Origin of the sequence: Psychrosphaera sp. 1_MG-2023, from assembly GCF_030548245.1 — a bacterium.
Lineage (GTDB): Bacteria > Pseudomonadota > Gammaproteobacteria > Enterobacterales > Alteromonadaceae > Psychrosphaera > Psychrosphaera algicola.
On sequence record NZ_JAUORW010000015.1, the window covers coordinates 57,672 to 115,342 of the forward strand.

General features: G+C 40.2%; 54 protein-coding genes (2 of these 54 cut by a window edge). 29 read left to right on the forward strand and 25 right to left on the reverse strand.

From position 1 onward, the window contains the following. On the forward strand, positions 1-556 hold the end of the coding sequence (gene accC, locus Q4575_RS14680) for an acetyl-CoA carboxylase biotin carboxylase subunit (RefSeq protein WP_215961805.1). It extends 785 nt beyond the left edge of the window; the window shows 556 of its 1,341 coding nt (coding positions 786-1,341); its start codon lies beyond the left edge, outside the window; it ends in the stop codon at positions 554-556. A gap of 155 nt (positions 557-711) precedes the next feature. On the opposite strand, the gene Q4575_RS14685 is transcribed toward accC, so the two are convergent. The 7 genes from Q4575_RS14685 to Q4575_RS14715 form a co-directional block, all read right to left on the reverse strand. After that, the gene (locus Q4575_RS14685) at positions 712-1,374 is read right to left on the reverse strand and encodes a dienelactone hydrolase family protein (RefSeq protein WP_303523334.1); all 663 of its coding nucleotides are present in this window, start codon (positions 1,372-1,374) and stop codon (positions 712-714) included. A gap of 115 nt (positions 1,375-1,489) precedes the next feature. Next, entirely contained in the window at positions 1,490-1,672 is a 183-nt protein-coding gene (locus Q4575_RS14690; RefSeq protein WP_303523335.1) for a hypothetical protein, read from the reverse strand. Between the two features lie 400 nt (positions 1,673-2,072). Beyond that, positions 2,073-2,312 (reverse strand): helix-turn-helix transcriptional regulator, encoded by a 240-nt coding sequence (locus Q4575_RS14695; RefSeq protein WP_215961803.1) that lies wholly within the window; start codon positions 2,310-2,312, stop codon positions 2,073-2,075. 27 nt (positions 2,313-2,339) lie between these two features. Continuing rightward, on the reverse strand, positions 2,340-4,454 hold the full coding sequence (locus tag Q4575_RS14700) for a peptidase domain-containing ABC transporter (RefSeq protein WP_303523336.1): 2,115 nt from the start codon (positions 4,452-4,454) through the stop codon (positions 2,340-2,342). A 2-nt stretch (positions 4,455-4,456) separates the two neighbouring features. Next, complete coding sequence (locus Q4575_RS14705) at positions 4,457-5,695, reverse strand: HlyD family secretion protein (protein ID WP_215961801.1); 1,239 nt, start codon at positions 5,693-5,695, stop codon at positions 4,457-4,459. A 279-nt stretch (positions 5,696-5,974) separates the two neighbouring features. Then, positions 5,975-7,261, reverse strand: a complete 1,287-nt coding sequence (locus Q4575_RS14710) for an amidohydrolase family protein (RefSeq protein ID WP_303523337.1) — start codon at positions 7,259-7,261, stop codon at positions 5,975-5,977. Between the two features lie 16 nt (positions 7,262-7,277). Beyond that, entirely contained in the window at positions 7,278-7,820 is a 543-nt protein-coding gene (locus Q4575_RS14715; RefSeq protein WP_303523338.1) for a DUF1285 domain-containing protein, read from the reverse strand. Positions 7,821-7,876: 56 nt separating this feature from the next. On the opposite strand from Q4575_RS14715, the gene Q4575_RS14720 reads away from it, so the two are divergent. Continuing rightward, positions 7,877-8,248, forward strand: a complete 372-nt coding sequence (locus Q4575_RS14720) for a YbaN family protein (RefSeq protein WP_303523339.1) — start codon at positions 7,877-7,879, stop codon at positions 8,246-8,248. A gap of 163 nt (positions 8,249-8,411) precedes the next feature. After that, positions 8,412-8,495, forward strand: coding sequence for a hypothetical protein (locus Q4575_RS19830; protein WP_368393330.1), 84 nt, complete (start codon positions 8,412-8,414; stop codon positions 8,493-8,495). A 70-nt stretch (positions 8,496-8,565) separates the two neighbouring features. Here Q4575_RS19830 and speE read toward each other — a convergent pair whose 3' ends face one another. Further along, positions 8,566-9,447, reverse strand: coding sequence for a polyamine aminopropyltransferase (gene speE / locus Q4575_RS14725; protein WP_215961796.1), 882 nt, complete (start codon positions 9,445-9,447; stop codon positions 8,566-8,568). Between the two features lie 186 nt (positions 9,448-9,633). On the opposite strand from speE, the gene speA reads away from it, so the two are divergent. The 8 genes from speA (at position 9,634) to Q4575_RS14765 (ending at position 16,900) form a co-directional block, all read left to right on the forward strand. Then, the gene (speA, locus tag Q4575_RS14730) at positions 9,634-11,526 is read left to right on the forward strand and encodes a biosynthetic arginine decarboxylase (RefSeq protein WP_272180675.1); all 1,893 of its coding nucleotides are present in this window, start codon (positions 9,634-9,636) and stop codon (positions 11,524-11,526) included. A 16-nt stretch (positions 11,527-11,542) separates the two neighbouring features. Beyond that, the gene (locus Q4575_RS14735; RefSeq protein ID WP_215961795.1) at positions 11,543-12,454 is read left to right on the forward strand and encodes an acyltransferase; all 912 of its coding nucleotides are present in this window, start codon (positions 11,543-11,545) and stop codon (positions 12,452-12,454) included. Positions 12,455-12,462: 8 nt separating this feature from the next. Further along, positions 12,463-13,353, forward strand: coding sequence for an acyltransferase (locus tag Q4575_RS14740; RefSeq protein WP_215961794.1), 891 nt, complete (start codon positions 12,463-12,465; stop codon positions 13,351-13,353). A 142-nt stretch (positions 13,354-13,495) separates the two neighbouring features. Continuing rightward, positions 13,496-14,461: a M28 family peptidase gene (locus tag Q4575_RS14745; protein WP_303523341.1), complete on the forward strand. Its 966-nt coding sequence runs from the start codon at positions 13,496-13,498 to the stop codon at positions 14,459-14,461. Between the two features lie 127 nt (positions 14,462-14,588). Then, positions 14,589-15,563: a prolyl aminopeptidase gene (gene pip, locus Q4575_RS14750; protein ID WP_303523342.1), complete on the forward strand. Its 975-nt coding sequence runs from the start codon at positions 14,589-14,591 to the stop codon at positions 15,561-15,563. Continuing rightward, complete coding sequence (dtd, locus tag Q4575_RS14755; protein ID WP_303523343.1) at positions 15,560-15,997, forward strand: D-aminoacyl-tRNA deacylase; 438 nt, start codon at positions 15,560-15,562, stop codon at positions 15,995-15,997. The genes pip and dtd overlap by 4 nt, the downstream gene beginning before the upstream one ends. A 104-nt stretch (positions 15,998-16,101) precedes the next feature. Then, on the forward strand, positions 16,102-16,479 hold the full coding sequence (locus Q4575_RS14760) for a hypothetical protein (protein ID WP_215961790.1): 378 nt from the start codon (positions 16,102-16,104) through the stop codon (positions 16,477-16,479). 58 nt (positions 16,480-16,537) lie between these two features. Continuing rightward, positions 16,538-16,900, forward strand: a complete 363-nt coding sequence (locus Q4575_RS14765; protein ID WP_303523344.1) for a hypothetical protein — start codon at positions 16,538-16,540, stop codon at positions 16,898-16,900. A 67-nt stretch (positions 16,901-16,967) separates the two neighbouring features. Here Q4575_RS14765 and yghU read toward each other — a convergent pair whose 3' ends face one another. Further along, positions 16,968-17,843 carry a glutathione-dependent disulfide-bond oxidoreductase gene (yghU, locus tag Q4575_RS14770; protein ID WP_303523345.1) on the reverse strand — a complete coding sequence of 292 codons (876 nt, stop codon included), beginning with the start codon at positions 17,841-17,843 and terminating at the stop codon, positions 16,968-16,970. A gap of 388 nt (positions 17,844-18,231) precedes the next feature. Continuing rightward, positions 18,232-18,711, reverse strand: coding sequence for a DUF6653 family protein (locus Q4575_RS14775; protein ID WP_303523346.1), 480 nt, complete (start codon positions 18,709-18,711; stop codon positions 18,232-18,234). A gap of 519 nt (positions 18,712-19,230) precedes the next feature. Between Q4575_RS14775 and Q4575_RS14780 the strand changes: the two genes are divergently transcribed. Continuing rightward, positions 19,231-19,941: a PEP-CTERM sorting domain-containing protein gene (locus tag Q4575_RS14780; protein WP_303523347.1), complete on the forward strand. Its 711-nt coding sequence runs from the start codon at positions 19,231-19,233 to the stop codon at positions 19,939-19,941. A 400-nt stretch (positions 19,942-20,341) separates the two neighbouring features. Then, positions 20,342-21,520 carry an acyltransferase gene (locus Q4575_RS14785; RefSeq protein WP_303523348.1) on the forward strand — a complete coding sequence of 393 codons (1,179 nt, stop codon included), beginning with the start codon at positions 20,342-20,344 and terminating at the stop codon, positions 21,518-21,520. A 177-nt stretch (positions 21,521-21,697) separates the two neighbouring features. On the opposite strand, the gene Q4575_RS14790 is transcribed toward Q4575_RS14785, so the two are convergent. Both Q4575_RS14790 and Q4575_RS14795 read right to left on the reverse strand, forming a co-directional pair. Then, positions 21,698-22,513: a class III extradiol ring-cleavage dioxygenase gene (locus Q4575_RS14790; protein WP_303523349.1), complete on the reverse strand. Its 816-nt coding sequence runs from the start codon at positions 22,511-22,513 to the stop codon at positions 21,698-21,700. A gap of 147 nt (positions 22,514-22,660) precedes the next feature. Beyond that, positions 22,661-23,119 (reverse strand): DoxX family protein, encoded by a 459-nt coding sequence (locus Q4575_RS14795; RefSeq protein ID WP_303523350.1) that lies wholly within the window; start codon positions 23,117-23,119, stop codon positions 22,661-22,663. A 164-nt stretch (positions 23,120-23,283) separates the two neighbouring features. Here Q4575_RS14795 and Q4575_RS14800 point away from each other — a divergent pair, with 164 nt between their 5' ends. Continuing rightward, positions 23,284-24,198, forward strand: coding sequence for a LysR family transcriptional regulator (locus Q4575_RS14800; protein ID WP_215961782.1), 915 nt, complete (start codon positions 23,284-23,286; stop codon positions 24,196-24,198). Here Q4575_RS14800 and Q4575_RS14805 read toward each other — a convergent pair. Beyond that, entirely contained in the window at positions 24,195-24,938 is a 744-nt protein-coding gene (locus Q4575_RS14805) for a spermidine synthase (RefSeq protein WP_303523351.1), read from the reverse strand. The two genes, Q4575_RS14800 and Q4575_RS14805, sit on opposite strands and share 4 nt — an antisense overlap. A gap of 84 nt (positions 24,939-25,022) precedes the next feature. Between Q4575_RS14805 and Q4575_RS14810 the strand changes: the two genes are divergently transcribed. Beyond that, the gene (locus Q4575_RS14810; protein WP_215961780.1) at positions 25,023-25,964 is read left to right on the forward strand and encodes a bifunctional GNAT family N-acetyltransferase/hotdog fold thioesterase; all 942 of its coding nucleotides are present in this window, start codon (positions 25,023-25,025) and stop codon (positions 25,962-25,964) included. Next, entirely contained in the window at positions 25,954-26,781 is an 828-nt protein-coding gene (locus tag Q4575_RS14815) for an NAD(P)H-binding protein (protein ID WP_215961779.1), read from the forward strand. The genes Q4575_RS14810 and Q4575_RS14815 overlap by 11 nt, the downstream gene beginning before the upstream one ends. A 13-nt stretch (positions 26,782-26,794) precedes the next feature. Here the strand turns inward: Q4575_RS14815 and Q4575_RS14820 are convergent, their stop codons facing one another. Then, on the reverse strand, positions 26,795-27,244 hold the full coding sequence (locus Q4575_RS14820) for a YaiI/YqxD family protein (protein WP_215961778.1): 450 nt from the start codon (positions 27,242-27,244) through the stop codon (positions 26,795-26,797). A gap of 189 nt (positions 27,245-27,433) precedes the next feature. On the opposite strand from Q4575_RS14820, the gene Q4575_RS14825 reads away from it, so the two are divergent. After that, the gene (locus tag Q4575_RS14825; protein WP_303523353.1) at positions 27,434-28,435 is read left to right on the forward strand and encodes an alpha/beta fold hydrolase; all 1,002 of its coding nucleotides are present in this window, start codon (positions 27,434-27,436) and stop codon (positions 28,433-28,435) included. Between the two features lie 64 nt (positions 28,436-28,499). On the opposite strand, the gene Q4575_RS14830 is transcribed toward Q4575_RS14825, so the two are convergent. The 3 genes from Q4575_RS14830 to Q4575_RS14840 form a co-directional block, all read right to left on the reverse strand. Beyond that, positions 28,500-30,326 carry a M1 family metallopeptidase gene (locus tag Q4575_RS14830; protein WP_303523354.1) on the reverse strand — a complete coding sequence of 609 codons (1,827 nt, stop codon included), beginning with the start codon at positions 30,324-30,326 and terminating at the stop codon, positions 28,500-28,502. A 252-nt stretch (positions 30,327-30,578) separates the two neighbouring features. Next, entirely contained in the window at positions 30,579-32,060 is a 1,482-nt protein-coding gene (locus Q4575_RS14835; protein WP_215961775.1) for a methyl-accepting chemotaxis protein, read from the reverse strand. A gap of 5 nt (positions 32,061-32,065) precedes the next feature. Then, the gene (locus Q4575_RS14840) at positions 32,066-32,929 is read right to left on the reverse strand and encodes a hypothetical protein (RefSeq protein WP_303523355.1); all 864 of its coding nucleotides are present in this window, start codon (positions 32,927-32,929) and stop codon (positions 32,066-32,068) included. 190 nt (positions 32,930-33,119) lie between these two features. On the opposite strand from Q4575_RS14840, the gene trmL reads away from it, so the two are divergent. From trmL to Q4575_RS14860, 4 genes are all read left to right on the forward strand, one after another. After that, a complete protein-coding gene (trmL, locus tag Q4575_RS14845; RefSeq protein WP_215961774.1) occupies positions 33,120-33,584 on the forward strand; it encodes a tRNA (uridine(34)/cytosine(34)/5-carboxymethylaminomethyluridine(34)-2'-O)-methyltransferase TrmL in 465 nt (154 codons plus the stop codon). Positions 33,585-33,762: 178 nt separating this feature from the next. Next, positions 33,763-37,590, forward strand: a complete 3,828-nt coding sequence (locus Q4575_RS14850; protein ID WP_303523356.1) for a bifunctional diguanylate cyclase/phosphodiesterase — start codon at positions 33,763-33,765, stop codon at positions 37,588-37,590. 95 nt (positions 37,591-37,685) lie between these two features. Continuing rightward, on the forward strand, positions 37,686-39,470 hold the full coding sequence (locus Q4575_RS14855; protein WP_303523357.1) for a GGDEF domain-containing phosphodiesterase: 1,785 nt from the start codon (positions 37,686-37,688) through the stop codon (positions 39,468-39,470). 164 nt (positions 39,471-39,634) lie between these two features. Then, complete coding sequence (locus Q4575_RS14860) at positions 39,635-40,102, forward strand: helix-turn-helix domain-containing protein (protein ID WP_303523358.1); 468 nt, start codon at positions 39,635-39,637, stop codon at positions 40,100-40,102. 15 nt (positions 40,103-40,117) lie between these two features. On the opposite strand, the gene Q4575_RS14865 is transcribed toward Q4575_RS14860, so the two are convergent. Together Q4575_RS14865 and rraA are read right to left on the reverse strand one after the other, a co-directional pair. Further along, complete coding sequence (locus Q4575_RS14865; protein WP_303523359.1) at positions 40,118-41,137, reverse strand: formimidoylglutamase; 1,020 nt, start codon at positions 41,135-41,137, stop codon at positions 40,118-40,120. Positions 41,138-41,139: 2 nt separating this feature from the next. Continuing rightward, positions 41,140-41,625 (reverse strand): ribonuclease E activity regulator RraA, encoded by a 486-nt coding sequence (gene rraA, locus Q4575_RS14870; RefSeq protein WP_215961770.1) that lies wholly within the window; start codon positions 41,623-41,625, stop codon positions 41,140-41,142. 220 nt (positions 41,626-41,845) lie between these two features. Here rraA and Q4575_RS14875 point away from each other — a divergent pair, with 220 nt between their 5' ends. Beyond that, positions 41,846-43,450 (forward strand): GNAT family N-acetyltransferase, encoded by a 1,605-nt coding sequence (locus Q4575_RS14875; protein ID WP_303523360.1) that lies wholly within the window; start codon positions 41,846-41,848, stop codon positions 43,448-43,450. A gap of 118 nt (positions 43,451-43,568) precedes the next feature. On the opposite strand, the gene purH is transcribed toward Q4575_RS14875, so the two are convergent. The 4 genes from purH to prmA form a co-directional block, all read right to left on the reverse strand. Further along, positions 43,569-45,161, reverse strand: a complete 1,593-nt coding sequence (gene purH, locus Q4575_RS14880) for a bifunctional phosphoribosylaminoimidazolecarboxamide formyltransferase/IMP cyclohydrolase (protein WP_215961768.1) — start codon at positions 45,159-45,161, stop codon at positions 43,569-43,571. Positions 45,162-45,634: 473 nt separating this feature from the next. Continuing rightward, positions 45,635-45,925: a DNA-binding transcriptional regulator Fis gene (gene fis, locus Q4575_RS14885; protein ID WP_215961767.1), complete on the reverse strand. Its 291-nt coding sequence runs from the start codon at positions 45,923-45,925 to the stop codon at positions 45,635-45,637. 69 nt (positions 45,926-45,994) lie between these two features. Next, positions 45,995-46,957 (reverse strand): tRNA dihydrouridine synthase DusB, encoded by a 963-nt coding sequence (gene dusB, locus Q4575_RS14890; protein WP_215961766.1) that lies wholly within the window; start codon positions 46,955-46,957, stop codon positions 45,995-45,997. Between the two features lie 360 nt (positions 46,958-47,317). Next, positions 47,318-48,196: a 50S ribosomal protein L11 methyltransferase gene (prmA, locus tag Q4575_RS14895; RefSeq protein WP_303523362.1), complete on the reverse strand. Its 879-nt coding sequence runs from the start codon at positions 48,194-48,196 to the stop codon at positions 47,318-47,320. 132 nt (positions 48,197-48,328) lie between these two features. Here prmA and Q4575_RS14900 point away from each other — a divergent pair, with 132 nt between their 5' ends. From Q4575_RS14900 to purD, 3 genes are all read left to right on the forward strand, one after another. Beyond that, positions 48,329-49,183, forward strand: coding sequence for a 23S rRNA (adenine(2030)-N(6))-methyltransferase RlmJ (locus Q4575_RS14900; RefSeq protein ID WP_303523363.1), 855 nt, complete (start codon positions 48,329-48,331; stop codon positions 49,181-49,183). 278 nt (positions 49,184-49,461) lie between these two features. Next, on the forward strand, positions 49,462-50,313 hold the full coding sequence (locus tag Q4575_RS14905) for a class I SAM-dependent methyltransferase (protein ID WP_215961763.1): 852 nt from the start codon (positions 49,462-49,464) through the stop codon (positions 50,311-50,313). A gap of 289 nt (positions 50,314-50,602) precedes the next feature. After that, positions 50,603-51,883, forward strand: coding sequence for a phosphoribosylamine--glycine ligase (gene purD, locus Q4575_RS14910; RefSeq protein ID WP_303523364.1), 1,281 nt, complete (start codon positions 50,603-50,605; stop codon positions 51,881-51,883). Between the two features lie 111 nt (positions 51,884-51,994). Here purD and Q4575_RS14915 read toward each other — a convergent pair whose 3' ends face one another. Then, on the reverse strand, positions 51,995-52,402 hold the full coding sequence (locus Q4575_RS14915; protein WP_215961761.1) for an MAPEG family protein: 408 nt from the start codon (positions 52,400-52,402) through the stop codon (positions 51,995-51,997). Beyond that, positions 52,402-53,280 carry a hypothetical protein gene (locus tag Q4575_RS14920; RefSeq protein ID WP_303523365.1) on the reverse strand — a complete coding sequence of 293 codons (879 nt, stop codon included), beginning with the start codon at positions 53,278-53,280 and terminating at the stop codon, positions 52,402-52,404. Before Q4575_RS14920 ends, Q4575_RS14915 begins: the two co-directional genes overlap by 1 nt. Before the next feature lie 110 nt (positions 53,281-53,390). On the opposite strand from Q4575_RS14920, the gene Q4575_RS14925 reads away from it, so the two are divergent. From Q4575_RS14925 to glnL, 4 genes are all read left to right on the forward strand, one after another. Further along, entirely contained in the window at positions 53,391-54,293 is a 903-nt protein-coding gene (locus Q4575_RS14925; protein WP_215961759.1) for a phosphoribulokinase, read from the forward strand. 496 nt (positions 54,294-54,789) lie between these two features. Beyond that, complete coding sequence (glnA, locus tag Q4575_RS14930; RefSeq protein WP_215961758.1) at positions 54,790-56,196, forward strand: glutamate--ammonia ligase; 1,407 nt, start codon at positions 54,790-54,792, stop codon at positions 56,194-56,196. A gap of 130 nt (positions 56,197-56,326) precedes the next feature. Continuing rightward, positions 56,327-56,851, forward strand: coding sequence for a DUF4124 domain-containing protein (locus Q4575_RS14935; RefSeq protein ID WP_215961757.1), 525 nt, complete (start codon positions 56,327-56,329; stop codon positions 56,849-56,851). 86 nt (positions 56,852-56,937) lie between these two features. Next, positions 56,938-57,671 carry the 5' portion of a nitrogen regulation protein NR(II) gene (gene glnL / locus Q4575_RS14940; protein WP_303523366.1) on the forward strand. The gene runs 379 nt beyond the window's last position, so only the first 734 of its 1,113 coding nucleotides appear in the window; the start codon lies at positions 56,938-56,940; its stop codon lies beyond the right edge, outside the window.

The window sequence follows — 57,671 nt, forward strand, 5'->3', positions numbered from 1 at the left end:
TGCCTGTGTTGAAATTGGTTACCGCGGTGCAGGTACATTTGAATTTTTGTATGAAAATGGCGAGTTCTATTTCATCGAAATGAATACCCGTATCCAAGTTGAACATCCTGTTACTGAGATGGTCACTGGTGTTGATTTGATTAAAGAGCAATTGCGCGTAGCTGCTGGTCAGCCTTTATCAATTACACAAGACGATATTCAAATTCGTGGCCATGCTATCGAATGTCGAATTAACGCTGAAGATCCAGTTACATTTATTCCATGTGCCGGTGAAATCAAACGTTTCCATTCTCCTGGTGGTTTAGGGGTTCGTTGGGATTCGCACATTTATACAAATTATAAAGTGCCGCCAAACTATGACTCTATGATTGGTAAACTGATCACTTACGGTGAAAACCGTGGTATCGCTATCAAGCGTATGCAACATGCATTAAACGAGTTGTTAGTTGAAGGAATTAAAACAAACGTTCCTTTACAGAAAGAAATTATGGCAGACGAACATTTCCAAAATGGTGGAACAAACATCCATTATCTTGAAAAGAAACTCGGATTGTAATGTCCCTTTAGGGCCTTGCTTTTGTCAAAAAACCGCGAATTGTTAATTCAATTCGCGGTTTTTTATTTTGTGCTTAAACAATGTTTAGCTTTGTGAGAAATAATGTTTAGTCTTCGCGAGAAATGGGTAAAGTGACAAATCCCTTTTATTAAAGACTAATAAATGTTGATTTCGCGAGTTGAAATTTGATGCCTTATTTTATTAACCTGCTCAAGGTAACCCGCCTTATCATAATTGTCTGAGAGTTTATTCATAAATCCATGAGCATAAGGCACTTTAGATACATCGATATTCATTTTACCTGAAAGCTTTTCGGTTAGCTCCGCCACAGAGAAGTGCTGCTCTTGCTGTGGGAATATCAATTGAATTGGAAATATAGGGGCAACATTAAGATTGTTTCTGATCTGGGAACCGTAATATCCGATGGCGGTAATTTGGTTTTGAGCATCGATAAAGCGGTCAGCGATATTCCAAATAGCGGAAGCCCCAACACTAAAACCTATCAATAAGATTAATGGTTTTTTTTGCTCTGGTGGCTGTTGCAATAGAGCGTTAGAACTGAATTCTCCTATTGCGTGACTTACTGGCATTTGAGCTGCTAATCGGGTTTCTAGGAGGTTTGAGTAAGTTAAAAGGCCGACATTGTCAGTAAAATAACGGTAAGCGGAAAGTTCGTTTTCAAACGGTACGAATTGGCCTTGGTAAGGGTCGACAATATCGATGTCTTCTGCATGATCTAAAGTATCAAGGAGATCAGCTACTAGGCTTTCTACCGCGGGGGTACGACCAAATATGTCTGAAACTAATATTATTTTCACCAAAGGCGACCTTTTATGACTTACCATTTATTGATTTAATCGTATCGTAAATTTCCCCTTTCCCCTAGCTTAAACTAACAGAGGGAACGGCATTGTGTAGTCCAAACGTTGTCGGTTATTGAACGGAAATACTTAATATTAAGCCGATGCAAAAGCCTATACATACCCCAATAAATAAAGAGACTTTATTGGGCTGAGGTTTGTTTCTATACCAATGGTGGAATGAGACCGATTCCCCTGCCAATTGTGAAATGGCTCGGCGTTTAACACTTTGGTTTAACTCATGTTCAAAATCCATTTTGAAACCTTTTAATTAACTAATCCGTTGTTTTAGGTGGTAGGTCAAAATTCGTTGCCAGACATAAAGAGTACACCCAACTATCCCTGCGACTATTGGCGGCGAATAAAAACAGATACAAAAATACATTATTGCAACAATACTATGAATTAGTAGCTCCAATTTAATGCGTTTAACCGACCCTAATTGAAGGTCTATCAGCTTATTTAAAAGTCCCATAAAATCTCCTTATTTAAATTTGCCGCCACCGAATACCAACGTGAATTGAGCTGTTTTAAGTGTCTGCATTGTATTTTCCTTATAAAGTTAATGGAGGCCATCCTTGGCCAAGTGTTCTAACTGAATTGTGTGTTCCTTATTCAGTATTTCCATTAAATGTTAGTCGTATCTTCAGCGAAGATCATCTGGACCAAGGTATAGTTTTAAGTGCAGTATTCACCTTGTTGGGTTTGAATATTTTCACTAATTCAGATTTGTTCTTAACGGCCAGTTTTTCGTAGATGTTGCCACAATGAAATTTTACGGTTCGAACACAGATATATAATGCGTCTGCAATATCTTGCTGGCTTTTACCTGTAAGTAGTTGTTGAAAGACTTGTGCTTCGCGTTTTGATAACGCTGTTATTGTGAAAGTTTCCATATTGTTCTCCTTTTAGTATGGAAGTGATTAGTCAATTTTGACCAGTTGTTTTTTTAAGTTTAAAAAGTTCGAGGTAACGTCGGTTAAACGACCGCCCGAAAGTTCTAATACGCGGTCGCAATGGGCGATGGTTTCTGGCCGATGCGCAACGACAATTTTGGTAACCTTTAAATCATTTAAACTCAGATTAATCTGGCATTCTGAATGAATGTCCAAATGGGCCGATGCTTCATCTAATAGCAAAATTTGAGGCGACTGAAACAAGGCTCTGGCTAATATAATGCGTTGTACTTGACCGCCAGAAAGGGCAACACCCATTTCACCAATAAGAGAGTGATATCCCATCGGCATCTCTATAATTTCGTCATGAATTGCAGCAATTTTGGCGCAATACATGACATGCTCGATATCGTATCGTTCAGAAAATTGTGAAATATTTGCGGCTATCGAGCCCGATAATAATTGATCATTTTGCATCACACTGCCGACCTGACTGCGGAGTGAATGTGGATTACAGTTTTGTTGGTTAATGCCGTCCCATAGGATCTCTCCAGAATCTGGCGGTAATAATCCCAAAATAACTTTTAATAATGTGGTTTTTCCGCAGCCAGAAGCGCCAATAATCGCCACTGATTCACCTGGCTTAACGCTAAGGTTGAGATTGGAAAATAGCCATTTTTCCGTTGGTGAATATCGGTAATTTAGATCCCGTATTTGTAATTCACCACTTAAGGCGGGTAACTGTCGTTGGTGTGCTGTTGACTCCGTGGGCTCTGAAACAAAGTCGGATAAACGGTTTAAATGAATTGATAACGTTTTAAATTCTATAAATTTGTCAACGAGCGCTGCGAACCGTTGTGTTAGCTGAGATTTGTAGGCAATAAAAGCAGTTAACATGCCTAGGCTAAAGGTGGTGTTAGCGTCACTGTTGATAACGAGTTGAGCACCGATAAAGATGACAATGACATTTTCAATACCAAACAGCAGTCCATTAATAATTTGATAAAATAGCTGTAATTTGGATACCCGAATTTCACTGTTCAACGAACTGATATATAAGTTCTGCCAGATGGATTGACGTTGTGATTCCAAACCAAATAATTTGATAGTCTGAATCGCCCGCATATTTTCCATAAAGCTCGACGACTCAACTGCTCGGTCGTGGATATTTTGTTCTAAGGATTTTTTAAGAGATGAAAAAGAACACAACCGCAGGATCAAATACACCAGCATAGTTGCAACAACGATGGTTGCTAGCGTTGTATTGTACAAATAGATCATGATCAAGGTGCCAATGGCCATAAGACCGTCGACTACACCTTCAACTAGATGATTTGTAATTATCTGCCGGACATTATGCAATGATGAAAAACGAGAAACCAAATCTCCAATAAATCGTTTCTCAAAGAAACCAAGAGGCAGATTAATAACTCGATTAAACAAGCCAAATGCCAGCTGCTTACTCATCGAATTATTTAAATAGATCACCGTAGCGCCGCGCAGTGAGGCCACAGCAGAATTAAATAGGGTTAATCCGCCAAATCCTAATGCGAGAACCACAAGAAATTGACCATCAAAACTGGGCAATACCTGATCGACCACCAGTTGCAGGTAATAAGGAAACGCCAACGTAATAAATTGCAGCATAACAGACAATATGAGCAACTGACTTAAAGGGGATTTGAGCCCATGGCATGCGGCGATAATTTCCCCTAAGGTTAATCGAGGACCACGTTGATCTTGTTTATTAAATTGTTTGTTAGGCGAGAGCTCCAGAGCAATGCCAGTAAAGTGTTTGTTAAATTCTTCGAGGCTCAAACTCACTTCGCCACGCGCTGGGTCAATTATTTTTATGGTCTTTGCATTTACTTGTTTGAGGACCACAAAATGATTCATGTCCCAATGAATAACGCAGGGCAAAGACAGTTTTGTTAAGTCTGAAACTTCCAGTTTTAAGGCTCTGGCCGACAGGTTTATCGCAGCGGCTATGTCGATTAGTTGTTTTAAAGTTGTGCCCTTAAGTGTTTGCGGAAATTTTTGGCGCATGTGGTTCATGTCTGTCTTGTAGCCAAAGTGGTTGGCTATCATCGCGATAGAAGATAGCCCACATTCAGAAGCTTCTGATTGTAAAATGACGTTCATGACTATTCTCCTAATGCTGCGATAATAGGTTCGAATAACCATTCAGCTAAGCTTCTTGACTCAACTTGTAACTCAGCGGTTAACAACATGCCATTTTGCAGCGGGCGCTCTTGTCCATAGGCATCTATGGTTTGCCGCGACAGTTCGGCATTAACTTGATAAATAGGCCCTTGATTTTGACTTTGCCAATTTACTTCTGACGACGAAATTATTGAAGTTGGAATGCTACTCAGCGTGGCATGTAATGCGCCAAATTTTTCAAAAGGATAAGCCTGAAGCTTCAAATTTGCCGGTGTGCCTTGTTGAATAAAGCCAATCGAACGCGAGGGGATTAATAACTCTGCGTATAACTTAGGTTCGAGCGGGGCAATGGTAAACATGAACTGCCCAGAGGATACGCGCTGACCTTGTTTAATATTTATAGTGGAGACGATACCGTCCTTTTGCGCTACAAATAGCTTTTCTGTTGCGTTTCTCATCTGTGCAATCTGGATCTTTTTGTCGCTGATAAGCTGATCAAACTGAGCATGTTCACTTTGTTGTTGGGTTTTTATCGTTTCTAATTTGAATCTGATCTTGTCCAGTTCAAACGTGAGTGTTTTGATTTGCTGGGTAAAGTTATCCGACTGTTGTTTAAGTTCAAGCAGGCTGACTCGATATTGGCTTGCCTGCAATTCACTCACTAAGCCTTGTTGGGCAAGTTCGGTAAACTTTAGAAATTGTTGCTGGGCGATGGCTGTTCGCTGACTTAAAAACGTAAGTTGAGATTGCAGCGAAGCTTGTTGTTGGTTTAACGACGTTTGATCTAACTTTAGAGCCTCTATTTGCGTTTCAAGCGTTTTATCAAGCTGCTGTTTTTGAACATGATATTGATGGATTTGAGTTTGCAGTTGGCTGATATTAAACTCAATTAAATCACTGCCATCTACCGTCGTTGCTTGTGATGTTAATTTAACAAGCGGCGTGCCTTTCTCAACAACCAATCCTGGTTTAACAAATAACGTATCCACCACCATATTTTGTGGTGCGGTAAAGGTAATGTCACCTTCGGTCGTTGTTAATTGACCAACGACGGTTTGAGTTTGGGTATACGACGCATTGGTGATAAATGCGATGGAGGTGATAAACAGACAAACAAAAAGGATAAATAGTGAAGAAAAAGCTACTGGTTGTGCAAGGACAATTTCTCCAAATTGCTCCTGACTGTGTTGGTTTAAGACTTGTTTCCGAAACAATCCCATTTTCTATTCCTTAGAAAATTTAGACAAAAAAACCATTCCATTAAAGAAGGTTGCGTGTCAATTTGATTGTTTTAAGTCCCGCAACAAGGGTGGGATATTGGTGAGGTTTTTTCAAACATTTATTTATAAAATAAATCGTTCAAAACCTGTACACTTTGGTGTTTATGGTTATATGCCATATGAAACGTGGGTTACAGCGATACATAAAAAGTGAAAATGAAGTGTCATGTTTGAAATTTGCAATAATGGGCCACAAAGATTGTGGCCCATTTGTACAGGTTATTGTTTAAATATTTGTCCTGCTTTCATGACAAAAGTAACTTTTTCCATCACGCTAATGTCGTTTATTGGGTCACCATCAACGGCGATAATATCGGCAATTTTCCCTTTTTCTAATGAACCGAGTTCGTTATCAATCTTTAGTAACTTGGCTGCTTCTATTGTGGCTGATTGAATTGCTTCCATCGCAGGCATACCCATTTCGGTCATATAAATGAATTCTTTCCAGTTTTCACCGTGCGGGAAAACGCCAGAGTCGGTCCCAAATGCGATTTTGACTCCGTAATCATAGGCACGTTTAAACGTCGCTTGGATCTTTGGACCAATTGCAGCGGCTTTTGGTTGCACTACAGCTGGATAAAAACCGGGTATTGCGGCTTTTTCTGCTACGTATTTACCTGCTGTAATGGTAGGAACGTAGTAAGTGCCTTTTTTCTTCATCAGCTTCATGATTTTTTTGCTCATGTAAGTGCCGTGTTCGATTGAGTCAACACCCGCTTCAATAGCGCGTTCCATACCTTCTGCACCATGGGCATGAACAGCAACTGTCATATCATAGTCTTTTGCTGCTTTAACAATGGCATCGGCTTCTGCTTGCGTAAATTGTGGGTTTTGACCACTTTTAGCGACACTTAAAACACCGCCTGTAGCGGTGATCTTGATTAGGTCAGCACCATCTTTATAACGTTGACGAACGGCTTTATAGGCATCTTCAGGCCCATTAATGACACCTTCTTTTGGCCCTGGATCGCCCTTGATAATTGCGTTAAAGCCATTAGTTGGGTCAGCATGACCGCCGGTTGTGGCAATAGACTTTGCAGCCGTGTATATCCTTGGCCCAACAATGAGCCCACTGTTTATCGCATTTTTTAAAGAGACTGTAACGTTGTAACTGTCGCCTAAATCACGAACGGTTGTAAAGCCGGCCATTAAAGTTGTATTGGCAAAACCAACTGATTTGTAAGCATAGTCTGCGGCATTCTTGGTAAAACGCTCAGCATAGGAGGTTTTGTTAAATTCCAAACTTAGGTGAGTGTGCATATCCATCAAGCCCGGCATGACCGTTTTATCACGGGCATCAATCAGTTTGTCACCAACACCTGGAGTTAAATACCCATCGTCGATACTGACAATTTTATTATCATCTACAACAATAGTTTGTTCTTTTGATACTTTGTCTGACTTGCCGTCGATGAGTTTGCCAGCATGAATGTAGGTTGCAGCCTGAAGAGGCAACAAAAGACCTGCGACAAATGTCGACGCTAGACCGAGTTGAGTTAGTTTCATAATTGACCTTGTGTTGTTATTCATAGTGTCCGATAGAAAATTCATAATCGCCACTGGTTAAGGTTAGATGTTTTTTTCCATTGAGCACTTTTTCGGCAGCAATTTCAATCCATTGGTAGTAAACATTTCGATGGACGACAGCTTTAAGGCGACGGTGTAATGTCACAACTACTTTTTGCTCACCTTTTGACGTTACGACAGAGATTGGGTGTTTATTGCTAATTATGACTTTGTGACCAAGATTTGACGTAACTTCAATGGCCTCATTTGGCTCACAGCTAATATGTTGCCATTGCGTGATCACAAATGGAGTTTCTTCAACGGTGATTAACATCTTTTCAGCAGGCGTCTTTAAAAAATGCTGACCATTTTCTTCAACAAGAACATTGGCAAATAATTTAACAAGCTTTTCTCGTTTAATCTGCGATCCCATATGCCACCAAGTGCCATCGGATTTAATAACTATGTCGATTTCGCCACAATGGGTTGGATGCCATTGGTCAAATGGTGGCTGTTTATCCAAATTATCGAGCTGTTGGGTAAGTTGTTGCAGATCCATATTCAATATCTATGATAAAGTTTTACCTAATCATAAAGGATGAATTCACTTTAGTCATGACGCTCTCTAAATTGGCCTATTTTGCATTAGGCTGGCTTTGTATTATTTTAGGAACGCTTGGTATTATTTTACCATTGTTACCAACAACGCCGTTTATTCTCGTTGCTGCATTTGCATTCTCGAAAAGCTCCGAACGGTTTCATTTGTGGTTGTTGCACCACAACGTTTTTGGACCACTGATACAAGACTGGCAAACAAACGGTGTTATCCGATTACGTGTAAAATGGTTGGCCACCTTTAGTATTGTCGTGATGCTCAGTACGAGCTTCTATTTTATACCCGTACCAACATCCGTCGTTGTTGGCATATGCGCGGCAGTCGGTTGTGTTTTAGTGTTTATTTGGAGTCGGCCTTCGCTGCCGAAATAAAGATGACAAAATATCGTTATTCAAGACAAAAAGTAGGTGACGTTTGGCAGCTATCAGTTGTTCCATTTCCAGACTGGCAAGACTTTGATGAGTTTACGGCTGAATTTTAGCGGTTGAAAAAGCCAAATTAATTGAAAAGAATTATGGCCTTGACCTGCACCAAATTCGCTTTCGTTTAGGTCAACATCAATACGTTTTACACTTTGAACATTACACTGAATCGATTTGGGTTGAACAGGATTTTTAGTTAGATTTGTGTGTGTGCGACAGACCTAATAAGAAAAAGAGCCAACTTATTATTGGCTCTTTGAATTTGATTATACAAATGCACGTTTTAAAAAGTTTGGTAATGCTGTCGCACCAACATGAATGTCACTATTATAGTAATTTAACTGCCATTGCAAAGCGGCTTTATCAGCATCTTCTTTTCTGAATTCTTCAAAAGCCCCAGATTTTTTAGCTAAAGTACTGCTCCACCAACCTGATGGATAAATCATTTGCGGGAAGTTAACGTGTTGTAAATCACTAAAACCAACATCCAACATTGCGTCACGCATTTCTTTTAACAGGGGTAAATGCAACAGTGGCGATTCGCTTTGTTGAACAAAGATCCCATCACTACGCAAAGCTCGCAAACAATTGCGATAAAATGCATGGTTAAACAAACCTTCACCTGGGCCAACTGGGTCTGTTGAGTCAACGATGATAATATCAATAGAGTTGTCTTTAGCTTCGGCCATAAACTTAATGCCGTCGTCAAACTTGATAATGGCTCTAGGGTCATCGTTGGATTCACACAATTCTGGGAAATAAAGCTCGGACATTTCGGTCACGACTTTATCGATATCGATTTGATGAACTGTTTCAACATTCGGGTGACGTAATACTTCCTTTAATGTACCGCAATCGCCGCCACCAATGATGACCACGTTTTTAGGATTTTTATGGGTGAACAGCGCCGGGTGACTCATCATCTCGTGGTACAAAAAGTTTTCACGGGTCGATACCATAGTGCAGCCATCTAACATCATTAGATTGCCAAACTCTTCGGTTTCATAAATTTCGACAAGTTGGAAATCGGATTGTTTTGTCGCGAGCTTTTTTTTGATTTTAAGGCCAAATGCTGCGCCGTTGTTTATTTCAGTGCACCACTCATCATTAGACAAGTTTGGGTTAGAAGACTCAGTTGTATTGGCCATGCCAATCTCCATAAAAATAATCGGTTTAGCGTATTTTCGTTGATAATTAGCCCGACTGCAATTTTTACCTTTCATGTTTAACAAATAATTACACTCAAAGATGTGATAACTTTTTTCTTATTGTTCTCTTTCTGGTGATAATTAAGTTAAAATACCGCCTTAAATTCATTTTATGGCGTCTTATTTGTGGTTAATTCATCCGCAGTGTTAAATGCTCAACAAGTTTATAATATTGAACGTTGGAGCGAAGGTTACTTTTCGATAAACCCGGAAGGTGAAGTTTGTGTTGATCCAAGTGTAACTGGGCAAGCACCAATTAACTTTGCACATCTTTGTCAGGAGTTAAAAGACGAAGGATTAACGTACCCAATATTAGTTAGGTTCACTGATATATTGTCCCATCGAGTGACACGACTTGTTGACGCGTTTAAGAAAGCCAAACAAGAGCGTGAGTATAAAGGTCGCTATACAGCAGTTTATCCAATTAAAGTGAATCAACAGTTTTCTGTTGTTGAGAAAATTATTAGCCACCCATCAGAAAAAGTGGGACTAGAAGCCGGAAGTAAACCTGAGTTGATGGCTATTTTGGGTGTTTCTGAACATCCAATTACAATTGTTTGTAACGGCTATAAAGACAGCGAGTTTATGCGCTTGGCCTGTATTGGTCAGTCGATGGGGCATAAGGTTCATGTTGTTGTTGAAAAAGTATCTGAAGTTGCAGCACTAGTTGCCGCAGCGCAAGACATTGGTGTTATGCCAGTCATCGGAGTTCGAATTCGACTAAATTCGATTGGCAAAGGGAAATGGCAAAATACCGGCGGTGAAAAAGGCAAATTTGGTTTATCGGCCAATCAGGTATTGCAAGTCATCGACTTATTAGAAGGGGCGGGGTACTTGGCTAGCCTGCAACTTGTGCATTTTCATATAGGGTCGCAAATTGCTAACATCCGCGATATCCACAATGCGATTACCGAATGTGCCCGTCATTATGCTGAATTACGAAAGTTAAATGCGCCTATTACTATTATCGATGTGGGTGGCGGACTTGGCGTCGACTATGAAGGTTCGGGGTCCAGAAGTGCCTGTTCAATGAACTATACCGTCGATGAATACGCAAAAAACGTTGTTGCACCAATAGCTGAAATTTGTGACCGATTTGACTTACCGCATCCTGACATTATTACCGAATCAGGACGTGCAATGACCGCACATCATGCGGTGTTAATAACGGATGTTATCGATATTGAAAAAGCACCGGTTCCAGAGTCGATTGCCCAACCAAGTGACGATGCGCCAGCAATTTTGCTAGAGTTGTGGCGCAGCTATCAATTAACTGATGCGCGACATGCAATCGAGTCGTATCATGACGCTATCCAGCTTTTTGCCGACGCACACCAACAATATGTGGTTGGCCTTATTGGGTTAAAAGATTGGGCGGTAATAGAGCAACTGTATTTTAAAATATTGTCTCAGGTTCAAAAAATATTGGACCCAAGAGCACGTACTCATAGAGAAGTGTTGGACGAAATTAATGAAAAATTAGCTGACAAAGTGTTTGTTAATTTCTCGTTATTTCAATCAATGCCTGACGTGTGGGGAATAGAACAATTGTTTCCGGTCATGCCAATCCAATACTTAGACAAGCCATTGGAAAACCGTGCCATTATTCAGGATATTACCTGTGATTCAGACGGACAGATTAGGCAATATGCGGACGGCGCAGGAATTGAATCGAGCCTGCCATTGCCGCCGTATACCGAACATAACGATTACCTTATCGGCATGTTTATGGTTGGCGCATACCAAGAAATTTTAGGCGACTTACATAACTTGTTTGGTGACACAGACTCAGTGCACGTTGAATTGTCTGACGAAGACCCTAGAGGGTATCGTTTTACTCAGTCGTTAAAAGGCGAAAGTGTTTCTGATGTTTTGCAACATGTGCAGTTTGATGTTGACAAGTTAATGATAAACTACCGCCGTAATATTCGTAAAACCGAGTTGTCGGCGAGTCAAAAATCACAGTTTATTGACGAGTTGCAGTCGGGGTTAGCGGGTTACACTTATTTTGAAGATTAAGAGAGTATAAGACTAAATGAGAATTTGGATCGAAAACATAGTGGGAAGTATTGTTGGGGTAATGTCGTTTTGCTTGTATTGCATAAACACGATTTTTTGGTCGTTACCAATTTTTGCATTGTCTGTATTTAAGCTTATTCCGTTCGCCAGTTCGCGTAAATTTATTACAATTTTATTGGATTTTTGTGCGGCCAGTTGGGTGAGTGTGAATACGGTCATCCAGAAGATTTTGAGCCCGATGAAAATCACGGTAACGGGTGATCTCAATTTATCGAAAAAAGATTGGTACTTGGTTATATCTAATCACCAGTCGTGGGTTGATATTGTTGTATTACAAAGAGTTTTTAACGGAAAGATCCCATTTTTAAAATTTTTCCTAAAGGAACAATTGCGTTACGTGCCGATATTAGGTTTGACGTGGTGGGCGTTGGATTTCCCTTTTATGAAGCGATACACAAAAAGCTTTTTGGCCAAAAATCCTCATTTGAAAGGCAAAGATTTAGCGACCACTCGTGAAGCCTGTGAAAAGTTTAAATACAAACCTGTATCCGTCATGAATTTCATTGAAGGCACGCGTTATACCGATAAAAAACATGAAAACCAAAATAGTAAATATACAGGGTTATTAAAGCCAAAATCCGGTGGGATCGGTTTTGTTTTTACGGTAATGGGCGAGCAATTGCATAAAGTTATTGATGTCACCATTTATTACCCGCAACAAATTCCTACGTTTTGGCATTTTTTATCTGGTCGAATTCGAAATGTTTCAATGCACATCGATGTACACGAAATTACCCAGGACATCATTGGGGATTACAGTACGGACAAAGAATATAAAAAGCGTCTTCACAGCTGGATTAACGGTATTTGGACTCAAAAACAGGAAACCTTGTTGCAGTTAAAATTGCAATCTGAATCTCAAACTTAGGAATATTTATGTTGTCATTTCTACCGCCGTGGTTGCTTATTTTTATCACTTTGCCGCTGTTTTTTAGCATCACTGCTCTTGTCGCGACATCAATTTTTATCTTAGGTATTATTAAACTTATTTTGCCATTTAAAATTGTTGCAACCATTCTCAACTTTTTCATAAATGCGATTTGGAGAAGCTGGGCAATAGGTAACCTATTTGCGATTAATTTAACAAATCCAGTGGTTTGGGAAATTGATGACCTTGATGACTTTGACAAAAAAAGTTGGTACTTGTTGATATGCAACCATGTTAGTTGGGTCGACATTATGGTCTTAACTCAAATCGCGTTAAATACGTTGCCTTCTCCTAAATTTTTTTTAAAAAACGAATTAAAACGCACACCATTTATTGGCATGGCCGCGTGGGCGATGGATATGCCGTTTATGAAACGTTATAGCCGCAGTTATTTAGAAAAGCATCCCGAGAAAAAAGGCCAAGACATTGAAAGCACAAAAAAGTCGTGTGAAAAATTTAAAGATATTCCAACGACGATAATCAACTTTGTGGAAGGGACTCGCGTGAGCCCGCAAAAACAAAAGGAAACAAAAAGCCCGTTTAAGTATTTGTTGCCACCGCGTGCTGGTGGTATTGCATTTACGCTGGCGGCCATGGGGCATTTGTTCTCAGGTGTATTAAATGTCACGTTAAATTATCCAGATAACCAAAATGCCACAACCTCGATTTTATTTGGCAAGTTGAAACGTGTGCAAGTCCGAGTTGAAGTATTGGAAGTTAATGACGATATTGTTGGTGACTACTTTAATGATGAGTCATTTAAAGTCCGTTTTCAGACCTGGCTAAATGATTTATGGCTAGAAAAAGACAAAGTGTTGGCCAGATTAAACAAGTGGTAATACCTAGTTGGATCCTACTGACTGAACGCCAAATTAATTGTCGCTAATTTGGCTTAACCATTCTTCCTAAACTATGGTTAATTTACCCGCATTGTTTCTTAGGAGATGGGTTATTAATGTTGTAAATCTTATTGGCGTCATATTGCTCTTGTCTATAGGGGCCACGTCAGTAATTGCCATAGAAGGTTCAGCATCCTCAAACGTCTCACCAGAGCCTCCAATTCCGTTTTTGCCGCAAGCCAGTAAAACGGCTTTATTAAATGACTTCAAACATTTGTCTCACCCCTCGATGGCTGGTCGAAAACCGGGTACAACAGGTCATGCCCTAGCTCAACGTTACATTCAAAAACGATTCAAAGATATTGGATTAATGCCGTTTAATGATAGCTTTGAGCAGCCTTTTATTAAGAAGCAGTGGTTAGCTGATAAGGCGGGCAATAACCTCGTAGGCTGGCTCCGGGGCGGTTCAAATGCCGACCAATACATTGTTGTTACCGCACATTACGACCATTTAGGTTTGAGCCGCGGTAAAATGCACTTAGGCGCAGATGACAACGCCTCAGGCGTATCTGCTTTATTGTCGTTAGCCGCTGGCCTTGCTCAAACTGATTTGCATTATTCATATATATTTGTCGCAACGGATTTGGAAGAAAGTGGATTATATGGCGCTTTTGCATTTGTTGATTCACCACCGGTAGCTTTGGAAAAGATTAAGCTCAATATTAACTTGGATATGTTGAGCCAAGGTGGTCGACGAAATACGCTTTATATCAGTGGCGCTAAAAAATCGGATTATTTAGCACCCATTTTAGAACAGACAAAAGCCCGCGTATCGCTTCAAAATTTTAGACTCAAGTTTGGGCACGGCAGGCAAAAATTTCGCAGTAAAAGTAGCAGCAATGACGCCGTCGATTGGCGCAAAGCCAGTGATCATTATGCGTTTGCAAAACGTAAGATCCCTTATATCTATTTTGGTGTGGATACCCACAAACACTACCATCAAAGCAGTGACACCTTTGAAAACGCCGATGTCGAGTTTTTAGCAAAGGCAACCTACACCATAATGATCGTTACCCAAATGTTAGACCAACTTGACGAATTTCATTAATGTCAGACGGCACTAAATTCAACTACTTAGCAGCAGCTCCTTGACGCTTAAATTTGTTATAGAAGCTTTATTAAAATGCTTAACAAGCCTAATATGACGTTATCAATCTTATTTGTATTGGCACATTATGCGTTCGTTATTTCCCGAAATTAAAGCAAATAAAACGTGGCAAATCGCCGTAAACGATGGGCATGTTTTATACGTCGAAGAATCAGGTAACCCCGATGGGATCCCAGTCGTTTATTGTCATGGAGGTCCTGGCGGCGGCTCATCGGCAGCACACCGACGATTTTATGATCCTCAATTGTATCGAATTATCCTGTTTGACCAACGTGGTTGTGGGCAATCTACACCTCATTGCGCTAATGACATAAATGCAATTTGGCAAAATACCACTAAAGATCTCGCCCATGATATGGAAATAATAAGGCAAGAACTGAACATCAAGCGTTGGGTTGTGGCTGGTGGTTCGTGGGGCACAACAGTCGCCTTGTACTATGCAATTGAGTTTCCAGAGATGGTATTGGGCTTATTGCTCAGAGGTGTTTTTCTCGCAAGACGACAAGACATTGAATGGTTGTTTGGTAAAGGTGGGGCCAGTGAAATTTTTCCTGAGTACTATCAGCGGTTTATTAAAGGTCACCAGTTTGATTCTACTATTGAATTACTCGAAAGCTATTATCAAAAACTCTCAGGTGAAAATGACTTAGAACAATTAACCGCGGCAAAACAGTTTTTGCAGTGGGAAAGTAATATTGTTCAACTTAAAACCCCGCAAAGTAATCCTAATTCAGACATGAGCAATAAAGACATTATCGCGATGGCAATGTTAAATTGTCATTACTTTTTGAATGACTGTTTCTTGTATGAATCTGAAATTATCAGTGAGATCAAACGAATACAACAGATCCCGGGGTATATAATTCACGGCAGATACGATATCGTTTGCAAAGCAGAAAACGCCTTTACGTTAGATCAATATTGGTCCAGTGGCGTTTTAGAAATTGTTCCATGTGCAGGGCACAGTTGTTTTGAAGTCGGTATTACCGACGGACTAGTGCGCGCAGGTATTCAAATTGCGGAGTTTATTAATAAAAAATGATAGGTTTGATACAACGTGTATCGTCGGCAAAAGTTGAAGTTGGCGGGCAAACAGTCGGTAATATTGCTGGTGGCTTATTAGTGTTACTCGGTGTCGAAAAAGACGACACCGAAGCGAAAGCAAAGCGGTTAGCAGAACGGATCGCCACTTATAGAATTTTTTCTGACGACAATGGCCGGATGAATTTAAACTTAAAACAAGTCAGTGGCGAGTTGTTAGTTGTCTCTCAATTTACATTAGTAGCGGATACTAAAAAAGGCACACGACCTGGATTTTCCCGGGGAGCAACACCAGAACATGGCAATACAATGTATGAGTATTTTGTTCGTCAATGTAAAGAACTCGATGTGAATGTTGAAACTGGAATTTTTGGTGCCGACATGCAGGTGAGCTTGGTTAACGACGGTCCCGTAACGTTTCAGTTGGAAACCTAGTTTTTAAATATTGGACCCAATGGTACAGGTGCGATCAAATAATAAATGGTGTTAAAACGCTATAAAAAACGCTAAAAAAGTCTAAAACATAATTAAGGAAACCTATGTTTATTTTAAAAATATTTACCTATTTAGCCGGTGTAGTCACGGTGGGGTTATTTGGCTATTTGTACACGGTTTTGGAAGAAACAGGCCAATTAGAACAAGTTATGGCTATGCCAAAAGACGACATAATGATTTATCACATTGTGGCGGGTGTAGTGATTGCTTGGTTAATATTTAGCTTGGTAATGAAAGTCGTCGCGCGCGGTTTGATTATTGTATTGTTGTTATTTGCCGTAGGTGCAGAAGGTATTTTTGTTGGACTCAATATCAACGGCACAATTATAGAAGAAAACCAAATGTTGAATGAATTCAAAGATAAAGCGACGGACATGCTTGAAGATATGGAAGAAAAAGCCAAAGACATTATCGACAATTAGCGTCCGGCTCGCTTTTAGGTAAACGCATAGTCTTAGTAAATAAGGTTAGGGAATAAAAGTGAAATCAATCACATTAGTTGGTTTAGGGTTGTTGTTGGTTGCCTGTCAAAGTAACGGCAATAAGAGTGACAAGATAGGCAGAAGTGGTGATGTTTACATCGTCGATGGCAGTAAGCAGTGCCAAAACTTCAGTCGTAATATTAAGCACTCAGCGCAAATATTGACCGACGCTAATATCGCCGTGACCTCAGCGACGTGCGGTTCGTTAACGGGAGTTATGTTCCCAGCAGTATGTGGTGGTCAAAATGGAAAAGTACATGTATTCCAAGTTGATGATATTGATGCTGCGGTTTTGTTGGGTTTTACGTCAATAGCGGACTTACCTGAAAGCCGAGGCGTTACTAAACGTGATTGTTCTTAACGGGCTTTGGACAATGTTAACACTGCAACTCACAAAAGTGAGTTGCAGTGTTAATCTAAGTTAGTGGTTATTCCTGTGCTAACTTCAATTTATCTTGGGTTTTAGTGTCAAAGTCACTGGCATCGTGTCGTTCATGCAATTGGTCTTCATCTTCTCCCCACACTTTATTCACTTTACAGCCGCGTTTAACCGCGTCACGAGCGGCAATTTGTTCAGTCCAACGCACTAAATGGGTATAACTTTTGGTGTCTAGATACTCGGCTGCGTCGTAGGCTCGGTTTAAAACTAAGGTTCCATACCAGGCCCAAATTGCAATATCAGCAATAGTATATTCATCACCACACATAAATTGATTATTTGCTAAATGACGATCTAAAACGTCAAGTTGGCGTTTAACTTCCATCGTATAACGTTCTATTGGGTATTCGTATTTTTCAGGCGCATAAGCATAAAAGTGACCAAAGCCGCCGCCTACAAATGGCGCGCTGCCCATTTGCCAAAACAACCAAGACAAACACTGAGTGCGTTTTGCATGGTCGGCAGGGATAAATTTATTAAATTTTTCAGCAAGATATAACATAATGGAGCCCGACTCAAAAATAGGAGTTGGGTTGTCCGTACTTTGGTCAATCATGGCCGGAATTTTTGAATTTGGATTGATTTCTACAAACCCAGAAGAAAACTGTTGGCCCTCAAAAATATCAACCAAAAACGCATCGTATTCCGCGCCAGATTCACCAGCCGCGAGAAGTTCTTCTAGTAAAATAGTGACTTTAATACCGTTTGGCGTCCCTAATGAATGTAACTGGAGTGGGTGTTTACCAACCGGAAGTGGCTTTTCGTGCGTGGCACCGGCGATAGGACGGTTAATGCTGGCAAACTTACCACCATTGCCTGGTTGCCATTTCCATACTTTAGGTGGTTCATAAGTTTTGTCCGACATGGTGGTTCCTTAACGTTCGCGAGTTAAAAGTGCCGACTAAAGTGTATTAGGCACTATTACTGATTTGTTTAACTTGTATATGACTTGCAGATGCAAGTTTCAAGTAAGTAGACACAATGGAGCCAAAAGATATTTCACGGTAACTTAATAAAAGTGGTTTGTATGATGTTGGGGTTTGAAATTATGGGTTGGAAGTGCGAGAAAATCACCGGTCAGATGTTATAAAACGGAGGCTAAATATCCTTGACTACAACAAAACGCTAACAGGACTGTTTACAAACTAAGGAATGTTGAAATATTGCTTTGACTTGAGCAGAACACATTCCTTGTTTTCCTAAATATCCTTAACCTTCCTTGCCACGATAACGCTGTCCTTTTATTAACATTGTTATGTCGAATTTGAAGATTCATAAAGCCAAACCATACGATCCAAAAACCACATTTTAGTTAGGTATACATAAGCGATGCCGTGAAGAGTAATGGCTAAATCTAAACTCCACAAACCGTAAATCAGCATAATTCCACTACAGGATTGAAGTACATTTAATATTACTATTACTTTTAAGTGACCTTTTGGTATTGGAACTTCTTTCCTATTCATGAACACGCGTTCACCTAATACAGCTTTAGCGCCCCAACTATTAAAATGCTTTGGCTTAGAAAACAATGTTGGATTTATCCAAACCCAAAAGATAAGAATCGAGATAGGAATAAGGCAATACCACCCAATCCAAACTCGAGACCAAATACTTAAAACTATAAACGGCAAAGTAGCGAATCTAGTCCAAACTGACCAAGGGTTGGCATGTTTTAACCAACTATCATTATCTGGTAGAAATAGTTTTGATAAAGCTTTATCTAACTCCAAGATATCCTCCAATGTCATACTGCATAACGCCTCATTAAGAACCGGTACAACTATGTTCTTTCTTTAGTGACTTGTATATAACTTGCTCAGTGCAGTTTCAAGTAATTATACATAATGAAACCAAAAGGTCTTTCAGGGCAACTAATAACGTTCTGTTGATTTGTTTTTAGTTTACATGTCAGACGAGGTTCTGCCATTACATCATAAATGTAAAAAAAACTGACAGCCGATATGCGCTATTTTGGGACGTTTCCATAACATTGTTTTACTGCTGTAATTGTTGTTTGGCAGGCCTTAGAGAATTATTAAGTCGATCTGAAATCGTGCTTAAGAATGAGAGTATTGTAATAATGTTTTGTTTGCTTGCTATTTGTCTATGTCTAGAAATTTTACAACTGGTACAGTTTTATTCCGAAATTTTACGCATCCAATTGAATTTAATACTAAATTTTTACTTGGAATGAAAAATGCAATTTAGTCATTTGTAATTAATACATGCTTTCAAAAAAGGAGATTTTCATGAAGAAATCGATTGCAGGTTTATTATTTAGTGTCGCTCTAGTGTCTAACGCAGAGGCGTCGATAATTGAAGTGGACTTTAACAATGGTGACAGCCTTGCCGACTGGACTGTAGATAGATCAGCGCCAGATGGCTTTGAAATTGTAAACAATGAACTACATATGACTGTTGCTGGGCAGCTAAACGGCAATAATTTTTATAATACCCAAGGGATGCAATTAGACATCGGTCATTCTAAGTTTTTGTCAATTGATTTATATATTGATTCTAGTATGGCTGCAAACGATGGTCGATATGGCGGTTTATGGGGGGTTGGGCGCGACAACAGTGATAACATTACAGCCTACCCTATTTTGGAAGCACAAACAGATGCTGGCACTATAGTCACTGATGTATATGATTCAAATATCGGTTGGGCTTTTGATACAGCTTCATTAGTCCTAGATGCATTTAATACCTTCAGTATAGAAATTACGTCGAATGGTACCGAGTATGGGATAAACGGAACGACTGTTTATACTGACTTAGTGAGTGATGTATCGTACATAGGTAGCGTAATATTGAATGGTTACAATACGTTGTCTGCACAAGGCGGTTATACGGCTCGTTTTGACAACTTACGATATGTTGATGTTCCTGAACCAGGAATGTTGTCTATATTTATGTTAGGTTTTGCAGGTTTAATGGCAAGACGTTACAAGAAAGCTTAATGTAACTATTAGCACTTGTAAGAAGTAAATTAAAAGCCATCCAATTTGGATGGCTTTTTAGTTTCAGAACAAAACAGCTTTCGGCTTAAAGGTGTCAAACATATAATAGGCACGCTTTCTATTTCCTCCCTTTCAATTCCTATTCGTATAATTATTACAACTGATTAGTAACCTTTTTCATTGATTTCGCGACTAACGCTGAGTGAGCCTAATTTGTTATCCCAGTTTTAACACAACAAAATGGTTTTCGAAGGTTCGGCTTACACGATATTTTTGAGTTTATTAGTTTAGGTTTTTTGCTCAAATTGCTGAAATAGAGAAGTTTTTAAAGCTTTATTTGGGCAACTTTGCATGACCAACCAAATATTCCATTGTTAATAAAAAGGAGTTGCTTGTGGAAATGAAAAATACATCACGATTGTCTGAATTAGACTGGTTAAGAGTCATATTAATCTTCGCCGTTTTTCTTCACCATGTTTGTATGCCTTTTAATGGCGATGGTTGGCATGTGATGAATAAAGATTCAAGCAAGCTTCTTGATGACATCATGGTGTATTTTGAGCAAATTAGATTACCGACCTTGTTTTTTATATCAGGCGTTGGTGCGGTTTTACTATTGTCGAACGTCTCCGCCAAGCAGTTCATATTAGATAAGTTGGTTAGGTTGTTTGTACCGTTATTGGTTGGCGTTTTGCTTGTTGTGCCACCGCAAAGCTACATTGAAAATATTTCAGAAATGGGATCTTTTTGGCAAGAGTTACCCATGCTTGCTCTAAAATTTGATACAAATCATTTGTGGTTTATTGAGTTTTTGATTGTATTTGCCTTATTTGCGATCCCAATTAACCAGTTTTTAGCATCATCTAGCGGCAAGTTTGTTATAAATAAACTGAGAACGCTGACCGACATAAGAGGAGGGCTATTTGTATTAGTCGCGTTACTTATAATTATCAAGGTGACTTTCTCTTTAGCTTTTCCAAGCGACGATAACAAAATTGAGAACTTATCTGCGTCGACATTTTATTTGTTTTTCTTTATTGCAGGCATGGTATTTATTCAAGATAGACATATTTGGCTGTCGCTAGGCGAGAAGCGGAAAGAGCACTTAGCGTTATTGCTTGTGAGTACATTTGTTTTTTATGCCTATTATTATTCGCCAGATTTGAGCGAATATTTGTCATTGGATGTTAGATGGGCGATATGGTGGACAGTGTGTTGTTTCGTTGCTTGGTCAGCGATGTTAACGCTTTTGGGGTATGCGCAGGTCCATTTAACTCAGTCGCCAAAGTGGCTTCGCCAATGCAACGAGCTTATTTATCCTTTTTATATTTTTCATCAAACTGTGATTGTGGTTATCGCATATTTTATCATTTCGTGGCCGTTATCGATTCCGTTAAAGATTGGCCTGTTACTAATGTCGTCATTTACCTTAACGAGTGCAATTTGTTTCTTTATGATCAAGCCATTTAATCTATTTAGATTTTTATTTGGGCTGAAGCCAATAAAACAACGTCCTACCTCAACAGCCGCGAGTTTTGATGCAGCTAGACGGGACAATAGCCGCAATAAACGGGCGTAAAGGAAAAGAAAACGAGGTTCAGTATGATTAGCTATTGGATTGTTTTTTATAATGCCCGATTGTTAAGGGCACTGTTGTTAAGGGCATTGTTGTTAAGGGCATTATTGCTAAAGAATACGATTTTAAAAAGCACTATTTTTAAAAGCACTATTTTTGAAAGCAATGTGCCTTAACTTATTAATTGTTATCAGACTTACTGCGCCAAACAAATGCGCTTGATTGTTTATTAAGTACGGTAACACTTTGTTGTTCATCACTTTTTCTACCCGCCAATCCATAACAAATATGCAATGGCAAAAGGTGTTCTTCTCTTGGATGACAATACCGAGCATACGGTGCGTTGGTCCAGCTTGCCATTTTATCCCAACGTTCTGACTCAGAGCTGTTTTGATCAGATAACGTGGTATGCAACCATTGTTCAAAAGCGAGATTTTTAGCTCTTCGTTCTTCGGTATCAGGTGCAAAAAACTCTCGCATATTATGAAATGAAAACCCGGAACCAATCACCAGTAATTCATCGTATTGAAGGGACTGTAATGCCTTGCCAATAGCAAGGTGTTGCAGTGGATCAAGATTATTGAGCAACGACAATTGAATAACCGGAATATCTGCCGCTGGGTACATCAAAGTTAAAGGCACGAATGCGCCGTGATCATAACCTCGTTTATAATCTAGTTGTGCTGCTATGCCAGCATTAAGTAAAGCTTGTTGAACTTTAGTTGCGAGTTTGGGCTCGCCTGGACTTGGGTATTGCAATTGATACGCGGCAGCGGGAAAGCCCGAATAGTCATAGATCATTTCAGGGTGACTACTCGCGGTAATTGTCGCGACTGATCCTTCCCAGTGGGCGCTGATCAGTAATATGGCTTTGGGCTTTTTAAATGTACTGGCCAATGACGTTAGATAAGTGACTAATTCCGCGTGTGAAGGGTCATTAAGCAAAGGCATTGGCCCGCCGCCGTGGGAAATAAATGCGATATTGACATTGCTCATATTGGTTCCAAATAGTTTAACTTAGCCAAATTTTCAGAATGAAGTGCGACTCGCAAATCAGTCTTTACGGGAATGATAGATACCGCTTTAAGTTTTTTAAAGCGGTATCAATACCTGCGTTGTCATTCTCAGGGGAAGAGCTAGCGATTAGTTTAGCTTAGGAGTCAGTTTGTTCACTATAAGGTTATCTAAACTGAAACGACCACCACCTTGAATGGCTAATGCAATTGATACGACAAATAAAACTAACCCATATTCATAGCCATTGTTCGCCATAAACAAACCGTTTCCAAGGTGTACGGTGACAATAGCAACCAACATCGTGAATGCTGAAACCACTGCGGCAGGGCGGGTTAACAATCCTAATAGTAATGCAATTCCGCCAAAAAATTCAGCGCTGCCGGCTAGCATTGCCATTAAGTAACCGGGTGTTAGCCCAATACTGGCCATCCATTGTCCAGTGCCATCTAACCCATATCCACCAAACCAAGCAAATAGTTTCTGGGCACCATGTGCAGCCAAAATTAAGCCAACAGGAGCACGAAGGATAAGTGCGGCAAAACCCGCATCTGAAGTTAATATTTTATTTAATAATGAAGTTTTCATCGGTAATTCCTCTAACCATTTTTGTAGTTGAAATAACAATTAATTTGCCCGTCTCTTGGGATGAACACACTTTACTATCAACAGAATAAAAGAGTAATATGGGAAATGTGGAATGATTAACAACATAATGTTGATAATGGTTGAATTAAAAGGCGGAGGACTTGATGGATAGAGTTGATGCAATGCGAGCATTTGTCTCTGTTGTAATTGAAGGCAGTTTTAGTAATGCCGCTACAGCAATGCAAATATCGCCGCAGCTGGTGAGTAAGTATGTTTCTAAACTAGAAGAACGACTCGATGTTCGTTTGCTTAATCGGACCACACGCAAAGTGAGCCTCACAGAGGCAGGGACCCATTATTTTCAACATGCACAGCAGATTTTATCAAGTATTGACGAAATGGAGTCGCAATTAGGTGGGCTACAACAAAGTCCCAAAGGTACATTGCGAATTAGTGCCCCGGTGTCATTTGCGCTAAAACATATGGCGCGGTTAGTCACTGACTTTCAACTGCATTATCCATCTGTGACTGTAGACTTACAACTGAACGACCGCAAAGTTGACATCGTTGACGAGGGATTTGACATTGCGCTGCGCATTGGTCGTCTTAAGAGCTCGTCGCTTATTGCCAAACGCGTCGCGCCGATTAGAATAATTTTGTGCGCATCGCCGGACTATTTAAAAAAGCACGGTGTACCAAAACAACCAGAAGACCTTAAAGATCACCGCTATTTGCATTACAGCTATATCGAAATGGACGGCAAAGAGAACGATATTTTCCAATGGTTAAAAACCAAGAACAGTAAGTCTGTTGGAGATTTTCAAAGTAACAATGGTGACGTTTTGGTTGATGCAGCAATTGCAGGCGCAGGTTTGGTGTTGCAACCTACCTTTATCGCCAGTGAGGCGGTTCGAAGTGGCAAGCTTAACGTTGTACTGCCCGAGTTTGAACTCGATCCAATGGGCTTGTATGTGGTCTACGCCCACCGAAAATTACTGCCAAATAAAGTGCGCTGTTTTATCGATTTCATTGAAGGTTATTATGGCGTACCACCTTATTGGGATGAATCGATTGATTAATGTGAGAAGGTATGTGAGGTCTTGTTCAGATCGTGTTGCGCAACCGATTCTGGGAACTTAAAGTCACCTCCCTTGCGCAACATCATAATCTGATTTTGCATTTCGGGAACCGCAAAACGATACGGGGTTTCGTCAAATTCCGCCAATATACCCTGGTTTAATTGTTCGATTGTTTGCTCTGAGGTATCTAATATATTGATAACTAACCAACCAAATTGGTTTAGACATTGATTTATTTTAGCAAAAATAGACCGCTGAGCGGTCGCGAGTGTGTTGCTGTCCCCAATAAAAATATCAACAATAACCCAATCAAATGTGCTGTTTTTTACGATTAAGTGCTCGAGATAATCTATTGCATCGGATTCTACAATAGTTAAGTTAGCACTAGCAGGAAAATAGGTTTTAACCGAGTCGATGACCTCTGCACAACAATCAACGCTGGTGACTTTGATATCCGGTCTTGAATGCGACAAATAGCGATTAATAAATAAGCCGCCACCTCCTAATTCCAAAATTGATTTGGGTTCGTCATCGTAGTTTAACGGTAACAGCATGACATAATTGTGCGGTAATAGAGAACGATAGGGCCTGCTGTTCTCTATGGCGGTTTGCACAATACCATTAACGAGCAGCCAAGATTGGCGCCCGCTTTGACGGATCTCAATATTGCCAAAGGAACTTTTGACCATATATATCGTTTTATTTTCATTATCTGGCGTAAGTGTTTGCGCTAACTTCATTGTTAGTTTTTAATAAACCTTGGGTTTTTAATAATAACTATAATAGAAAGTGTATATCGTTTTGGATACTTGGGGAGAAATAATATGTATCAAGTAGTTGCACCACATTCAGAACAGGAGTGGGAACAGTACTATGAGATACGTTGGCAGATATTGCGAGCGCCTTTACAACAACCTAGAGGGTCAGAGAAAGACGAATATGAACAACATGCTTGGCACCGAATGGTCAAAGATGAAGCTGGCAACGTTGTGGGCGTAGCCCGATTGCATTTGGTCAATGGTGAAGAATCACAAATTCGCTATATGGCAGTAACAGAACAACATCGCCGCAAAGGCTTAGCAACCATGATGTTAGAATCTTTGGAAGCTATAGCAAGGCAGGAAGGCGTTGAGCGGGTTATTTTAAACGCGCGTACCAGCGCAACTAATTTTTATGAAAACCTCGGCTACGTGGTTACAGGTGATGCTCCTGAGATATTTGGGGCAATACCCCATGTACAAATGTGTAAATCTCTTGAGACGTCTGAAGTGATCATTAGAAACCCACATTGGTGTGTCGATTTACAAAATATTTGGCATCAACAAATTCCAATAACCCAACTTATGGGGATCCGAGTTTACCAATACACAGGCACGACATTTGAAACACGAGCGGCATTAAACCCAAACATGAACTTACACGGTACTATGTTTGCGGGGAGCATCTACTCCCTTGCAACGCTAACGGGGTGGGGATTGGTTCATTTAATGATGAAAGAAAACGATGTGGAAGGGGACTTAGTATTGGCTGATGCCACTATTCATTACCACAAACCGGTAACTGAACTCCCTCGAGCCGTGGCAAATTTTGACAATATCGTCGGTGACTTTAAACCACTGCTTAAAGCAAAAATGGCGCGCATAGCGGTGCAAGTTGAAGTGCTTGATGACGTTACACCGGTTGCTAAGTTTACTGGGCAATATGTTGTCGTTCCCAAAGGTGGGAAAGTTAATAAATCTAAAAAGGCAGGTAAAGTTGACGGATAAAACAATTTCTATCATTGCTAATGGTTATTTAGGCAGCCGATTGGCAACTAAATTAAATCAGCAGAAAAATCGAGTTAAGGTATCTTTTCGTGCGAATACGCCAAAAGAACCCATTAGTGATGTTGAGTATCTGCCACTAAATATTGAAAACGGTCAGTTATCTGGAGACCTAACGTTATTTGACGCGGAAGTTGTGGTGATTTGTATTCCGCCAGGATTCAAATCTGGATTGGCTGAAAGTTATCCAGCCAATATTTCTGCAATCGTGAATGAAGCGCAAAAACATAAGGTTAGACACATCATTTTTACCAGTTCGATAGGGATTTATACTAAGAGTCAAAAAAATGATGAGTTTAGTCCGTTTGACCAAAGCCAATTAAAGACTAAGGTCTTATATAATGCTGAGTGCAGCGTATTAAACAGTAGTGCGAAATTTAAACACGTCCTAAGATTAGCTGGGCTAATGGGGAAAGACCGTGCACCGGGTCGTTTCAAAGTTGAAATAAATCAATCAAATGCCTCACAGCTGGTTAACATGGTAATGATTGACGATGTGGTTAGTGCCATAACACATTTGATCAACCAACCCGTTAGTGAAGAAAAAATTTATAATATTGTGGCGCCTAACCACCCCACTAAGCAGGACTTTTATCGCTTTGCGCAGATGCAAGCGGGTGACAATGACAAACCGGCCTCAAAGAGCTTACCGACTCGACAATCATCAAAATGGGTGTCTGGTGATTTGATTGAGTTACATTCGGCTTTTCGATACCGTTACCGAGATTTATTCGCTGGCGTTCGAGCCTGTCACGAATAACCGCGACGATAATTTATTTACGGTGTTTAGCTAGATATTTATCAAGGGCGTTGGCAAATTGTTGTTTGTCTTTATCGCCGTATTTAGGCTGACCACCGGTATCTGCGCCACTTGCTCGCATCGTATCCATAAAGTCACGAATGTTGAGGCGCTGTTTTATATTGTGCTTAGTGTACAACTCGCCTCTTGGGTTCAGGGCAATTGCGTTATTGTCGATGACTTCTGAGGCTAATGGAATATCTGCTGTGATCACTAAGTCTTCTGGTTGTGCGCGTAATACAATTTCATTGTCAGCAACGTCAAAACCACTAGGCACTTGAATGGTGGTTATAAAAGGAGAGGGCGGAACTTTTAGGTATTGGTTGGCAACTAATATCAACTCAATTTGAGTTCGATTTGCTGCTCGGTACAGAATTTCTTTTGCTGCGACAGGACAAGCGTCGGCATCTACCCAAATTTTCATACTATTGTTCCTTTTCAAATCACGTCCGAAGTGTAATTAATTTTAAACTGCTTGCCTACTTTTGTTTATTTTTGATTTACTTCAAGGGTCAATCCACTATTCTTAAATGAATAAGACCAATACAAGGTTATAGTGTGGTGAAACACTGCGCTATTTTGCGACTTCAGCATGGAACTTACGTTAAATTAAATGAACAGCTTGAATTCTAGAGAGTCTAATTTTAGTCAATTTGTTATTACCCAACTCGACCCATTTTGGAACCAAACGGCCCAACCTGGATTATTTAAGAACCCTATTGGCTTAGATATCCATTATGTACATTTACCTTGTCAAAACCCTAAAGGCGGCGTTGTGATAAGTCCTGGTCGAGTTGAGGGATATTTAAAATACAAAGAGTTGGCCTATGACATAGTCAACCAAGGCTACCATGTTTTTATTATCGACCACCAAGGACAGGGGTTGTCGTCGCGGATCTTGCGCAATAGTCACAAGGGTTACGTACAGAACTTTGACGATTATATAATTGATTTGAATACATTTGTTGAGGGCGTGGTCCAAGGGTATAACTTGCAAAATTTACATCTGATCTGTCATTCAATGGGTGGCGCAATAGGTCTACGATATATTCAAAATTACCCTTTGGTTTTTACTACAGCATCATTTTCGTCACCCATGTGGGGTTTTATATCGGCTAACTTTCCGGAGAATATGGCGCGCAATATTGTCAAATTAGGTAATCGAATGAACCAATGGACTGGACGTGACAGTGCCTACTTTTTTGGTGGCAAAAACTATTCGAGAAAAGCCTTTGAAAATAATGAACTGACAACCAGTAAAGCGCGATACAACTACTTCCGCGATATTTATGATCAACATCCAAACATTCAATTAGGTGGCATTACTTTTGGGTGGTTACAGGCATCTATTGACGCATTGGATTTAGCTTTTGAGCAATTGGATAGGGTAAAAATTCCGGTGTTAGTTTTACAGGCCGGAGAAGACACTGTAGTAGAAAATAAGGCACAAGATGAGTTTTGCGAGGCACTTCAACGGCTAAATCCTACGCTGTATTCAAATTTACCTATTGTTGTGGCCGGAAGTCAGCACGAGATTTTTATCGAAGCAGATCAACGAAGAGTTTTGGCGTTAAAACACATTTTTCAATTTATGGATAAACATAACACCCTCTAATGACTTAGAAGTTCATTAGTTGATGTTATGTTTTTATTTAAAGGTTGTCTTAACCAAAATCAAACTAGTTAAAGAAACCTTCATTTGCTTTGACGGTAAGCGGGTGATAGCCAGGTTTAGCGATGTTAAATACACGTTTCCCAAACTTTTTACCTTTGCTTGTTTTTGCTAATTCACGATACAAAGGTTTAACTAACTTATTGCGACCAATGCTTATTAAATACGTTTCTAGGCGTTCAAAAGCTGGTTGATAATCATTTTTAACAACTAAAACTAACCAGCTATGGGCAATTTCGTTATTGGTCGACTGAGTCAATTTAAATGCAGAGTCTAATTCAACCAATTGGGCTGCAGAAAGTTGATCAGGTAAGTTATTTAAAAAATGTAACCATTGGTGCACTGTCCATTCTTTAACGTCTAACTGTGTTGCTTTCACATTGCCGTTTAACCAAGACATTCTGTTTTGGTCAACGATAGTAAACGCATCCGATTTTGGTATTGGATGATTTTTTGGTAATCCCGGTGTATAAATCCACTGTTTAATTCGGTCTAAGTCTAAATGGTAAGGTGTTATCAAATGTTTTTGGATATAGGCTAAAAATGTTTCTGTGTCGATGCTTTGGAATTTAAAATGCTCAAAATAGGCCATTAAAAACTCATCAAAATTAGCGCGGCCGACCTGTTGCTCTATTTCTCGAATAAACAAAGCGCCTTTTTCGTAAGGAATATTACTGAAAACATCGTCAGGATCACGACCTGTTAAGTCGATGGTTAAACGTTGATCGTCTTTCTTCAGTACGGCTAAATCAGCTTGTAAATCTTGGTAACCTAACAAAGCTTCCATATCAAATCGCGACGTACCGTAAATGACTTCCATGATCCGATAAGTTAAATAAGTTGTGAATCCTTCATTTAACCAAAGGTCACGCCAGCTGGAGTTGGTCACTGTATTACCTGACCATGAATGCGCAAGTTCGTGAGCGATTAGCGACACAAGCGATTTGTCGCCGGCAATAACCGTTGGCGTGATAAACGACAATCTAGGGTTTTCCATGCCGCCAAAAGGAAATGACGAAGGTAAAATTAATAAGTCATAACGTTCCCAAGGATACGCGCCGTACATTTTTTCGGTAATGTCTAACATGGCTTGGGTATCGCTAAACTCATTAACGGCAGAGGCCAGTACGCTTGGCTCAGCATAAACGCCAGTATCTTTACCAATTGCTTGGAATTGCAAGTCACCCACGGCAATTGCAATTAAATATGATGGAATCGCCTGAGGCATTTTGAAATGATAAATACCGTTTCGTGGCGCGCTGGCGTCGTTATTCGCACTCATTACTGCCACTAATTCTTTTGGTGTTGTAATCGTTGCCGCGTAAGTTACACGGACTGTTGGGCTGTCTTGCAATGGGATAAAGCTGCGGGCGTGAATGGCCTGCGCTTGGCTGAATAAAAATGGATGTTTCTTTTCAGTTGTTTGTTCAGGAGACAACCATTGTAACCCTGAAGCATTTGGTGAAGTGGAGTAAGCGATGGTTACCTTGTCCGTACCATTTGCAATGTCGATTACCAAAGCGCTTCCTAGGTTAGGATCTGCTTTGTGCAGTTTATACGCTAACGTTTTTCCGCCAGAGTTGATGGATTTAATCGTTAAATCACGGGTATCTAAAACTAACGAATTAGTTGTTTTATCAAGCCATTTTAGGCTTAGCGTTGCTGAGCCAGTAAGTTGTTTTTTGTTGAAATCGACGTTTAAGTTGAGGTCAATATGACTAACGTTAACTTGGTCAAAGTTAGCAAAAGAATGTGGATCAGACGTTTGTGCAAAACCGCTAAGCGAACAAACCAGTAATATGGTTGCTGCGAATAATTTGAACGTATTTATCATTGTTATTTTTCTTTCATTGTAAATAAAAAGTGGGCAACGACATGATGACAAATAACAATCATCGATACAATTTCTAAACAACTGATAATTACTGCGATGAAAGGCGAGAGTGTAAACTTGTTGGCGTTTAAATAGACACAAAATCGTGCATGTTACCTAGCGCTGCTTTCACGCATTTTAAGGTAACTGTCTGAGAGATATTCTGGTTCAGCTTATTCACACTGCCTAAGCTGAACCAATATTTAGGGGGAATTAAAATTTAAATTGTTTTATTTGACGCATCAAGCCGGTTTCTAAATCTGATAATTGTAGAATGCTCCCTTCCAGCATTTCCGCTTCGTGAACTAGCCCTGCAGCCCCTTTATGTATTTGCTCCATTGTGTTTCTAACTTCGTTGGTCACCGACGATTGTTCCTCAGACGCACTGGCGATCATATTATTCATATCAGAGATATGATTCATCTGGTCGGCGATAGCGTTCATCGCTGTACTGGTGATTTCGGTCGATTCGATTACCAATTCAGCCAATTCCTTACTGCGGTTAGTTGCACTCACCGACTCTCCAGCTTGGGCCTGCAGAGAGGCAATGATGATCTCAATCTCTTTAGTTGATGACTGAGTGCGTTGCGCAAGCGTTCTTACTTCATCTGCCACAACGGCAAAGCCACGACCTTGCTCTCCAGCACGAGCCGCTTCAATCGCTGCGTTTAATGCAAGTAGGTTTGTTTGTTCGGCAATACTTTTGATGACATCCAGAACGCCGGAAATATTGTCGCTACTTTGATTCAATTTAGTCACAATATTTGACGTATTGTCTAATTCTGAAACTAATTCACTAACCTGCTGTAGATTAATGTTCATTTGCTCCCGGCTACGGTTTGAAGTGTCTCGTGCTTCATTTGTACTGGTTGCTGCGGTGGTCGCATTTTGAGCAATATCGGCTGTCGCGGCATTAAGCTGTTCTAAATGACTTAACGTAGCCTCAGTTTTTGCCGATTCGTTATTGGCTTCTGTGTGGGATTTTTCACTTGCGTGTTTCACCTGCTTGGCGACGTCGTCGAGGCCCTGTGATGTTTCCGCCACTTCGCTTATTAATTGTTGAACCTCACCGATAAACTGGTTAAATCCAGTGACTAGAAGGCCTATTTCGTCGTTTGATTTATAGTTGATTCGTTTGGTTAAATCGCCGCCACCCTGCGCAATCTCTTGGAGTAACTTGTTAACACTCGATAACGGTTTAACCACAACGCGATTGATGATCACCATAATAAAAATACCAGTGACTACAACAAAAATTAGCAGTGATACAGTGACGTTCGCGGTAGACGTTGCAATTCGTTTATCGGTTAACTCAGATGATAATGACAATTCAATGTGGCCAATTTGTTGCGAGTCATTCCAAGTTAGAGGAATAGTGACCTTGTCTAATGTTGACTCAGTCGTAAAACCACTGTTTCCGAGTTCTTGGTTTCGATGATCAACAACGCGAATTTTACTGATGTTGTTATCTTTAACAAACGCCTGAATAATACTGGAAATCAGCGGTTTATCGTATGAATACACTGGCTCAGCGAGAATAACGCTCAGTTCATTTTTTAATGTTTCTTGAGTTTGTTGCCAGTGGTTATTTTCTGTATGAGATTGCAATTGATTGCTCACAATGGACACAATGACAAAAGCGACAAACAGCGCGGCGCTGACTGCGACAATGACTTTTTTAGAAATGGAGTTCATGCTGATTAATTTCCTGTGTAAGAAATAGGGTCAAACCATAGTTCTTTTCTGTTGATTGGTGTTCTATCGGTTAATAGCGGGTTTTCTAAATCGATAATGATCCTGCCTGCTACATTGGCTTTACTTAAAGCGGCTTTTACTTGGGTATCGGCCAAAAACATTTGTTCGAACGTGCCGTCGGCAACCATATTGTTCAACGTTGTTATCATTGTTTGTTGCAACGCAACATTGTCTTTTCGCAGGAAAAAATAAAGTGGTGCGCGGTATCTGACCATAATGTGAGGCTCGACAATAAGATCGAGTTCTTTATGACGAACAATTTCATCCCAAGGCTCATTTATGCCTCGTGGGAAATAGTCAAAACGTTCCCCTTCCAGCATATAAAACAAGTTAGGGTACTTTAGGGTCTTGGCAACCGTTAACCCGTTGTGTTCCAAAATTCGAGTATCGGGCCAGGTTTTCCCCTGCCCAGCGGAGAAAGCCTTTAGGTCACTCAATGTTTTTACACCGGCAAAAAGATGTTTATTTTGGGCCTTAACGATTGCAAGTCGCATTCCTAACATACCGCGAAAAAGCGGAAAATACAGAGCTTGATAATCGTCCTCCAATTGTCTTGACGTCATGCTCCACATTACATCTAAGCTGCCTGTTTTTACATCATTCAAAATACGGGCATTTGAAACGTCTTTATCACTAGCATACGGGTAGATATATTCTAAGTTAGCGCGCTTGAGAGTTTCCACCAGAATTTTGTGTGGAAGCGACGTATCTCCAGAGTAACTTTGTAATTTCACTGGGCTGCCATAAGCCACGGCAGAGGTTAACCATATAATTGATAGTATTGTGGTTTTTATAAATCGAGATGGCATCTAACCCCCTAAAACAAGCTTAAACGTAGGGCTAAAACATAACATTAAACAGCAAATGGAAATTGAACATACGTATGCATTAAGTGCCGCAATATGTGCCGCAAGAATTTAAATAATAATGTGTCGTGTGCATGGACTTAATTTAGTAATATACAGCCTGCTCAGAATTAGAAAGGTAAAGAATAAGTTCATGCTAAATATTGTGTTATACCAGCCGGAAATTCCCCCTAATACAGGCAACATTATTCGATTGTGTGCAAACACGGGTTATAAGTTGCATTTAATTGAGCCATTGGGGTTTGATTGGGATGATAAAAAAGTCCGTCGTGCGGGGTTGGATTATCACGAGTTTGCGAATGTTAAACGATACCCTAATTTTGAAGCGTTTGTTGCTGAATACCCAGAATCTCAACTGTATGCCTGCACGACTAAAGGTCAGTCTTTTCACCATGAAGCAAAATACAAAGCCGGTGACAGTTTGGTATTTGGCCCTGAAACTCGAGGGTTACCGGATGATGTATTAGCCCAAATTCAAAGCCCAAATTGGCTTAGAATTCCAATGCAATCTGGAAGTCGCAGTATGAACTTGTCAAATGCGGTTTCAGTCTTTGTTTATGAGTCTTGGCGGCAGTTGGATTTTGCCGGTGCAATGTAATTAAATGCGTTGTTAAAAATATTATTTTTAAATGTTTTTAACAATTTAACTTTAATTTTTGTAAGTTTATTTTGGCAGATGTACATTTTTTGACTATGCTAAATTTAACTTCTTCTGAAGCAGTCAAATGGAAATGAAAATCGTATTGAAAAATGCAACTATTCGGCTAGGATTGCTAGTGCTAATTTTTATTTGCGCCTTTGGCGCAAAGGCTCAAAATCACACCGACTTTATTCCAATAACTTTACCTTCCCCTCACATCATGGAAAACAGTGTCGCATTTGGTCAAGATGCACAAGGCCAAACCTGGTTAGTAACAGAGCAGGGGTTAAGTGTTTTTCGTGATATTCAGTTTGTATCTTTTCGCTCTTTTTCATTCGAACAAAAAATTACCGGTGCCGAATTTATTGGCAATGATGCTTTTATTACAACGCCTAGGCAGGTGTTTCGTGTCTCGTTAACTAATCCACACTCAACCTTAACGCAAGTATGGCCAACGACTGGTGTTAAAGAAAAAAGCCAAATTGAGGTTGTTAAAATTCTGCAGGGTAAAGGTAATTTAGTTGATAAAACTAACCTTTATTTACAAACGACAGCCGGTATTTATCAGTTGAGCTTGATTGGTTCAGAACCGCAACAAAGTGTGATTTCAAATTTAATTCGACCAATAGAACAACTGCAACAACCTAAACAAGTTACTTCTTTTAATGAACATATTTTTTTGTTGTTTGACGATACTATCGAACAATATTCTAGTTTAGATAACAGTTGGCAAACTTTTGGTTTTGACAATGAGTTTGTGTCGTTTGCCGCTGTTAAAAACTCCCTTGTCATGCTTAATCAACAGGGGGATCTTTATTCATTAAATTTAGATACGGCAAAAATTGATAAAGTCGCGAATCAAACTGGGATTAGTGAACTTATATCTAGCGGTCGTGACCTCCACGTTCGCAAGGGGGAGTTTTTGTACAGCACTCGAAATCCCGCCTTGAAAGTCAGAGAAGCCAATTTTTCTCAAAATGTATTTATCGATAGAAGTGGCAATATTTGGCTTAGTACACCGTTTGATATTCAAGTTTCTTGGTGGCAGCCCATAAGTGTCGAACCTCAAGATGCACCCGTTTGGAGTGATTTCGCAAACTCTAATCTTATTACCAAATCTAAAATTTATGCCCTTAAAAACGGGACACTTTACGAGCGTCAGGTAAACGGCAGACAGAGTTGGCTGCCGGTTTGGCAACCATCGCCAAACGAAAACAAGGTTTATACTCACCTATTTGAAACCCAAAATCATTTATGGCTTGTCTCTGCAAACCGGTTTATCGCATTAGATAAAAATTCGATGACCGTAACTACCGATAAGCCACGCCAATCAGGCGATGCGGTTTTTCCGTTTGATACGACGCGGTTGATTTATTTTGCCAAAGATGAGATCCGGACGTTATCTGGGGATGGTCGTGAAATAGTGCTTCAAGATCCTATTAAATGTAACTCAGACTGTGCCTTGCCTTGGAAAGTTTCTAATTCGGTTCATTTAGGTGATGCCTTGTATTTTGCAACGAGTCAGGGGTTACACCGTGTCGACAAAAAAGATCTGTCGCGTTCAATAGTAAGGTTAGATGCGTTAAATCAATTAACTCCTTTACTATCGTTGGCGGTTGCGAGCAACCAAAAGCTATGGTTGATTTACCCTAATAAAGTCGCGTTATTTGACCCTTCCACATTACAATCCAAAATTTACTACAGTGGATTTAATCGTATTTTTGATGCCACTTCGGATATCCGCCAAGACCTTGTTTTTAACAGCCAACGCGGCTGGTTTAAATTAAGTTCATTGGCCGTAAATGAAATGAACGCAGAGCCTAATTTTGTTGTGCAGCAGGTGATTGATGATTACGAAGCACAATACCTCGTTAATGTTGGTAACAAGATCGCGTTGTCGAGCGACAGTGATGAAATTCGATTGGCTTTTAATATCGCAAAACAACACCCTTCACAGCAAATGCAAGTTCGGTTTAAGTATTCTGACGAAATAAACTGGACTGTGGTTTCGATGTTTAATCACTCTTTGACGTTAAAGAATTTGCGCCAAGGTGCCAACCAATTAGAGCTTCAAGCGCGTTTAGAGGGGCAGTCATGGCAGCATGCAAAAAGTTTTAATTACATTCTCCCTTATCGTTTTTTCCAAACCAAATGGGTCATCATATTTGTAGCTGGATTTTTACTTGTTCTACTCATGGTCATTGTTTATGAGCGGATCGGTAGAGTAAAAGTGGCGTTTAACTCTGTGACACAAGAGGCGTTTATTTTATCTTTACTTGACTCAACACGTGATGGTGTGTGGATAGCAAACAAAGACCGAGAAATTCAGTCGGTCAATCAAGCATTTGTTGATATAACAGGATATCAGTTAGAAGACGTTGACGGAAAAAGTTTTCAGCTACACGCTGATTTCGGCCGCAACCACGAACTCGAAAGTTTAATTTGGCAAGAAGTCACTAAGACTGGGTTTTGGGTAGGTGAAGTTTGGAGTAAAAAGTCATCTGGTGAAAAAGTTTCATTGGATCTGTCCGTAACTCGAGTGGAAACTGAAAACCGTTTGATGTCAAAAACAGACGTGAAATTTGTTGGTGTATTTTCTGACATAACGCATCGTAAAAACAGTGAACAAGAGTTGCGTTTACTCGCGACTCGCGACCCGTTAACCAATCTTCCAAATAGAACGTTATTTACCGAACATGTACAACATACTATTGATATGACAACGGCACATGCACCAAATTTTGCGGTAATGTTTTTAGACCTAGATAATTTTAAAAAGGTAAATGAAAGCTTTGGTCCATTAAAGGGTGATGAGTTTATTGGTTTAGTTGCGGAACGAATCGCAAAATGTTTGGTAAAGGGCATTACCTTAGCCAGACTAGGCGGTGACGAGTTTGCCATTTTAATTCCTAATCAGATGTTTTCTGGTGTCCCAGCGTTTTTCATAAAACGCATTGCGAAAGATATTCAACGTGAGTTGCGACCAGCATTTTGGTTAGATGAAACAGAGATCAGTATTTCAGTAAGCATGGGGGCTTCGGTGTATCCTATCCATGGTGACAAGCCTGAAGTATTAATGCGTTGTGCCGACACTGCGCTCAATAGAGTTAAAATTACCGGACGTAATAACTGTCTTATCTATGATGATGTAATGGACGATTTAGTTAACGATAAGTTGAGTTTAGAAAGTGAGCTAATTGCCGGTTTAAATCGAAATGAATTTTTGGTGTATTACCAGCCAAAATTTAAGTTAAAAGAAAATGAAGTTTGTGGCTTTGAGGCGTTAGTGCGTTGGCAGAACCCAAATCGTGGTTTAGTCTCTCCAGATCAGTTTATTTCCATTGCAGAAGATAATGGCCTAATTCGCCAGTTGGATTTTTATGTTTTAAAAACAGTTTGCCAACAAGTAAAAGTCTGGCTTAAAAGCGGTTTAATGCGAGGGAAAGTCGCCGTTAATATTTCAGCATTAAATTTCCAACAGGCCGATTTTTGCGATAGTTTGCTTAAAATTATTGAGTCGGAAGGTAACTTACATAATTACATTGAGTTGGAAATAACTGAAACCGCAATGATGCGTGAACCTGAACGCGCACTTAAAAGTGTCGGTCAGTTGCGGAGTAAAGGTCTTAGTATCGCATTAGATGACTTTGGTACAGGTCACAGTTCGCTCGGTTATTTAAAAACGTTCCCTATCGATAGGATCAAAATAGACAGAACTTTTGTCAAAGATATCGAGTTTGACGAACAAGACCGTAATATTACGTCTGTCATTGTACAATTGGCAAAACACCTCGGAATCGCCGTTATTGCTGAGGGTATTGAAACCGAAGCGCAGGCTTATTTAATGCACGTTATGGGTTGTAATGAAATTCAAGGGTATTTGATTAGTAGGCCAGTTGCTGCGGATCAAGTCCCTGAATTATTGAAATCTGAATATAAACAAATCGGCTCAATAGACGGTTAAATCGACTTGTTTCATTTAGCCGTTCCATTTATCAAACATCAAACAAAGTGTTGTCTGGTATAACGTTAACCCGTAGTAATTAGTTTGGGGTTTGAATGACTGAAACACAATTAACCGTTGAAGTTGGCATCTGCGCAACATTGTTTGTCATACTGTTAATTAACTTCGTTATCTTGCACAATTGGCGTGTCGTGCCGACTATTATTAGCCAAATTTTGCTTGGCACTTTTTTAATATTAGTACAACAAGCCCACAAATTTGACCATGGCTATTTGCTTATGGCGGCTTTGGTTACTGCATTAATCGGTATTGGGTGCAATTGGCCTGGTATGTTTAGACAAGTACATGACTACGTTAAACAATGGTCGTTAGTTCTCATTTGTTTAATTATCATAATCTTAAATCAACTGTTCTGGTCTTCCTTATTCTTGTTTATGTTGCCAATTGTCATTTGCTCCATGGCGACTATTGGGTACAATTTTTGGTCGTTACGGCAAATAACCCGTGCGCATCACGCTGATTCAAAACAACATTCCAAAAACGAAATTGCAATTGGATTAGACCTCGCATCCGGCCTACCTAATAAGTTGGCGTTTACTGACAAAATTGATAAGCAGTTAAAGATCCATTCTTCATTAACAATTAATCTCGTCATTTTTAAACTAACTAATTTTGAATTGCTGAATTCGCTTATAGGCCATCAAAATGGCGATATGGTGAAGTTACAGATGTCTAGCCGGATCCGGAATATACTCAAGCAATCACCCGACATATTGTTATTGTCAGAGCATTCACAAACGGCATTTTTGGCAACATTAGGTGGTGTAGATTTTAGCTTTGCTGTTCGCGATGATGGGAAAAACGATGTCACGGAAACCTTATTGTCAAAACTTAAAGATGTCATTAACGAACCTTTGTTAATTAATGCAACAGCGGTTGATGTTGGGATTCAATTTGGAGTTGCAAGTTACCCAGAGCACGGAGGGTCGGCACAGGACCTAATAGAACAAGCCTATCTTGCATTAAGTTATCAACAACAAGATGGAACCTCTGTTTATTTTCAAAACAAGTTTGAAAGTCGCCTCCACAATAACCGCGCAGTGATTAGTCAGTTGCGGGAAGATTTAAACCATGACCGATTTGAATTGTTTGTTCAGCCTCAAATTAATCTGATCACTAATGAAGTTGAAGGAGGTGAAGTTCTAATTCGATGGCGCCGAGATAATTGCGAAATATTAGCCGCGGATCAGTTTATTACCCTCGCAGAAGAATCTGGGGTTATTTATCAACTCAGTGTCTGGTGCTTTGAACAAACGATAAAAAAATTGGCTAAAATGCAACTCCATGAATGTGAACAATACTTAGCTGTAAATGTATCTAACAAAGAGTTATTCCAGTCTCAGCTGGTGGATACAATTGCAAATTTGCTTGAGAAATATCAAGTTGCACCCGACAAACTCGTGGTTGAAATTAAAGAATCGGCATTTGCTCAAGATCCGGAACGTGCACTTAAAATAACACGCTTAATATCGCACCTTGGCGTACGTGTGGGATTGGATGAGTTTGGTAAAGATCAAAGTGCGCTTAGTTGCTTTAATAAGTTTTCACCTTGGTATGTAAAAATTGACTGTAAAAGTTTAAATACCGATGCCAGTACAGAAAAAAACAATGCTTACTTAAATGCGATTATCGGACTGGCGCGCAACTTAAATATAAATACCGTTGGTCATGGCGTTGAAGTTGAGTCGACCATCCATCAATTACGAGATACCCAATGTCGATTAGCACAGGGGTATTTTTACAGTAAACCGTTTGAGCTTTCTGGATTTGAGACCTGGCTAGAGCAGTGGCAAAATACTGGATCATCACTTCACAAATAGCATTAATATTGACGATTATATTTTTGCTTATTTCACTCTAATATTAAATCAGTACGCTGAAAAGGGCCGAAAAACGCACTGTCGGGCAAATGTCAGGTGTTTGTCGTAACTGACAGCGGTATATTTTTTACATTATCTCACCTCAATCAAGGGGCAATGACTAAATGATTTTAAAACAACTCCGTATTAGTCGGTATTTATCGCAGGAACAATTAGCAGAGATATCGGGGCTGAGTGTTCGAACGATTCAACGTATTGAGAGTGGTCATAATGCGAGTACGGAATCATTAAAATGTTTAACAGCGGCTCTTGATGTAGATATTAATGTATTAAATCAGGAGGAACTTATGATTGATAAAGGGTCAGATAATTGGAAAGCAATGTCACCAATACTTAAAGGTTGGTTCATTATTAACTATTTACAGATGCGCCCAAATCGCGCCACTGGTGTGAGAATTGAAGTGGTTAGCCATATATTTGCTTTCATATTTTGTGTTATGGGGTTTGTTTACGAGAGCATCTTAGCAGGTGGTATTATCTTTTTGGTCACCGCGCATTTATTTAGATTGCTCACTTGGCAAGGCGATAAATACGGTATTTGGTACGACACTGAACAGTCAGAAAAAGATTAGGACGAAACCTCAATATTAACTTGGGTGTTTGGCAATTAAGTAGCTGTATACCAGTTGCATGATTGCTTGTCCTGCTTCATTTTGTTGCGTATCTGTTGGCGCGGACTCACAAATATGTAAGTAGCGATTTGTATCGTTACTGCTCATTTTGAACACATAACGTGCCGCTTGCTCTAATGTAAATCCTGAAACGCTAAACGCACTTGCTGCGGCATATTTAATAGCATCGATATCGAGCTCAACACCGGAAGGTAAACCTAATGTTTGGTGTTGAACAAGGGCTTGTTGCATTGAATCTTCAATAGATTGATCTTGGCGAATAAACAACGATTGATAGCTCGTATAACTAAAACCAGCTTTACTTAGTTCGGTTAACGTATCCTGATTATTTTTTTGCTCGTGTAAACCAAATACATGATAGCCAGCTAAAATGCCATCGGCAAAAGCATATCGAAAAGGATTGCCAGAATGTCGGCCTTCTTGGTTTCTGAAATCAGCGTGCGGGTCAAGGTTGACACAGCTCACTTGAGACTTCGCACTGGTACTTAACGACGTTAAGATTGGATAGGCATTATTATGGCCACCACCAATCACCACGAGGTTAAAGTCTAAATCAAAAATAGGGGTTAACACCTCTTTTACGCGAGTATCAATATCGGCACAGAGCTGTCGAAGATTGCTTAAACTAGGATCAAGATGACTTTTGGCTAAAAAATCATTCACCACAACATGGCCTAATAACAAACATTTTGACCAGTCAAACATCTGATTGGCTTGCTGATTTAACAGTACATTTAAAAAAGCCGGCCAGCCTTTATCCGCACCGCCATTGCCACAGTTTGCTCTAGGTCCAATGTCTTCTGGCACGCCAACAAGGACAGTTGTAACACCATCTAACTTTGCCTGATTTAGCGTACTAAGCAAATCCAAATCGCTCGGTATTGAAATAACGTCAGCGACGTGGGATTCACCAAGTCGCTTTTGTTTAAACCGTGTTAGATCAGCATCAGTAGTTAGCGCTATCGGATACGACATTCTTATTCAATATCAAGTGGTTCTGGACTTAAAATGATACCAGTACTGTCGGCATAAAGATGATCGTCTGGTAAAAATGTGACACCGGCAAAATTAATGGCAATATCGTCCTCACCAATGCCCTGATCGTCCGCACCAACCGGAATTGAATTTAATGCGACAACACCAATATTGATGTCTTCTAAGGCGTCAACTTCACGGATACTGCCGTTACAAATGATGCCTTCCCAATTATTTTCTGCGGCTAATTCTGCAATTTCTGCATCAATCAATGCACGTCGAGTTGAACCACCACCGTCGATGACGAGTACCTTGCCTGTGCCGTCTGTCGAGACAACGTTTAATATAAGAGCGTTGTCTTCAAAGCACTTGATGGTGCGAACTTGACCACCAAATGAAGTCAGTCCACCGTATTGTTCAAAGATAGGATCGACGACATCAACCTGCTCTGTGTACATATCACATAGTTCAGAAGTGTTATATTGCATGGTAGCCTCATTGGGTAGCGTGATTAGATTTTAGTATATCTGGCTTAGGTCGCATTACCAATTGTTTATGTCTCGTTAGAAAACATCAATTATGGTTAGGTTACAATTAGGAGCAGTGGTATTAGTATGTAAGCTAACTTTTCTCAGGATAAAACTTGGTAACCGAGAACTTTTTATTTCCTGATGAGTCGAAAGTACAACAAAATTAGGAGGATGAACATTGAAGTTAGAGTATAAATTAGCTGAAACGGCCGAGGAATTTGAAGCAATTCATAAGCTAAACTATCTAACGTTTGTCGAAGAGATCCCACAGCATGAGAGAAACCCAGAGGGCAAACTAGTCGATAAGTTTCATCTTGAAAATACCTATTTTATTTGCAAAAACGGCAGCCAATTGGTTGCGATGATCGCAGGCCGAACGCAAAGGCCATTTTCACTCGATATAAAAATTGAAGGGTTAGATAGTTTATTGCCATTAAATAGTCAGCCTGTCGAAGTTAGACTATTAGCGGTGGACCCGAGTTACCGTAAAACTAAAGTTTGCGGAATTTTGATCGAAAAATTATCGACTCATTATGCTGGGCAGGGACAGGACATTGCATTAATTTCTGCTACATTACGAGAGGCTCGTCTGTATCGTCGAATGGGCTTTGTATCATTTGGGCCGACAGTAGGAACAACTTGTGCTCAATACCAACCGATGTATTTAACACTAAAAAAATACTTATCGTTGGCGACAATGCTTAACAATATCAAAACGTCAAAACACAAAAAGCTGAACTTGCACCCTGGGCCTGTAGAAATATCGGAAAATGTCAGCAACGCTTTGTCTTTAGAACCTATTTCCCATCGAAGCGCCTGCTTTTTAGATCTGTATGAACATACAATTGCTAAAATATGCGAGCAAACTGCTATGCCAGAAGCCTATATTGTTCAAGGTTCTGGGACATTAGCAAACGATTTGGTCGCGGGCCAAATACAACAACTGCAAAAAAGAGGCGTCATTTTAGTTAATGGCGAATTTGGCGAACGACTTGCAGAGCAAGCTAGACGCTGGGGCTTGGAGTTTGAACTGCTTAAAGTCGATTGGGGGCAACAATTTGATCTGCCTGAAATTGAAAAAGTATTAACTTCCGGTAAAGCACTTGGGTGGCTTTGGTTTGTAGGGTTAGAAACGTCCACTGGTGTTAAAAACCCCTACAGAAAATTGCTCAACCTGTGTTTAAGTTATGATGTTAAATGCTGCATTGACGCCATTAGTTTACTAGGGAGTGAAGAAACTAATTTTGATGGTGCCTATTTAGTATCAGGCTCTAGTGGCAAAGGGATTGGTTCGTATTCTGGTTTGGCGTTTGTGGCGCGGGAACATGGTGAATTTTTAAATAATAGGATGTTACCTGCGTATTTAGATCTATCTTTGTACGCTCAACGGGGTGGGATACCGTTTACTCTAAGCTCCAATTTATTGAGGGCCTTTAATAACGCGTTGACAACAACCGACTGGCAATCGAAATACCAAATAATTGCCGAAGCAAGTGCTTACTTATTTTCTAGATTAAAGGCTTTAGGCATAACGGTCGTCGCAGAGAATAATGACAATCTAAGTTGTATATTCACCATTGCGATACCCTCAGATATCGACATTATTGAGCTTGCAGATTCACTATTGGATAAAGGCTATTCGCTCTATTATGAACCTAAATACCTAGTGTCGAGACATTGGATGCAAATATGTTTATACAGTCTTGAAGAAGTGGCGGATATTTATAACTTGCCTTTATTTTTACAAACTCAATGTGTTTCAAATACGCTAGTAAAAAGTTAGCGGAACATTACATTAGGAAAGTGGGATTAACAAATTAGTCGGTGGGATTAGAAACAGAAACTAATTGAACAAAAAAAGCCGAACGGTTGTTCGGCTTTTAATATAAACACCCTAGAATTTAGTGGCGGAAGTGACGCATGCCAGTAAATACCATTGCAATTCCATGTTCGTCAGCGGCAGCGATTACTTCGTCGTCGCGCATTGACCCACCCGGCTGGATGATTGCTTTAATGCCTGCAGCTGCAGCAGCATCGATACCGTCACGGAACGGGAAGAATGCGTCAGAGGCCATAACTGAACCTTCAACAACTAAGTTTTCATCAGCGGCTTTGATCCCAGCAATTTTAGCTGAATAAACACGGCTCATTTGTCCAGCGCCTACACCAACAGTCATTTCTTCGTTGGCGTATACAATAGCGTTAGATTTAACAAACTTCGCCACTTTCCAGCAGAACATTAAGTCTTTAAGTTGGGCTTCAGTTGGTTGTACTTTAGAAACAACTTTAAGCTCGTCTTGAGCAACCATACCTTGGTCACGGTCTTGAACTAACAAACCTCCATTAACACGTTTAATGTCAGGTTGAGTTGTTTTAGTTCCCCATTCGCCTGTTTCTAAAAGTCGAACATTTTGTTTCGCAGAAACAATTTGTGCAGCTTCTGCAGAGATTTTAGGCGCGATAATTACTTCAACAAATTGGCGTGAAATAATCGCTTCAGCAGTATCTGCATCTAACTCGCGGTTAAATGCAATGATGCCACCAAACGCTGACGTAGGGTCAGTTTTGTGAGCACGGTCATACGCTTCTAAAATGGTATCGTTAACAGCAACACCACAAGGGTTTGCGTGTTTAACGATGACACAAGCTGGGCGCGTGAATTCTTTTACACACTCAAGAGCTGCGTCGGTATCAGCGATGTTGTTATAAGACAACGCTTTACCTTGGAGTTGTGTTGCTGTTGCTACCGATGCTTCTTCAATGTCGTTTTCAACATAAAAGGCTGCATCTTGGTGGCTGTTTTCGCCATAACGCATTTCTAATTTCTTAGTGAATTGCATGTTATAGGTGCGAGGGAATTTAGAGTCTTCAACTTCGTCGGCATTGTCTGAATAATCAGGAACCATTTTGCCAAAGTAGTTTGCAATCATACCGTCATAACGAGAAGTATGTTCAAACGCTGCGATTGCTAGGTCGAAACGAGTTTCAAACGATGTCGCACCTTGGTTGGCGTCAAGTTCAGCTGAAATGCGGTCGTAGTCTTTGGCATTTACAACAATCGTAACGTCTTTGTGATTTTTTGCTGCAGAACGAACCATTGTCGGTCCGCCAATGTCGATGTTTTCTACCGCATCTTCCATTGTGCAATCTGGATTTGCAACTGTGTTTGCAAACGGATATAGGTTTACAACAACCATATCTATAGGTGCAATGTCGTGTTCAGTCATTACCGCATCATCGGTACCGCGACGGCCTAGAATGCCACCGTGGATCTTAGGGTGAAGCGTCTTAACACGACCGTCCATCATTTCTGGAAAACCAGTGTGATTGGAAACTTCAATTGCGTTTACGCCATTTTCGGTGAGTAGTTTGAATGTGCCGCCCGTAGACAATATTTCAACGCCGTGAGAGGCTAACTTACGCGCGAATTCTACTATACCAGTTTTGTCGGACACGCTGACTAGAGCGCGGCGAACAGGTCGTAATGTATCCATTGAATCAATATACCTTAGCTTGGTTGATTAAAGTCATGGTCGTAACCACAACCGTAAAGAAATTGGTGTGTAAAAAGTTAGCTGGCTTAATTATTGTCGCGAAACTTAAACCAGCTCAGTTTTAAACTAGACTTCCTAGTAACAAACCATACCTATTTTTACGTAATAATTTGTTTTTAAAACTGTCCTTTTACTTTTAACTTAGTACTTTGCCACTAACTCTGGTTAAAGAGCGCCAAATTAGGCCCGGCATACTTACATCCCTGTAAGTCGCCGGTCTAATCTTCATCCCTGAAGGCCCGGCATACTTACATCCCTGTAAGTCGCCGGTCTAATCTTCATCCCTGAAGGCCCGGCATACTTACGTCCCTGTAGGTCGCCGGTCTAATCTTCATCCCTGAAGGCCCGGCATACTTACGTCCCTGTAAGTAAAAAAGCACCCGAGGGTGCTTTTAATGTTCTCCCAAGGGAGATTAGTTCATTCCGTATTTCTTTAACTTCTTACGTAAAGTACCACGGTTAATGCCCAACATATTGGCTGCACGAGTCTGATTACCGCGAGTGTAAGTCATGATCTCTTCCAATAATGGCTTTTCTAATTCTGATAAAACCAAGTCATAAACATCGGTAGAATCTTGACCATTTAACGTTTGTAAATAGTTACGTACCGCTTTTTTTACTTCGTTACGTAGAGGCTGAGGCTTGTCAGCCGTTTGGATGTGTGCGTTCGTTATAAACGGTGTTGCTACGTTTTGGTCAAACATGTTTATTATTTCTCTATCATTAAAATAAGGTTAAGACTCAAAGCGACATTCAAAAGCGAATGGGCTTTCCTATTCAAATTCGAAATACTTATTTAATGCATCTAACTGTTCATTGCCAGATTCGATAGCGTTAAATAACTTTCTAAAAGACTTATCCGTGTCTTGGTCTTGCAAGTACCACCCAACGTGCTTACGCGCAATTCGGGGTCCCAGTACTTCGCCATAAAGTTGATGCAGGTTTATCACATGCTCCAACAAGATGCCTCGAACTTCCTCTTTGTCAGGGGCAGCGAGATACTCGCCAGTTCGTAAATAATGGTCAATTTCTCTGAAAATCCAGGGACGACCTTGTGCAGCTCGGCCAATCATTAGCCCATCTGCGTTTGTATATTCCAAGACTTCCTTTGCCTTTTCTGGTGAATCGATATCACCATTAGCAATAACCGGAATCGATATGTAGTCCTTTATTTCTCTAATAATGTCGTATTCAGCATGGCCTTTATACATACAAGCCCGCGTTCTGCCGTGTATTGCTAAACTTTGAATTCCATTTCGTTCAGCAATTTTGGCAATTTCAACACCATTTCGATTATCGGTATTCCAGCCAGTCCTCGTTTTCAAAGTGACAGGTACATTCACTGCTTTGACAACCGACTTGACGATTTGTTCAACCAAGTCGGGATATTGCATCAATGCAGACCCCGCCATCTTTTTATTTACCTTTTTTGCTGGGCAACCCATATTAATGTCGATGATTTGCGCGCCATTTTTTTCATTATATGCCGCGGCCTCTGCCATTAAGTCTGGATCCGCTCCAGCGATTTGCACCGCTCGAATGCCGGTTTCACCTAAGTGATCCATTCGGTTCATCGATTTACTTGTTTTCCAAACCTGTGGATTGGACGACAACATTTCCGAAACCGCAAGGCCAGCTCCCATACGTCGACATAACTGTCTAAATGGTCTATCCGTGACTCCAGCCATTGGTGCAACAATTAAGTTGTTGTCCAGAGTGTAGGGACCAATTTGCATGAAAGCGCATAACCTCGTTTAGCATTTAATTAGTTCAATCGTTTTTTAAGTTCAGTCACAATTCTGTCACTGACCAAAAAAAGGGCGGCAAGTTTACTGTTTTTTTAACAAAAATCAAAGGTTGTTTTTTAAACAAATTGTGTATTTTTTGTGGACTAAACTATTGACATTTAAAATTGAGTAAAAACTCGAAAAAAACATTTCTGAATTAGCGAAAAAGGGGTGAAAAAAGCGATTGAAATGATTGACTTTTATATCGCTTAGAGGTTAGCGGCGGGAAAACATTGGCCGACACAGAATGTTCGGCCAAAAAAAAATGATGTAAAAAAATAAATTATTTTAATTTACGTAATTGTGTTTTTAGGTAATCGTGCCGTCAATTCGAACCCATTCGTCTTGTTGCGTGGCCGGATTTAACGAAACACTCGACTGATATGCTGCTGCAACAGAATCTGCCTGCTCTGCTAAAATGCCAGACAAGGCCAATTCTGTACCTTTATGTCCGTAACCCACAATTATGGACTGCAGATCTTTTAACGGGCCAGCAAGAATATTGGCGACAATGACGTCGGTTTCAAATATCGGTGCATCTTCAGGCAAGTATAATTCTATTTGATCTTCTACTTTATTACGTACCGCGTTTTCTAGGCTTGCGGTTATCGCTTTAGGATCGATATCGATGCCAATGGCGCGTTTAGCACCAAGTTTCAAGGCTGCGATGGCTAAAATGCCACTGCCACATCCAAAGTCCAATACCGTTTTACCGGTTAAATCCATACCTTCTAACCATTCAAGACATAATGCTGTTGTTGCATGTGTTCCAGTGCCGAAGGCTAAACCAGGGTCTAATATGACATTACATGCCGTTGGATCAGGAATGTCTAGCCAGCTAGGACAAATCCAAAGTCGTTGGCCAAATTGCATTGCATGGAAATTGTCCATCCATTCGCGTTCCCAATCTTTGTCTTCGACTTGCTCGGTTGTGATAATTGGCGGGACATCAAATGAGGAATGTTGGCTTAATGCAGCAGAAATAAGTGACATGTCAGTGGCGGCGTCGAAAAGTCCGACACAATGTGACATTTGCCATATTTTTTTGTCACCTGGAAAAAGCTCAAAAATAGCTTCATCGTCTAAGGCTGTAAATGTGACAGATACGCAGCCTAAGTCCATTAAGAAGTCACTGATTTCATCTGTGTGTTGTTGTTTAACGGGAAAACGAAGTTGCACCCAAGCCATAGTCTGATTTATTCCTAATTGGACAAAATTGGATTTTAGCCTAATTTGCCAGAGAGTTTCACTATCATTGTTCCTTTTTATGGAGTGACGTAGAATGGCGATGTCAGTCATTACTTCGGAAAAACAAATTTCATGTTGAGTTATCGCCACGGGTTCCATGCGGGAAATCATGCAGATGTATTAAAACATCTAATATTTCAGTTTGTACTGCAATATATGGGAGAGAAAGAACGACCTTATATTGTTGTTGATACCCATGCTGGCGCAGGTGCATATAAGCTCGAAGATGAGTTTGCTCAAAAAAATAAAGAATTTGAAACGGGCATTGGCCCACTTTGGAATGCTGACCGTGCAAACATGCCTAAGGCCGTTGCTGAATATTTAGACGTAGTCGCGAAATTTAATAAAGAAGATGGCTTTGACGATTTAGTGTTATACCCAGGTTCACCTTGGTTTGCTCTTAATCAGCTGCCAATGGACGGGAAAGGGTTCTTTCATGAACTTCATCCAACGGATTTTGATTTATTACGTCAGTTTATTCGCCCCAATCGTTACCGAAAAGCGATAAAAGGTGATGGTTTTGAATTAAGCATGGGCTTGTTCCCACCGGCGCAAAAGCGTGGCGTTGTGATAATCGATCCACCTTATGAAATCAAAGATGACTACGACCGCGTGGTGCAATATGTCAAAGACGTCACAAAGCGATTTAAAGGAGCTGTTATTCTAATTTGGTATCCAGTTGTTGAGAGATACCGGATTGATAAAGTTGAGCAGGGTCTTAAACGCACAGGTGTTAAAAATATCGCGTTATATGAATTTAATGTTGCTAAAGATTCACATGAAAGAGGGATGACCGGCAGTGGTATGATTTTGGTGAATCAACCTTGGAAGTTACCGTCGGCAATGGCTGAAGTTTTACCTTATCTTGTGAAAACACTACCAGGGGATAACAACGACTTTAGAGCAGAACAAATAGTACCTGAGTAGAAGAATGTTTAGAAAGTGCTCAAATGGAATAAATGAGCACTTTACGACGTAGTGTTTTTTGATGATTCATACTCTCCCTTTCCATTTGCACGTCCTCATTATCAATAATATTTATGTGTGTGAACGGTTCGTTGCCTTGCAGTAATTAAATACCGACACAAATACCTATTTGGTCTCTGGAATTTGAGTTAAACCGGAGGTAACAGCCGATAAAACAATAGTCATATTTCCCTAAAAACGTCTACACTGGAGGCATTAGTTAACTAAGGGAAACAATAATGACTTTCGCCAAGAAAAAAATATTACTCGCTGGTCTGTTTGCAGGCCTAGTATCTGTGTCGTGTTCTTCAGTTATGGACTCCATAACCGGTGACCAAGCGGCGTCTAAAGAAGCCATAACCCAAGCTGTTATGAGTGATGCAAGAAAACAAGCAAGTGAGAGAGATGCTTTTCGTCATCCACAACAAACACTGGAATTTTTTGGTTTACGTGACGACATGACCGTTGTTGAAATTTGGCCTGGTGGTGGCTGGTATACATCTATTATTAACCCGGTAGTACAACAAAACGGAGAATTTTACGCCGCTGGATTCCATATGTTTGATGGCGCACCTGGCTATTATCAGCGTTCGATTGATGGATTTAATAAAAAAATTATGAACGATCCGGCTTATGCGGGGATCAAAGTCACTGAGTTTCACCAAACTAAAGCCTTAGATATTGTGCCAGAAGGGACGGCAGACATGGTTTTAACCTTTAGAAATGTGCATAATTTCTATATGGGTGACGGTGATGTAGGTGTTGAAAATGCGTTTAAAGCATTTTACAAAGCGCTGAAAAAAGGTGGGGTTTTAGGTGTTGTAGATCACCGTTTACCTGAAAACTTAGATCAGGAAGAAAACAAGCGTTCAGGGTACGTCAAACAGTCGTTTGTTATTGCAGCAGCTGAGAAAGCCGGCTTTACATTAGCCGCGGCTAGTGAAATAAATGCGAATCCTAAAGATACAGCGCAGCACCCACGTGGAGTTTGGACTTTACCACCACGTTTGGCACTTGGTGATGAAGATAAAGAAAAATACACTATGATTGGCGAAAGCGATCGAATGACATTAAAGTTTGTTAAAAACTAATTTGTTAATGGGGAGTTCGCTCCCCTTTTACTATTGTTTTGATAGCCTAGATTGACCCTAGCTGCTTCCTCTCTTCGTCCCCCGCAAGCTTGCCATAAATAAAAATCACTTTTTTCCGTACATTTCGGTACATTGACAAGTTACGCCATCTAAACGCCCTAATAAGCTCAGTCATGGTTTTAGCTATACATTAGTTGTTTTTAGCACTTTATTTCCAGCAGAAAAATAATTTCATCGTGTTATACTTCCGCCCAAAATTATCTTGAACTTAGCAGAGTAGCAAACAGCCATGAAAATTCTAGTTATCGGTGGTGGTGGTCGTGAGCACGCGTTGGCGTGGAAAGCGGCTCAAAATCCAAACGTAGAGATTGTTTATGTTGCCCCTGGCAATGCCGGCACAGCCAATGAAAACAAACTTGAAAATGTTGCGATAGGTGCAGAAGACGTACCTGCGTTACTACAATTTGCAAAAGACAAATCTATCGATTTGACGATTGTTGGTCCTGAAGCACCTTTAGTTATTGGTGTTGTTGACGAATTTCAAGCCGCTGGTTTGAAAATTTTCGGACCGTCAAAAGGCGCTGCTCAGTTAGAAGGCTCAAAAGCGTTCACCAAAGACTTTTTAGCTCGTCATGATATCCCAACAGGGGATTATGCTAATTTCACTGAAATCGACCCAGCGATAGCTTACGTTCGTGAAAAAGGCGCACCAATTGTCGTTAAAGCCGACGGCTTAGCAGCTGGTAAAGGTGTCATTGTTGCAATGACTTTACAAGAAGCTGAAGATGCGATTAAAGATATGTTAGCTGGAAATGCATTTGGTGAAGCCGGTTCTCGAGTTGTTATCGAAGAGTTTTTGACGGGTGAAGAAGCCAGTTTTATTGTTATGGTCGACGGTAAAAATGTTGTGCCAATGGCAACTAGTCAAGATCATAAACGTGCATTTGATAATGACGCTGGACCTAACACGGGTGGCATGGGCGCTTATTCACCAGCACCTGTGGTTACAGACGAAATTTATACTCGCATTATGAACGAAGTGATTTACCCAACCGTTGAAGGTATGGCGAAAGAAGGCCATCCATACTCAGGTTTCTTGTATGCAGGATTAATGATCGATACTGACGGTACGCCAAAAGTAATCGAATATAATTGCCGTTTTGGTGACCCAGAAACACAACCTATTATGATGCGTATGCAGTCTGACATGGTTGAGTTATGTTTGGCTGCGGTTGCCGGTGATTTAGCAGGTAAAGAAGCTAAATTTGACCCTAGACCTGCTGTTGGAGTGGTATTAGCCGCTGGTGGTTACCCTGGTTCTTATAATAAAGGTGATGTTATTACTGGCGTACCTGTTGCAACGGCTGATTCAAAAACGTTTCACGCTGGAACCAAATTAAACGGCGATGACGTTGTTACCGCTGGTGGCCGCGTATTATGTGCAACAGCGTTAGGTCAAACAGTTACAGAAGCCCAGGCCCTAGCCTACGAAGCGGTAAAACAAATAAAATGGGATGGCGTTCAATTTCGCAACGACATTGCATATCGCGCGATAGCACGAGAGCAATAACACTAAATAATTTGTCTTATTGAAAAATAAAACGCCTGCATTAAGCAGGCGTTTTTGTTTGTGTTACTCGCAAGGCTGTTTTAAAACAAACAGACAATTATCGAATGAGTATTACAAACAACGAAGCATGATGGCGATACAACAACCCATCCCAATCCCCCAACTTAATGAACGCAGTTTGTCCCAATTGACCCAGTAGAAAAATAAATAGCAACAACGAGCAGCGATAAATCCACAACTAAGCAGCGTAATGTCCCGCGAGAGGTTGTCGGTTGCTATGGCAAGTAACACACTTGGCGCAAAAATGATGATGGCTTCAAAACTGTTTTCATGGGCCGCTAAGCAACGCGCGCCAAAACCTGAAAGCTTTTTTTGCTGGCTGCGGGGTTCTTCATTATCGTAGCCCCTGATATTACCACTACCAACCTGACGCATAGCGTGAGCTAAAGGAACTTTAGCGACAAATGGTAAAATGACCGATATGATCAAACAATAAATTACAATCTGCAGTTCACTCATTATTGTGTTTCCTCGTCACATACAAAGGCAAGTTTACTGGCAGATTTATTAACCGCTAATCGGGTTATATTTGTTGGACACTGGTTTGAAAAATCAAATAAAGGCTGCCATGTTTGGTTTGGTGTGTGTAACGACCAAACCATTATTTTAGTTCCCATAGCCGCAATGACCTGATCTGAATTCAGCCAAGTGTAATCTTGCGTTTCTTTAGGCAAAGCTAGGTATTGAGTGATAATTCCTGTCTGTGCTGAAAAGGTATTAAGTGCATTGTTTGTACCCGTTGTGAAACTAAACACCTGATGTTTGGCATTATAATGAAGGGCTCGGCCGATTTCATTAGCGATGACCTTCGCGTTTTCTTGTTCTGGTGACTGAATATATTGCAACGTCATTGGCTCACCCAATACAAATAGAGCCAAATCATTATCAGCGCCCCAAGCATGATATCCAACAGGCTTGATTGTTTTGTTGATAATCGTTTGTTTTTGACTTCCCAATGTTAATGTCCATAACCGCTGTGTACTATCAGGTTCAACTTTAATAAAAGATAAGTTGTTTGACTCAGGAACAAGCGTCGGTGAGTATTCGCTGGTATCTAATGTCTTGGTTATGTTCGTAAGTGTTTTTGAAGACAAGTTGTAAAATAAAATGTCTGTTTGTTGCGCCAATTGAGATGTGTAATAAACCCCAGAACCGTCGTCTGCAAAATAAGGCTGATTGTCATATCCTGGACGCTGAGTAATATTATCTATTTCCACTACGTGTGTTTTTTGCCCATTAGTTGCGATCTGCGCAACAAATATATCGGTTGATGCATACGTTATTGGTAAAAAAGTGGATATACTCAATAACGCAAATTTACCTAGGTTTTTTATCATTTTAGGGACCTAATTATTGTTTTTGTCATAAAATGTTCAGCGCGCTAAGCTTGATTAATTAGAATAATCACTTTATAACAATCTAGTCTCAAAACTAAGAAAAAAGATTTATGTCAGTTAAACACCCAATAATTGCAGTAACTGGTTCCTCTGGAGCCGGCACAACAACAACCACAAATGCTATTACTCACATTTTCCGTAATTTGGACGTGGATGCTGCGATCTTGGAAGGGGATAGTTTTCATCGCTATGCACGTGCAGAAATGGAAATGGAAATTAGAAAAGCGCAAGAACAAGGCCGCCATATTTCTTATTTTGGGTCTGAAGCTAACGATTTTGGAGCATTAGAAAGCTTATTTAAAAGTTATTCTGAAACCGGTAGTGGCAATGTTCGTAAGTACCTGCATTCATTTGATGAAGCCGTTCCGTATAATCAAATGCCTGGTACATTTACGCCATGGGAAGAACTCAGACCCAATACAGATTGTCTGTTTTATGAAGGTCTACATGGCGGAGCGGTTACCGAACAGCATAATGTTGCCCATTATGTCGACTTGTTAATCGGCATGGTACCTATTGTTAACTTGGAGTGGATCCAAAAAATAATTCGCGACACTAACCAACGAGGCCACAGCCGCGAAGCTGTAATGAGCAGCATCGTCCGAAGCATGGACGACTACTTCACGCATATCACCCCTCAGTTTTCTAGAACCAATATTAACTTTCAACGGGTTCCTACTGTTGATACTTCGAATCCATTTAGTGCCAAAGACATTCCGTCACTAGATGAAAGTTTTGTGGTGATCCGTTTCCGAGATGTGCCTAATGTTGATTTTCCATATTTATTACAAATGATCGACGGCTCTTTTATGAGTCGAATCAATACAATTGTTGTCCCGGGTGGGAAGATGGGGTTGGCATTGGAGCTTATATTAACACCATTAATTGAAAATCTAATTTTCAGCCGCCGTAAACTCATTGGTCAACTAGACTGGATCGACAGTAAAAAATAGCCAAAATGCCCATTGCCTCAAAATGGTGCAGTTGTATTTTGGAATTCAATTTTGAACGCTACTTACAGACCTGTAAGTAGATAGCTATCTCAAAAAGTGAGTTAATTTTCATTACTGCATTGTGTTATTGCTAAACTGCTGTAATTTAGGTTGTTGCATTAGTAGTAGCGGTACTCTAATTCAACTTTGGTTATTTCAAATTAGGTCTTTTTTGGATCTAAGAAGGAACTGAACTACGTTATATGTAAAAAAATAACGAAAATCGCGGACAAAATGTAACAACTAAATTACACTCATTGTTGCTTTCTATTGATTAGTCTCATGTTGGTGCGTATTTTGAACCATTGTGGTGCAATGTTGTCGATGGAAACGCAGGGTTAATATGTAACTCATTGTATTATATAACTAAAATTTGATGGCATGAATTTGGCTTTGCCTTATGCACTTAAATGAGCCAAAGGGCTCGAAAAAATATTTTTTTAACTTGGAGAAAACAATGTCTCAAACGGTTTTAAACCTAATCAAAGAGAGCGAAGTTAAATTTATTGACTTACGTTTCACTGACACTATAGGTAAAGAGCAACACATCACTGTGCCTTATCATCAAATTGACGAAGACTTCTTTGAAGACGGCAAAATGTTTGACGGTTCTTCAATTTCAGGATGGAAGGGTATTAATGAATCAGACATGGTTCTTATGCCTGATGCTGAGTCAGTTGTTTTAGACCCATTCACAGAAGAGACTACGTTAAACATTCGTTGTGACGTAATCGAACCTGGTACTGGCCAAGGTTACGAACGTGACCCTCGTTCTGTTGCTAAACGCGCAGAAGCTTATATGCGTGCTGAAGGCATTGCTGATGAAGTATTAGTTGGTCCAGAACCTGAATTCTTCGTATTTGACGATGTTAAATTTAAAACTGACATGTCTGGTTCTTCTTATAAAATTGACGCTGAAGAAGCGGCATGGAACTCAGATAAGTCTTATGAAGATGGTAACAAAGGACACCGTCCTGGCGTTAAAGGCGGTTACTTCCCAGTAGCACCTGTTGACTCTTCACACGATTGGCGTTCAGCGACTTGTTTAGTAATGGAAGAAATGGGCTTAGTAGTTGAAGCACATCACCACGAAGTTGCTACAGCTGGTCAAAATGAAATCGCTTGTCGTTTTAATACTATCGTTAACAAAGCTGACGAAGTTCAAATCTATAAGTATGTTGTTCATAACATGGCGCATGCATATGGAAAAACAGCGACATTCATGCCTAAGCCAATTGTTGGCGATAACGGTACTGGTATGCACGTTCACCAATCACTTGTTAAAAACGGCGAAAACTTATTTGCTGGTGACAAGTATGGCGGCCTTTCTGAAACTGCGCTTTACTATATCGGTGGCGTAATTAAGCACGCTAAAGCGATTAACGCGTTTACCAATGCTTCTACTAACTCTTACAAGCGTTTGGTCCCTGGATTCGAAGCTCCGGTAATGTTGGCATACTCTGCACGTAACCGTTCTGCATCTATTCGTATCCCAGTAGTACCTTCACCAAAAGCACGTCGTATTGAAGTACGTTTCCCTGACCCGTCATCGAATCCTTACTTAGCATTTACTGCGTTGTTGATGGCTGGTCTTGACGGTATCAAAAACAAGATCCACCCTGGCGATGCTATGGATAAAGACTTGTATGACTTACCAGCTGAAGAAGCAGCAGCGATCCCACAAGTTGCATCTTCTTTAGAAGAAGCGCTTAATGAACTAAGTGCTGACCGTGAATTCTTAAAAGCTGGTGGTGTTTTCACAGACGACACTATCGATGCTTACATTGAATTAAAACGCGCTGAAGTTGAAAAACTTAACATGACAACTCATCCAATTGAGTTTGAAATGTACTACAGCTGCTAATATTAATTTAATTCACTTAAATTAATAAATTAGATCTAAGCCCACTCGCATGAGTGGGCTTTTTTTTGTAGCCAAAAAGTTAAAAATTCGCTAGATTATGTCTAACGTCTATTATTTGATATGAGAGAACATGGGGAAGTTCGTAATACTGCTAATTCTAGTATTAATAAGTACTAATTCACTAGCAGCAGACAAGAAAAAAATATACGTTTGGCGTAATGCTGAAGGCGTACTTGTGTTTTCTGATTCTCCAAAACCTAATGTTAAATCAGATACGATAGATGTTTCAAAAACCCCCAATATTATCCAATCTGTTGACGCCTCAATAATTAGTGGCGATACAACAAAAGAAGATCTCCTAGATGTTGTTTCAATCGACATCGTTAAACCGCTTGATCAAGACACGATAAGAGATAACACTGGCTCGCTGTATATCAATGGCTTGATTAAACCATCCTTTAAGCGTGGTATGAGCGTAGTTCTCAAATTCGACGACAAGAAGGTCGCAGGCCCTCAAAAGTCAGCTGTATTCATCTTACGTGACGTTGATCGCGGTGAACACCGTGTTCAGTTAGAAGTTTGGAACGATTCAGGCAAGGTTATTGCAGTAAGTAAGCCAATAACAGTTTATTTGCATAGAGCATCGGTTAATTAACCAAATCGGTGCAATGATATTTGAGAAAAAGCCAGTTTACGGCTAAACTCAATAAACCTATGCACTATATCGGTGCGGATTTTTCCATGAACGAACCAACGTCGTCTAACCCTGGTGTTAGCCAACAAATTTTAGAACAGTTAAGTTCTTCGGTGTTTTTACTCGACCGCAGCGGCAAAATTAAATTCTGTAACGATTCTGCAGCCATGTTGTTTGGGCAAAGTATTCGCAAATTACAGGGACAAATATTTTTTAAAATACTCATATATCATACATTTCCAAAGGCTTTGTTGGCTGAGTTGTGGGATAACGGTCGCAGTTTTGCAGATAATGAGGTTGAAGTCGTATTTCCTGATGGACGTCATTCAATAGTCGAAGTCAGCGCTGATCAGGCGATGGTTGAAGGGGAGACGTTATGTCTGCTTCAAGTTCGTCAAAATGAAAATTTGCGTAAAATAAGCCAAGAAAATACTCAAAAGCACCATATTAGTGCTTCCCGACATCTAATTCGGGGACTCGCCCATGAAATTAAAAATCCACTCGGTGGTATTCGTGGTGCAGCTCAATTATTAAGCCGAAGTCTGGAGTCCGAAGAGCTAAAAGAATTCACTCAGTTGATTATAGAGCAATCAGACCGATTGCGAGACTTAGTGGACCGATTATTAGGTCCAAACACCCCGCCTAAACGTGAAGCCAATAATATCCATATTGTTTTAGAACGAGTCTATAATTTGGTTAAGCTGGACAAACCTGAGTTTATTACAGTTTACCGTGATTATGATCCTAGTTTACCAGTCACCGTTTTTGACCCTAGCCAACT

What these genes read in the sequence shown, in the direction of transcription:
- Q4575_RS14915 (WP_215961761.1), bottom strand. Translation starts at nt 52,402, where the DNA reads ATGAGTGAACTGCAGATTGTAATTTATTGTTTGATCATATCGGTCATT.
- rraA (WP_215961770.1), bottom strand. Translation starts at nt 41,625, where the DNA reads ATGCAATATAACACTTCTGAACTATGTGATATGTACACAGAGCAGGTT.
- Q4575_RS14925 (WP_215961759.1), top strand. Translation starts at nt 53,391, where the DNA reads ATGTCAGTTAAACACCCAATAATTGCAGTAACTGGTTCCTCTGGAGCC.
- Q4575_RS14780 (WP_303523347.1), top strand. Translation starts at nt 19,231, where the DNA reads ATGAAGAAATCGATTGCAGGTTTATTATTTAGTGTCGCTCTAGTGTCT.
- Q4575_RS14735 (WP_215961795.1), top strand. Translation starts at nt 11,543, where the DNA reads ATGAGAATTTGGATCGAAAACATAGTGGGAAGTATTGTTGGGGTAATG.
- trmL (WP_215961774.1), top strand. Translation starts at nt 33,120, where the DNA reads ATGCTAAATATTGTGTTATACCAGCCGGAAATTCCCCCTAATACAGGC.
- purH (WP_215961768.1), bottom strand. Translation starts at nt 45,161, where the DNA reads ATGGATACATTACGACCTGTTCGCCGCGCTCTAGTCAGCGTGTCCGAC.
- Q4575_RS14800 (WP_215961782.1), top strand. Translation starts at nt 23,284, where the DNA reads ATGGATAGAGTTGATGCAATGCGAGCATTTGTCTCTGTTGTAATTGAA.
- Q4575_RS14710 (WP_303523337.1), bottom strand. Translation starts at nt 7,261, where the DNA reads ATGAAACTAACTCAACTCGGTCTAGCGTCGACATTTGTCGCAGGTCTT.
- pip (WP_303523342.1), top strand. Translation starts at nt 14,589, where the DNA reads ATGCGTTCGTTATTTCCCGAAATTAAAGCAAATAAAACGTGGCAAATC.
- Q4575_RS14905 (WP_215961763.1), top strand. Translation starts at nt 49,462, where the DNA reads ATGACTTTCGCCAAGAAAAAAATATTACTCGCTGGTCTGTTTGCAGGC.
- Q4575_RS14825 (WP_303523353.1), top strand. Translation starts at nt 27,434, where the DNA reads ATGAACAGCTTGAATTCTAGAGAGTCTAATTTTAGTCAATTTGTTATT.
- Q4575_RS14820 (WP_215961778.1), bottom strand. Translation starts at nt 27,244, where the DNA reads ATGAAAATTTGGGTAGATGCCGACGCTTGTCCTGTCGCAGCAAAAGAA.
- Q4575_RS14830 (WP_303523354.1), bottom strand. Translation starts at nt 30,326, where the DNA reads ATGATAAATACGTTCAAATTATTCGCAGCAACCATATTACTGGTTTGT.
- Q4575_RS14920 (WP_303523365.1), bottom strand. Translation starts at nt 53,280, where the DNA reads ATGATAAAAAACCTAGGTAAATTTGCGTTATTGAGTATATCCACTTTT.
- Q4575_RS14865 (WP_303523359.1), bottom strand. Translation starts at nt 41,137, where the DNA reads ATGTCGTATCCGATAGCGCTAACTACTGATGCTGATCTAACACGGTTT.
- Q4575_RS14860 (WP_303523358.1), top strand. Translation starts at nt 39,635, where the DNA reads ATGATTTTAAAACAACTCCGTATTAGTCGGTATTTATCGCAGGAACAA.
- speE (WP_215961796.1), bottom strand. Translation starts at nt 9,447, where the DNA reads ATGGCCAATACAACTGAGTCTTCTAACCCAAACTTGTCTAATGATGAG.
- glnA (WP_215961758.1), top strand. Translation starts at nt 54,790, where the DNA reads ATGTCTCAAACGGTTTTAAACCTAATCAAAGAGAGCGAAGTTAAATTT.
- prmA (WP_303523362.1), bottom strand. Translation starts at nt 48,196, where the DNA reads ATGGCTTGGGTGCAACTTCGTTTTCCCGTTAAACAACAACACACAGAT.
- Q4575_RS14760 (WP_215961790.1), top strand. Translation starts at nt 16,102, where the DNA reads ATGTTTATTTTAAAAATATTTACCTATTTAGCCGGTGTAGTCACGGTG.
- Q4575_RS14900 (WP_303523363.1), top strand. Translation starts at nt 48,329, where the DNA reads ATGTTGAGTTATCGCCACGGGTTCCATGCGGGAAATCATGCAGATGTA.
- yghU (WP_303523345.1), bottom strand. Translation starts at nt 17,843, where the DNA reads ATGTCGGACAAAACTTATGAACCACCTAAAGTATGGAAATGGCAACCA.
- Q4575_RS14690 (WP_303523335.1), bottom strand. Translation starts at nt 1,672, where the DNA reads ATGGATTTTGAACATGAGTTAAACCAAAGTGTTAAACGCCGAGCCATT.
- Q4575_RS14785 (WP_303523348.1), top strand. Translation starts at nt 20,342, where the DNA reads ATGAAAAATACATCACGATTGTCTGAATTAGACTGGTTAAGAGTCATA.
- Q4575_RS14935 (WP_215961757.1), top strand. Translation starts at nt 56,327, where the DNA reads ATGGGGAAGTTCGTAATACTGCTAATTCTAGTATTAATAAGTACTAAT.
- dusB (WP_215961766.1), bottom strand. Translation starts at nt 46,957, where the DNA reads ATGCAAATTGGTCCCTACACTCTGGACAACAACTTAATTGTTGCACCA.
- Q4575_RS14705 (WP_215961801.1), bottom strand. Translation starts at nt 5,695, where the DNA reads ATGGGATTGTTTCGGAAACAAGTCTTAAACCAACACAGTCAGGAGCAA.
- Q4575_RS14715 (WP_303523338.1), bottom strand. Translation starts at nt 7,820, where the DNA reads ATGGATCTGCAACAACTTACCCAACAGCTCGATAATTTGGATAAACAG.
- Q4575_RS14720 (WP_303523339.1), top strand. Translation starts at nt 7,877, where the DNA reads ATGACGCTCTCTAAATTGGCCTATTTTGCATTAGGCTGGCTTTGTATT.
- Q4575_RS14695 (WP_215961803.1), bottom strand. Translation starts at nt 2,312, where the DNA reads ATGGAAACTTTCACAATAACAGCGTTATCAAAACGCGAAGCACAAGTC.
- Q4575_RS14810 (WP_215961780.1), top strand. Translation starts at nt 25,023, where the DNA reads ATGTATCAAGTAGTTGCACCACATTCAGAACAGGAGTGGGAACAGTAC.
- Q4575_RS14795 (WP_303523350.1), bottom strand. Translation starts at nt 23,119, where the DNA reads ATGAAAACTTCATTATTAAATAAAATATTAACTTCAGATGCGGGTTTT.
- Q4575_RS14740 (WP_215961794.1), top strand. Translation starts at nt 12,463, where the DNA reads ATGTTGTCATTTCTACCGCCGTGGTTGCTTATTTTTATCACTTTGCCG.
- purD (WP_303523364.1), top strand. Translation starts at nt 50,603, where the DNA reads ATGAAAATTCTAGTTATCGGTGGTGGTGGTCGTGAGCACGCGTTGGCG.
- fis (WP_215961767.1), bottom strand. Translation starts at nt 45,925, where the DNA reads ATGTTTGACCAAAACGTAGCAACACCGTTTATAACGAACGCACACATC.
- Q4575_RS14835 (WP_215961775.1), bottom strand. Translation starts at nt 32,060, where the DNA reads ATGAACTCCATTTCTAAAAAAGTCATTGTCGCAGTCAGCGCCGCGCTG.
- Q4575_RS14805 (WP_303523351.1), bottom strand. Translation starts at nt 24,938, where the DNA reads ATGAAGTTAGCGCAAACACTTACGCCAGATAATGAAAATAAAACGATA.
- dtd (WP_303523343.1), top strand. Translation starts at nt 15,560, where the DNA reads ATGATAGGTTTGATACAACGTGTATCGTCGGCAAAAGTTGAAGTTGGC.
- Q4575_RS14855 (WP_303523357.1), top strand. Translation starts at nt 37,686, where the DNA reads ATGACTGAAACACAATTAACCGTTGAAGTTGGCATCTGCGCAACATTG.
- Q4575_RS14700 (WP_303523336.1), bottom strand. Translation starts at nt 4,454, where the DNA reads ATGAACGTCATTTTACAATCAGAAGCTTCTGAATGTGGGCTATCTTCT.
- Q4575_RS14790 (WP_303523349.1), bottom strand. Translation starts at nt 22,513, where the DNA reads ATGAGCAATGTCAATATCGCATTTATTTCCCACGGCGGCGGGCCAATG.
- Q4575_RS14840 (WP_303523355.1), bottom strand. Translation starts at nt 32,929, where the DNA reads ATGCCATCTCGATTTATAAAAACCACAATACTATCAATTATATGGTTA.